Origin of the sequence: Citrobacter sp. R4 (assembly GCF_026719175.1) — a bacterium.
Classification (GTDB): Bacteria; Pseudomonadota; Gammaproteobacteria; order Enterobacterales; family Enterobacteriaceae; genus Citrobacter_A; species Citrobacter_A sedlakii.
In genome coordinates this window covers 1-43,815 of sequence record NZ_JAPPSU010000019.1, presented here as the reverse complement: position 1 = coordinate 43,815, position 43,815 = coordinate 1, and the positions used below count along the sequence as shown (strand labels likewise).

General features: G+C 51.5%; 66 protein-coding genes, 2 pseudogenes and 1 other annotated feature. Of the genes and pseudogenes, 43 read left to right on the top strand and 25 right to left on the bottom strand.

Annotation, left to right across the window (positions count from 1 at the left end):
- From OOJ60_RS23050 to wzzB, 4 genes and pseudogenes are all read left to right on the top strand, one after another.
- Window positions 1–451, top strand: a pseudogene (locus tag OOJ60_RS23050) (phosphomannomutase CpsG); the annotation flags it as partial.
- Between the two features lie 169 nt (window positions 452–620).
- Entirely contained in the window at window positions 621–2,027 is a 1,407-nt protein-coding gene (gene gndA / locus OOJ60_RS23045; RefSeq protein ID WP_205613236.1) for an NADP-dependent phosphogluconate dehydrogenase, read from the top strand.
- Between the two features lie 235 nt (window positions 2,028–2,262).
- Window positions 2,263–3,429: a UDP-glucose 6-dehydrogenase gene (gene ugd, locus OOJ60_RS23040; RefSeq protein ID WP_205613235.1), complete on the top strand. Its 1,167-nt coding sequence runs from the start codon at window positions 2,263–2,265 to the stop codon at window positions 3,427–3,429.
- Between the two features lie 139 nt (window positions 3,430–3,568).
- The gene (wzzB, locus tag OOJ60_RS23035) at window positions 3,569–4,546 is read left to right on the top strand and encodes an LPS O-antigen chain length determinant protein WzzB (RefSeq protein WP_233470918.1); all 978 of its coding nucleotides are present in this window, start codon (window positions 3,569–3,571) and stop codon (window positions 4,544–4,546) included.
- An 83-nt stretch (window positions 4,547–4,629) separates the two neighbouring features.
- Here the strand turns inward: wzzB and hisIE are convergent, their stop codons facing one another.
- From hisIE to hisL, 9 genes are all read right to left on the bottom strand, one after another.
- Window positions 4,630–5,241, bottom strand: a complete 612-nt coding sequence (gene hisIE / locus OOJ60_RS23030) for a bifunctional phosphoribosyl-AMP cyclohydrolase/phosphoribosyl-ATP diphosphatase HisIE (protein WP_205613234.1) — start codon at window positions 5,239–5,241, stop codon at window positions 4,630–4,632.
- Window positions 5,235–6,011, bottom strand: a complete 777-nt coding sequence (hisF, locus tag OOJ60_RS23025; RefSeq protein WP_042284251.1) for an imidazole glycerol phosphate synthase subunit HisF — start codon at window positions 6,009–6,011, stop codon at window positions 5,235–5,237. The genes hisIE and hisF overlap by 7 nt, the downstream gene beginning before the upstream one ends.
- Window positions 5,993–6,730 (bottom strand): 1-(5-phosphoribosyl)-5-[(5-phosphoribosylamino)methylideneamino]imidazole-4-carboxamide isomerase, encoded by a 738-nt coding sequence (gene hisA, locus OOJ60_RS23020; RefSeq protein WP_205613233.1) that lies wholly within the window; start codon window positions 6,728–6,730, stop codon window positions 5,993–5,995. Before hisA ends, hisF begins: the two co-directional genes overlap by 19 nt.
- Entirely contained in the window at window positions 6,730–7,320 is a 591-nt protein-coding gene (gene hisH / locus OOJ60_RS23015; RefSeq protein ID WP_042284243.1) for an imidazole glycerol phosphate synthase subunit HisH, read from the bottom strand. Before hisH ends, hisA begins: the two co-directional genes overlap by 1 nt.
- Window positions 7,320–8,387 (bottom strand): bifunctional histidinol-phosphatase/imidazoleglycerol-phosphate dehydratase HisB, encoded by a 1,068-nt coding sequence (gene hisB, locus OOJ60_RS23010; protein WP_060569820.1) that lies wholly within the window; start codon window positions 8,385–8,387, stop codon window positions 7,320–7,322. The genes hisH and hisB overlap by 1 nt, the downstream gene beginning before the upstream one ends.
- Window positions 8,384–9,463 (bottom strand): histidinol-phosphate transaminase, encoded by a 1,080-nt coding sequence (gene hisC / locus OOJ60_RS23005; RefSeq protein WP_205613232.1) that lies wholly within the window; start codon window positions 9,461–9,463, stop codon window positions 8,384–8,386. The genes hisB and hisC overlap by 4 nt, the downstream gene beginning before the upstream one ends.
- A complete protein-coding gene (hisD, locus tag OOJ60_RS23000; protein WP_205613231.1) occupies window positions 9,460–10,764 on the bottom strand; it encodes a histidinol dehydrogenase in 1,305 nt (434 codons plus the stop codon). Before hisD ends, hisC begins: the two co-directional genes overlap by 4 nt.
- A 5-nt stretch (window positions 10,765–10,769) precedes the next feature.
- Window positions 10,770–11,669 (bottom strand): ATP phosphoribosyltransferase, encoded by a 900-nt coding sequence (gene hisG, locus OOJ60_RS22995; protein WP_042284232.1) that lies wholly within the window; start codon window positions 11,667–11,669, stop codon window positions 10,770–10,772.
- Window positions 11,670–11,715: 46 nt separating this feature from the next.
- Window positions 11,716–11,839: a sequence feature (His leader region), on the bottom strand.
- Window positions 11,815–11,865, bottom strand: a complete 51-nt coding sequence (hisL, locus tag OOJ60_RS22990; protein WP_001364200.1) for a his operon leader peptide — start codon at window positions 11,863–11,865, stop codon at window positions 11,815–11,817. Its footprint overlaps the feature before it by 25 nt.
- Window positions 11,866–12,027: 162 nt before the next feature.
- Here hisL and OOJ60_RS22985 point away from each other — a divergent pair, with 162 nt between their 5' ends.
- From OOJ60_RS22985 to tsuB, 6 genes are all read left to right on the top strand, one after another.
- Complete coding sequence (locus tag OOJ60_RS22985) at window positions 12,028–12,852, top strand: SDR family oxidoreductase (protein ID WP_200034194.1); 825 nt, start codon at window positions 12,028–12,030, stop codon at window positions 12,850–12,852.
- Between the two features lie 45 nt (window positions 12,853–12,897).
- A complete protein-coding gene (locus OOJ60_RS22980) occupies window positions 12,898–13,827 on the top strand; it encodes a LysR substrate-binding domain-containing protein (protein ID WP_042284227.1) in 930 nt (309 codons plus the stop codon).
- Between the two features lie 216 nt (window positions 13,828–14,043).
- Window positions 14,044–14,106: a membrane protein YoeI gene (yoeI, locus tag OOJ60_RS22975; protein ID WP_099433339.1), complete on the top strand. Its 63-nt coding sequence runs from the start codon at window positions 14,044–14,046 to the stop codon at window positions 14,104–14,106.
- Window positions 14,096–15,454: an APC family permease gene (locus tag OOJ60_RS22970; protein ID WP_042284225.1), complete on the top strand. Its 1,359-nt coding sequence runs from the start codon at window positions 14,096–14,098 to the stop codon at window positions 15,452–15,454. The genes yoeI and OOJ60_RS22970 overlap by 11 nt, the downstream gene beginning before the upstream one ends.
- A 171-nt stretch (window positions 15,455–15,625) precedes the next feature.
- Entirely contained in the window at window positions 15,626–16,684 is a 1,059-nt protein-coding gene (tsuA, locus tag OOJ60_RS22965; RefSeq protein ID WP_060569823.1) for a thiosulfate utilization transporter TsuA/YeeE, read from the top strand.
- 15 nt (window positions 16,685–16,699) lie between these two features.
- Entirely contained in the window at window positions 16,700–16,927 is a 228-nt protein-coding gene (gene tsuB, locus OOJ60_RS22960; RefSeq protein ID WP_042284219.1) for a thiosulfate utilization sulfurtransferase TsuB/YeeD, read from the top strand.
- Window positions 16,928–16,964: 37 nt separating this feature from the next.
- Here tsuB and sbcB read toward each other — a convergent pair whose 3' ends face one another.
- Window positions 16,965–18,395: an exodeoxyribonuclease I gene (gene sbcB, locus OOJ60_RS22955; protein ID WP_205613230.1), complete on the bottom strand. Its 1,431-nt coding sequence runs from the start codon at window positions 18,393–18,395 to the stop codon at window positions 16,965–16,967.
- 175 nt (window positions 18,396–18,570) lie between these two features.
- On the opposite strand from sbcB, the gene OOJ60_RS22950 reads away from it, so the two are divergent.
- The gene (locus OOJ60_RS22950; RefSeq protein ID WP_205613229.1) at window positions 18,571–19,752 is read left to right on the top strand and encodes a tyrosine-type recombinase/integrase; all 1,182 of its coding nucleotides are present in this window, start codon (window positions 18,571–18,573) and stop codon (window positions 19,750–19,752) included.
- On the opposite strand, the gene OOJ60_RS22945 is transcribed toward OOJ60_RS22950, so the two are convergent.
- The 15 genes from OOJ60_RS22945 to OOJ60_RS22875 form a co-directional block, all read right to left on the bottom strand.
- The gene (locus OOJ60_RS22945) at window positions 19,733–19,924 is read right to left on the bottom strand and encodes a helix-turn-helix transcriptional regulator (protein ID WP_205613228.1); all 192 of its coding nucleotides are present in this window, start codon (window positions 19,922–19,924) and stop codon (window positions 19,733–19,735) included. The two genes, OOJ60_RS22950 and OOJ60_RS22945, sit on opposite strands and share 20 nt — an antisense overlap.
- Before the next feature lie 7 nt (window positions 19,925–19,931).
- Window positions 19,932–20,078: a hypothetical protein gene (locus OOJ60_RS22940; RefSeq protein ID WP_205613227.1), complete on the bottom strand. Its 147-nt coding sequence runs from the start codon at window positions 20,076–20,078 to the stop codon at window positions 19,932–19,934.
- Window positions 20,079–20,216: 138 nt separating this feature from the next.
- Entirely contained in the window at window positions 20,217–20,372 is a 156-nt protein-coding gene (locus OOJ60_RS22935; RefSeq protein ID WP_205613226.1) for a DUF2737 family protein, read from the bottom strand.
- Window positions 20,369–20,656, bottom strand: a complete 288-nt coding sequence (locus OOJ60_RS22930) for a hypothetical protein (protein WP_205613225.1) — start codon at window positions 20,654–20,656, stop codon at window positions 20,369–20,371. Before OOJ60_RS22930 ends, OOJ60_RS22935 begins: the two co-directional genes overlap by 4 nt.
- 10 nt (window positions 20,657–20,666) lie before the next feature.
- Window positions 20,667–20,960 carry a phage anti-RecBCD protein gene (locus OOJ60_RS22925; protein ID WP_205613224.1) on the bottom strand — a complete coding sequence of 98 codons (294 nt, stop codon included), beginning with the start codon at window positions 20,958–20,960 and terminating at the stop codon, window positions 20,667–20,669.
- A 23-nt stretch (window positions 20,961–20,983) separates the two neighbouring features.
- Window positions 20,984–21,361, bottom strand: a complete 378-nt coding sequence (locus tag OOJ60_RS22920; RefSeq protein WP_205613223.1) for a hypothetical protein — start codon at window positions 21,359–21,361, stop codon at window positions 20,984–20,986.
- Window positions 21,361–21,993, bottom strand: coding sequence for an ERF family protein (locus tag OOJ60_RS22915; protein ID WP_205613222.1), 633 nt, complete (start codon window positions 21,991–21,993; stop codon window positions 21,361–21,363). The genes OOJ60_RS22920 and OOJ60_RS22915 overlap by 1 nt, the downstream gene beginning before the upstream one ends.
- Window positions 21,990–22,133 carry a hypothetical protein gene (locus OOJ60_RS22910; protein ID WP_205613221.1) on the bottom strand — a complete coding sequence of 48 codons (144 nt, stop codon included), beginning with the start codon at window positions 22,131–22,133 and terminating at the stop codon, window positions 21,990–21,992. Before OOJ60_RS22910 ends, OOJ60_RS22915 begins: the two co-directional genes overlap by 4 nt.
- Complete coding sequence (locus OOJ60_RS22905) at window positions 22,123–22,311, bottom strand: DUF5444 family protein (protein WP_205613220.1); 189 nt, start codon at window positions 22,309–22,311, stop codon at window positions 22,123–22,125. The genes OOJ60_RS22910 and OOJ60_RS22905 overlap by 11 nt, the downstream gene beginning before the upstream one ends.
- Window positions 22,292–22,450 carry a protease FtsH-inhibitory lysogeny factor CIII gene (locus tag OOJ60_RS22900; RefSeq protein WP_205613219.1) on the bottom strand — a complete coding sequence of 53 codons (159 nt, stop codon included), beginning with the start codon at window positions 22,448–22,450 and terminating at the stop codon, window positions 22,292–22,294. Before OOJ60_RS22900 ends, OOJ60_RS22905 begins: the two co-directional genes overlap by 20 nt.
- Before the next feature lie 205 nt (window positions 22,451–22,655).
- Window positions 22,656–22,880, bottom strand: a complete 225-nt coding sequence (locus tag OOJ60_RS22895; protein WP_205613218.1) for a DUF551 domain-containing protein — start codon at window positions 22,878–22,880, stop codon at window positions 22,656–22,658.
- Window positions 22,880–23,197 carry a hypothetical protein gene (locus OOJ60_RS22890; RefSeq protein WP_205613217.1) on the bottom strand — a complete coding sequence of 106 codons (318 nt, stop codon included), beginning with the start codon at window positions 23,195–23,197 and terminating at the stop codon, window positions 22,880–22,882. The genes OOJ60_RS22895 and OOJ60_RS22890 overlap by 1 nt, the downstream gene beginning before the upstream one ends.
- Window positions 23,198–23,233: 36 nt before the next feature.
- The gene (locus OOJ60_RS22885; RefSeq protein WP_205613216.1) at window positions 23,234–23,677 is read right to left on the bottom strand and encodes a hypothetical protein; all 444 of its coding nucleotides are present in this window, start codon (window positions 23,675–23,677) and stop codon (window positions 23,234–23,236) included.
- Between the two features lie 8 nt (window positions 23,678–23,685).
- Complete coding sequence (locus tag OOJ60_RS22880; protein WP_205613215.1) at window positions 23,686–23,961, bottom strand: transcriptional regulator; 276 nt, start codon at window positions 23,959–23,961, stop codon at window positions 23,686–23,688.
- Window positions 23,962–24,291: 330 nt separating this feature from the next.
- Complete coding sequence (locus OOJ60_RS22875; RefSeq protein ID WP_060569013.1) at window positions 24,292–24,954, bottom strand: LexA family protein; 663 nt, start codon at window positions 24,952–24,954, stop codon at window positions 24,292–24,294.
- A gap of 118 nt (window positions 24,955–25,072) precedes the next feature.
- On the opposite strand from OOJ60_RS22875, the gene OOJ60_RS22870 reads away from it, so the two are divergent.
- From OOJ60_RS22870 to OOJ60_RS22725, 32 genes and pseudogenes are all read left to right on the top strand, one after another.
- On the top strand, window positions 25,073–25,288 hold the full coding sequence (locus OOJ60_RS22870) for a helix-turn-helix transcriptional regulator (RefSeq protein ID WP_060569012.1): 216 nt from the start codon (window positions 25,073–25,075) through the stop codon (window positions 25,286–25,288).
- 100 nt (window positions 25,289–25,388) lie between these two features.
- A complete protein-coding gene (locus OOJ60_RS22865) occupies window positions 25,389–25,670 on the top strand; it encodes a CII family transcriptional regulator (RefSeq protein WP_080067749.1) in 282 nt (93 codons plus the stop codon).
- Window positions 25,671–25,704: 34 nt separating this feature from the next.
- On the top strand, window positions 25,705–26,343 hold the full coding sequence (locus tag OOJ60_RS22860) for a GIY-YIG nuclease family protein (RefSeq protein ID WP_205613214.1): 639 nt from the start codon (window positions 25,705–25,707) through the stop codon (window positions 26,341–26,343).
- 534 nt (window positions 26,344–26,877) lie between these two features.
- A pseudogene (locus tag OOJ60_RS24940) lies at window positions 26,878–27,152 on the top strand (replication protein); the annotation flags it as partial.
- Between the two features lie 77 nt (window positions 27,153–27,229).
- The gene (locus OOJ60_RS22850) at window positions 27,230–27,922 is read left to right on the top strand and encodes a replication protein P (RefSeq protein ID WP_205613213.1); all 693 of its coding nucleotides are present in this window, start codon (window positions 27,230–27,232) and stop codon (window positions 27,920–27,922) included.
- Between the two features lie 138 nt (window positions 27,923–28,060).
- Window positions 28,061–28,753, top strand: coding sequence for a helix-turn-helix domain-containing protein (locus OOJ60_RS22845; protein WP_233470916.1), 693 nt, complete (start codon window positions 28,061–28,063; stop codon window positions 28,751–28,753).
- Window positions 28,754–28,825: 72 nt separating this feature from the next.
- A complete protein-coding gene (locus OOJ60_RS22840; protein ID WP_205613212.1) occupies window positions 28,826–30,148 on the top strand; it encodes a phosphoadenosine phosphosulfate reductase domain-containing protein in 1,323 nt (440 codons plus the stop codon).
- A gap of 39 nt (window positions 30,149–30,187) precedes the next feature.
- Window positions 30,188–30,475 (top strand): hypothetical protein, encoded by a 288-nt coding sequence (locus OOJ60_RS22835; protein WP_205613211.1) that lies wholly within the window; start codon window positions 30,188–30,190, stop codon window positions 30,473–30,475.
- A 2-nt stretch (window positions 30,476–30,477) separates the two neighbouring features.
- Window positions 30,478–30,660, top strand: a complete 183-nt coding sequence (locus OOJ60_RS24935; protein WP_205613210.1) for a Lar family restriction alleviation protein — start codon at window positions 30,478–30,480, stop codon at window positions 30,658–30,660.
- A complete protein-coding gene (locus tag OOJ60_RS22830) occupies window positions 30,641–31,078 on the top strand; it encodes a recombination protein NinB (RefSeq protein WP_205613209.1) in 438 nt (145 codons plus the stop codon). Before OOJ60_RS24935 ends, OOJ60_RS22830 begins: the two co-directional genes overlap by 20 nt.
- Entirely contained in the window at window positions 31,075–31,251 is a 177-nt protein-coding gene (locus OOJ60_RS22825; protein ID WP_182946440.1) for a NinE family protein, read from the top strand. The genes OOJ60_RS22830 and OOJ60_RS22825 overlap by 4 nt, the downstream gene beginning before the upstream one ends.
- 2 nt (window positions 31,252–31,253) lie before the next feature.
- A complete protein-coding gene (locus tag OOJ60_RS22820; protein ID WP_205613208.1) occupies window positions 31,254–31,625 on the top strand; it encodes a phage protein NinX family protein in 372 nt (123 codons plus the stop codon).
- Window positions 31,618–31,803 (top strand): protein NinF, encoded by a 186-nt coding sequence (locus tag OOJ60_RS22815; RefSeq protein WP_205613207.1) that lies wholly within the window; start codon window positions 31,618–31,620, stop codon window positions 31,801–31,803. The genes OOJ60_RS22820 and OOJ60_RS22815 overlap by 8 nt, the downstream gene beginning before the upstream one ends.
- Window positions 31,778–32,386 (top strand): recombination protein NinG, encoded by a 609-nt coding sequence (locus OOJ60_RS22810; protein ID WP_205613206.1) that lies wholly within the window; start codon window positions 31,778–31,780, stop codon window positions 32,384–32,386. Before OOJ60_RS22815 ends, OOJ60_RS22810 begins: the two co-directional genes overlap by 26 nt.
- A complete protein-coding gene (locus OOJ60_RS24930; RefSeq protein ID WP_072197053.1) occupies window positions 32,383–32,580 on the top strand; it encodes a Lar family restriction alleviation protein in 198 nt (65 codons plus the stop codon). Before OOJ60_RS22810 ends, OOJ60_RS24930 begins: the two co-directional genes overlap by 4 nt.
- The gene (locus tag OOJ60_RS22805; protein ID WP_205613205.1) at window positions 32,577–32,777 is read left to right on the top strand and encodes a protein ninH; all 201 of its coding nucleotides are present in this window, start codon (window positions 32,577–32,579) and stop codon (window positions 32,775–32,777) included. The genes OOJ60_RS24930 and OOJ60_RS22805 overlap by 4 nt, the downstream gene beginning before the upstream one ends.
- The gene (locus OOJ60_RS22800) at window positions 32,761–32,943 is read left to right on the top strand and encodes a hypothetical protein (protein WP_063451593.1); all 183 of its coding nucleotides are present in this window, start codon (window positions 32,761–32,763) and stop codon (window positions 32,941–32,943) included. Before OOJ60_RS22805 ends, OOJ60_RS22800 begins: the two co-directional genes overlap by 17 nt.
- A complete protein-coding gene (locus OOJ60_RS22795) occupies window positions 32,940–33,359 on the top strand; it encodes an HNH endonuclease (protein WP_205613204.1) in 420 nt (139 codons plus the stop codon). Before OOJ60_RS22800 ends, OOJ60_RS22795 begins: the two co-directional genes overlap by 4 nt.
- Window positions 33,356–33,967, top strand: a complete 612-nt coding sequence (locus tag OOJ60_RS22790) for a hypothetical protein (RefSeq protein ID WP_205613203.1) — start codon at window positions 33,356–33,358, stop codon at window positions 33,965–33,967. The genes OOJ60_RS22795 and OOJ60_RS22790 overlap by 4 nt, the downstream gene beginning before the upstream one ends.
- Window positions 33,968–34,845: 878 nt before the next feature.
- Window positions 34,846–35,118, top strand: coding sequence for a hypothetical protein (locus tag OOJ60_RS22785; protein ID WP_205613202.1), 273 nt, complete (start codon window positions 34,846–34,848; stop codon window positions 35,116–35,118).
- The gene (locus tag OOJ60_RS22780; protein WP_205613201.1) at window positions 35,118–35,606 is read left to right on the top strand and encodes a lysozyme; all 489 of its coding nucleotides are present in this window, start codon (window positions 35,118–35,120) and stop codon (window positions 35,604–35,606) included. Before OOJ60_RS22785 ends, OOJ60_RS22780 begins: the two co-directional genes overlap by 1 nt.
- A complete protein-coding gene (locus OOJ60_RS22775; protein ID WP_205613200.1) occupies window positions 35,603–36,070 on the top strand; it encodes a lysis protein in 468 nt (155 codons plus the stop codon). Before OOJ60_RS22780 ends, OOJ60_RS22775 begins: the two co-directional genes overlap by 4 nt.
- A gap of 186 nt (window positions 36,071–36,256) precedes the next feature.
- Window positions 36,257–36,964 carry a phage antirepressor KilAC domain-containing protein gene (locus OOJ60_RS22770; RefSeq protein WP_205613199.1) on the top strand — a complete coding sequence of 236 codons (708 nt, stop codon included), beginning with the start codon at window positions 36,257–36,259 and terminating at the stop codon, window positions 36,962–36,964.
- A complete protein-coding gene (locus tag OOJ60_RS22765) occupies window positions 36,964–37,341 on the top strand; it encodes a hypothetical protein (RefSeq protein ID WP_205613198.1) in 378 nt (125 codons plus the stop codon). The genes OOJ60_RS22770 and OOJ60_RS22765 overlap by 1 nt, the downstream gene beginning before the upstream one ends.
- A 251-nt stretch (window positions 37,342–37,592) precedes the next feature.
- A complete protein-coding gene (locus tag OOJ60_RS22760; protein ID WP_205613197.1) occupies window positions 37,593–37,784 on the top strand; it encodes a hypothetical protein in 192 nt (63 codons plus the stop codon).
- A gap of 9 nt (window positions 37,785–37,793) precedes the next feature.
- Window positions 37,794–38,228 carry a ubiquitin carboxyl-hydrolase gene (locus OOJ60_RS22755; RefSeq protein ID WP_200119335.1) on the top strand — a complete coding sequence of 145 codons (435 nt, stop codon included), beginning with the start codon at window positions 37,794–37,796 and terminating at the stop codon, window positions 38,226–38,228.
- Entirely contained in the window at window positions 38,225–39,478 is a 1,254-nt protein-coding gene (locus OOJ60_RS22750; RefSeq protein ID WP_205613196.1) for a PBSX family phage terminase large subunit, read from the top strand. The genes OOJ60_RS22755 and OOJ60_RS22750 overlap by 4 nt, the downstream gene beginning before the upstream one ends.
- Before the next feature lie 201 nt (window positions 39,479–39,679).
- Window positions 39,680–39,856: a hypothetical protein gene (locus OOJ60_RS22745; RefSeq protein ID WP_205613195.1), complete on the top strand. Its 177-nt coding sequence runs from the start codon at window positions 39,680–39,682 to the stop codon at window positions 39,854–39,856.
- A gap of 10 nt (window positions 39,857–39,866) precedes the next feature.
- A complete protein-coding gene (locus OOJ60_RS22740; protein ID WP_205613194.1) occupies window positions 39,867–41,216 on the top strand; it encodes an anti-CBASS protein Acb1 family protein in 1,350 nt (449 codons plus the stop codon).
- Window positions 41,176–42,102, top strand: a complete 927-nt coding sequence (locus tag OOJ60_RS22735; RefSeq protein WP_205613193.1) for a phage minor head protein — start codon at window positions 41,176–41,178, stop codon at window positions 42,100–42,102. Before OOJ60_RS22740 ends, OOJ60_RS22735 begins: the two co-directional genes overlap by 41 nt.
- 2 nt (window positions 42,103–42,104) lie before the next feature.
- A complete protein-coding gene (locus OOJ60_RS22730; protein WP_205613192.1) occupies window positions 42,105–43,370 on the top strand; it encodes a hypothetical protein in 1,266 nt (421 codons plus the stop codon).
- 12 nt (window positions 43,371–43,382) lie between these two features.
- The coding region (locus tag OOJ60_RS22725) for a gp53 minor capsid family protein (protein WP_205613191.1) at window positions 43,383–43,815 on the top strand (433 nt) is incomplete at its 3' end.

The following is a 43,815-nucleotide window of genomic DNA, read 5'->3' as shown; positions in this document are numbered from 1 at the left end:
GAAAACCGGTCATGCGTTCATCAAAGAGCGGATGCGTGCGGAAGATGCTATTTACGGCGGCGAAATGAGCGCCCACCACTACTTCCGTGATTTCGCCTACTGCGACAGCGGGATGATCCCGTGGCTGTTGGTGGCGGAGCTGGTATGCCTGAAAGGGCAGTCGCTGGGCGAGCTGGTCCGCGACCGGATGGCGGCGTTCCCGGCGAGCGGGGAGATCAATAGCAAACTGAACGAACCGGCCGCAGCAATTGCCCGCGTAGAACAACACTACGCCCGTGATGCTCTGGAAGTGGACAGAACGGATGGCATCAGCATGTCGTTCCCCGATTGGCGCTTCAACCTGCGCTCGTCCAACACCGAACCGGTGGTGCGTCTAAACGTGGAATCGCGTGCTGATATACCACTGATGGAAAAGCAGACTCGTTTGATCCTTAAACTGCTGAGAGGTTGAAAATGTGGCCAGGAGCTAATTTCAGTCTCCTCCGCATTCATCCTAACAGGCAGTTGGTGCGACTTAACAAAGCGAATGCTATTAATTAAGCCAGCCAATGAGTTAACATCTAAGCCACTTTCAAGCCGCGCATAAGTCGCGCGGTGACCACACCTGACAGGAGTATGTAATGTCCAAGCAACAGATCGGCGTCGTCGGTATGGCAGTGATGGGGCGCAACCTGGCGCTCAACATCGAGAGCCGTGGTTATACCGTCTCCGTTTTCAACCGCTCCCGTGAAAAGACCGAAGAAGTGATTGCCGAAAATCCTGGCAAAAAACTGGTGCCTTATTACACGGTGAAAGAGTTTGTTGAATCCCTTGAAACGCCTCGTCGCATCCTGTTAATGGTGAAAGCTGGTGCGGGCACGGATGCAGCCATCGATTCGCTGAAACCTTATCTTGATAAGGGCGACATCATCATTGACGGCGGTAACACTTTCTTCCAGGACACCATTCGCCGTAACCGCGAACTGTCCGCAGAAGGATTTAACTTTATCGGTACCGGTGTCTCCGGCGGTGAAGAGGGCGCGCTGAAAGGGCCATCTATCATGCCTGGCGGCCAGAAAGAAGCGTACGAACTGGTTGCCCCGATTCTGACGAAAATCGCTGCTGTAGCGGAAGATGGCGAACCTTGTGTGACCTATATCGGTGCTGACGGGGCAGGCCACTATGTGAAGATGGTCCATAACGGTATTGAATACGGCGATATGCAACTGATTGCTGAAGCCTACTCACTGCTGAAAGGCGGACTGAATCTCAGCAATGAAGAGCTGGCCAGCACCTTTACGGAATGGAACAACGGTGAACTGAGCAGCTACCTGATCGACATCACCAAAGACATCTTCACCAAAAAAGATGAAGACGGTAAATACCTTGTTGATGTCATCCTGGATGAAGCGGCCAACAAAGGTACCGGTAAATGGACCAGCCAGAGCTCGCTGGATCTGGGTGAACCGCTGTCCTTGATCACCGAATCGGTCTTTGCGCGTTACATCTCTTCGCTAAAAGAGCAGCGCGTTGCTGCTTCAAAAGTATTAACGGGGCCGAAAGCGCAGCCGGCGGGGGATAAAGCTGAATTTATCGAGAAAGTGCGCCGCGCGCTGTACCTCGGTAAAATCGTTTCTTATGCTCAGGGCTTTTCGCAACTGCGCGCTGCGTCTGATGAGTACAACTGGGATCTCAACTACGGTGAAATCGCGAAGATTTTCCGTGCGGGTTGCATCATTCGTGCGCAGTTCCTGCAGAAGATCACCGATGCCTACGCGCAAAATGTCGGTATCGCCAACCTGTTGCTGGATCCGTACTTTAAAAACATTGCGGATGAATACCAGCAGGCGCTGCGTGACGTCGTGGCTTACGCGGTGCAGAACGGTATCCCGGTACCTACGTTCTCTGCGGCAGTTGCCTACTACGACAGTTACCGTGCGGAAGTCCTGCCTGCTAACCTGATCCAGGCGCAGCGTGACTACTTTGGCGCACATACCTATAAGCGAACCGATAAAGAAGGCGTTTTCCACACCGAATGGTTGGATTAATTCCTTTTAGCTTACAAAGCCCGGTTTTTTAGCCGGGCTTTTTTTATCCGAATTCTTATTGCTTTATTTCTGTTGCTTCATATTAACTTAATATTATAGCTTTAGTCTGATAAAGAAAATCTTAATTGTGTCAGGCTTCGTTGACACTCTATTCGTTCGGACGCTAAAACAATAATAACGCGTCAGGGCTATAACAAGTCATGACATCATTATAAGTTAATTCTGAGAGCATGAAATGAAAATCACCATTTCCGGTACCGGGTATGTTGGCCTGTCTAACGGTCTGCTTATCGCACAGCATCATGATGTTATTGCGTTAGACATCGTTCCTTCCCGGGTAGAAATGTTAAATGATCGGATATCTCCGATTGTCGATAAAGAAATACAGCAATTTTTGCAGTCTGAGAAAATTAACTTTAAGGCGACATTAGATAAAAACGAAGCCTATAAAAACGCGGATTACGTTATCATCGCCACGCCAACAGATTACGATCCTAAAACGAACTACTTCAATACCACCAGCGTTGAATCTGTCATACAGGATGTTCTTAAAATCAATCCGGATGCGGTAATGGTTATAAAATCTACCGTTCCGGTAGGCTTTACCGCCTCGATGAGCAATAAGTTCAACACCCAAAATATCATTTTCTCACCGGAATTCCTGCGGGAAGGGAAGGCGCTTTATGACAACCTGCATCCTTCCCGAATCGTGATCGGCGAGCGCTCCGAACGGGCCGAGCGCTTTGCAGCGCTTCTTCAGGAAGGCGCCGTTAAGCAAGATATCCCGACCTTGTTCACCGACTCCACGGAAGCGGAAGCGATCAAGCTTTTTGCCAATACCTATCTGGCCATGCGGGTTGCGTATTTTAATGAACTGGATAGCTATGCCGAAAGTCTGGGACTGAACACGCGTCAGATCATCGAAGGCGTATGTATGGATCCGCGAATTGGCAATCACTATAACAACCCGTCGTTTGGCTATGGTGGTTACTGTCTGCCAAAAGATACCAAGCAGCTCCTGGCGAACTACCAGTCCGTTCCCAACAATATTATCTCCGCGATTGTCGATGCTAACAGAACGAGAAAGGACTTCATCGCCGACGCTATTTTGGCCAGAAAGCCAAAAGTCGTGGGCATCTATCGCTTGATCATGAAAAGCGGGTCGGACAACTTCCGCGCCTCTTCCATCCAGGGGATCATGAAGCGCATTAAAGCGAAAGGGGTGGAAGTGGTCATTTATGAACCGGTGATGAAAGAGAACACTTTTTTTAATTCGCGCATTGAACGCGATTTAACCCGGTTTAAGCAGCAAACGGATGTCATTATCTCTAACCGTATGGCTGAAGAATTAAAGGATGTGGTAGAAAAAGTCTACACCCGCGATCTGTTTGGCAGTGATTAAATGATTTTTAAACAGGGAAAGGAATCCCTCTGAAAATCTCGTAAAATTACGTTTTTTATCAAATTTCTTATAGCATCCCGGCATTTTATCGTTACACTGTACCACCATAAGTCTTTTCCTATTCAGGGTATTGATATAAGTGGAAAATAACAACCTCACCGGTCGCAATAACGAACCGGAACAGATTGATTTAATTGATTTAGTTATGCAGTTATGGCGCGGTAAGGTCATTATCATCGCTTGTGTCTTCATCGCCATCTTACTAGCTGTCGGTTATCTGGCCGTGTCGAAAGAGAAGTGGACGTCGACTGCCATCATCACCCAACCTGATGCGGGCCAGTTAGCGACCTATTCCAATGCGATGAACGTGCTGTACGGCGGCAACGCACCACGGATTAACGAACTGCAGTCAAACATGATTGGCCGGTTCAGTTCTGCATTTTCTGCTTTATCTGAAACACTGGGAAATCAAGAAAAACCCGAAAAGCTCACCATTGACGCCTCTGTGAAAGGTCAGCCGTTACCGCTGAAAGTGACGTATCAGGCGCCGACTGCGGAAGATGCGCAGAAAACGCTGGCGAAGTATATTCAGCAGGTGGATGAAACCATCTCCAAAGAAGTCAATGCTGACCTGGCGAGAAGCATCACTACCCGCACTTCAGACTTTGAACAATCGCTTGAAGCGCAGGAAAAAGTCGCCCAGGAGCAAAAAGCGCTGCGTATCGCGCAGATAAGCCAGGCGCTGTCCGTCGCCAAAGAAGCGAACATCAAATTGCCGCAGGTTCAGCAGGCCGATCAGGTTTCGCAGGATACGATGTTTATGCTGGGCAGCGACGCGCTTTCCTCAATGGTGCAGAACGAAGCGACCCGGCCGTTAGCCCTTTCGGATGGTTACTACCAGACACGCCAGAATCTGCTGGCGGTGAAAGCGCTGAAAATCGAACCGGACAGTGTTCACGCCTATCGCTACGTGATGAAACCGACGCTGCCGATTCGCCGCGACAGCCCGAAAAAAGCCATCACCCTGGTGCTGGCGGTGCTGCTGGGCGGTATGATTGGCGCGGGTGTGGTGCTTGGACGGAACGCGCTGCGTAACTATAAGCCGAAAGCGCAGTAAACGTGATTTTGCCGGAGGGGGCAACTTCTCAGGCCAGTAAATACAAAGCCGGGCTTTGCGCCCGGTATTTTTACATATTAAGATTACTGATGACGCTTACGCAGGTTTTCGATCACCGTCGTCAGGTCCAGTTCCTGATCCTGCAACAGCACCAGCAGGTGGTACATCAGATCAGAAGCCTCGTTGGTCAATTCATCGCGGTCATGCACCGTGGCGGCAAGCGCCGTTTCAACGCCTTCTTCGCCGACTTTCTGCGCAATACGCTTAGTGCCGCTGGCGTAGAGTTTTGCCGTGTAGGAACTGGCCGGATCGGCAGTTTTACGCCCGGCTAACAGCTGTTCAAGTTGATACAGGAACAGCCACTGGTGGCTTGCTTCTCCAAAGCAACTGCTGGTGCCTTTATGACAGGTTGGACCAATCGGGTTAACCAGCGCCAACACGGTATCGTTGTCGCAGTCAGGCGCGATGCTCACCACCCTCAGAAAGTGGCCGGAGGTTTCACCTTTGGTCCACAGCCGCTGTTTCGTGCGTGAATAAAAGGTCACGTTGCCGGTCTCAAGGGTTTTATCCAGCGCTTCCGGGTTCATATAGCCCAGCATCAACACTTCGCCGGATACCGCGTGCTGTACGACCACCGGCATAAGTCCGTTGGTTTTTTCCCAGTCCAGCTCGCGGCGCTGTTGCTCTGTTAACATATCCTGATCTCCACGCCCTGTGTTGCCAGGTACGTTTTTAACTCACCAATATTGATAATTTGTTTGTGAAAGACGGAGGCGGCCAGCGCCCCGTCGACGTCCGCGTCACGGAAGGCCTCAAGGAAGTGCTCCATGGTGCCGGCGCCACCGGAGGCAATCAGCGGGACATGACAGACGTCGCGCACTTTTTTCAGCTGCTCAAGGTCGTAGCCGTTACGTACACCGTCCTGGTTCATCATATTCAGGACGATTTCACCGGCGCCGCGTCTTTGCACCTCCTGCACCCAATCCAGCGTTTCCCACTGGGTGACGCGGGTACGGCTTTCATCGCCGGTATACTGATTCACGTGATATTTACCGGTTTCAGCGTCGTACCAGGTATCAATGCCGACCACGATGCACTGTACGCCAAAACGATCCGCCAGGCGGGTAATCAGCGTCGGGTCCGCCAGTGCAGGGGAGTTGATGGATATTTTGTCTGCGCCAAAGGAGAGGATCTGCGCGGCGTCTTCCGCCGATTTAATTCCACCCGCCACGCAAAAAGGAATGTCGATCACTTCCGCGACGCGTGTCACCCAGCTCTTGTCGACAACGCGTCCGTCGCTGGAGGCTGTGATATCATAGAACACCAGTTCGTCGGCGCCTTCGTCCGCATAACGCTTCGCCAGCGGTACAATATCGCCGATGATTTCATGGTTGCGGAACTGCACGCCTTTCACCACCTGGCCATCACGAACGTCGAGGCACGGGATTATGCGTTTTGCCAGCATTGGATAGCCTCCTTCACGGTAAATTTCCCTTCCAGCAGCGCGCGTCCAACAATCACGCCGCTGACACCGGTGCCGCGCAGGGCGGCCACGTCTTCAATGCCGCCAATTCCGCCAGAGGACTGAAACGCCACCTGCGGATATTTCGCGCACACTTCACGGTATAACGAGACGTTAGACCCTGCCAGCGTACCGTCACGAGAAATATCGGTGCACAGCACGTGCTTCAGGCCGACGGGCAAATAAGTTTCAACCAGCTCTTCCAGCGAAACGCCGGAATCTTCCTGCCAGCCGCTGACCGCCACCTGCTTATTGCCTGCGTCATCAATACGCACGTCGAGCGCCAGCACCAGCGCGTCCGCGCCAAAGCGCTCAAACCAGCCTTTCACCACCTCCGGTGACTTCACTGCCGTTGAGCCGACCACTACGCGTGCAACCCCCGCGGCCAGCAGGGTGGCAACGTCTTCTTCGCTACGCACACCGCCGCCAACCTGGACGGGAACGTTAACGCCCGCCACCAGCGTTTTGATCAGCGGGATCTGGCGTTTTGCCGGATCTTTCGCCCCGGTTAAGTCAACCAGGTGCAGTACCTCCGCGCCCTGCGCCGCGTAATCCTGCAAACGCGGTAACGGATCGTTGCCATAGTCGCGCTGTTTTGCGTAGTCGCCCTGGTGGAGACGTACCACGGTGCCGTCGATTAAATCTAATGCCGGAATAATCATCACATCTCCAGGAAGTTTTTCAGTAACTGCGCGCCTGCAGCACCCGAACGCTCAGGGTGAAATTGTACGCCGTAGAAGTTGTCTTTTTGCACCGCGGCGGTAAACGGTTCGCCGTAATTGCACTGTGCGATAGTCCACGGGTTCACCGGCATGGCATAGCTGTGCACGAAGTAAAAGTACGCGCCGTCCTCAATCCCCTGGAACAGCCGGTTTCCGGCCTGCGGATAAACCCTATTCCAGCCCATATGCGGCAGCGGCAGTCCGAAATCGGTCATTTTCGGCACGTCCTGCTCAATAATTCCCAGCAGATCCACACCCTGTGTCTCGTCGCTGCGACGTCCCAGAATTTGCATCCCCAGACATATGCCCAGCACCGGTTGCGTACAGGCTTTGATCAGCTCGATAAGTTCGCGCTCGCGCAGCTGGTCCATCGCCGCCTGGGCGGTGCCGACGCCGGGCAAAAACAGTTTGTCCGCCATCAGCACCACGTCCGGGTCGCGGCTGACCTGCGGGTTGTATCCATGCCGCGCCACGGCGGATTTCACCGAATGGAGGTTGGCGCAGCCGGTATCCAGAATCACTACGTTCATCACAACACTCCTTTGGAGGAGGGGAGCGTATCACCTTCCACGCGGATGGCCTGGCGCAGCGTGCGGCCAAAGGCTTTAAACAGGCTTTCCACACGATGATGGTCGTTTTTGCCCTTGGTTTTCAGGTGCAACGTCACGCCCATGGTGTAAGAGAGCGAGCGGAAGAAGTGTTCAATCATCTCGGTGCTCAGATCCCCCACGCGCTGATAAGCGAATTCAGCTTTATATTCCAGGTGCGGACGCCCGGAAATATCCAGCGCGCAGCGTGCCAGGCATTCATCCATCGGCAGGACAAAACCAAAACGGCAGATCCCGCGCTTGTCGCCGAGCGCCAGCTTTAATGCTTCGCCCAACGCCAGGCCGGTGTCTTCAACGGTGTGGTGATCGTCAATATAGAGATCGCCCTTGACCATTATCTCCATGCGAAAACCACCGTGGGTGGCGATCTGGTCCAGCATGTGGTCGAAAAAGCCGACGCCGGTGTTGATTTTGCTGTCGCCTTCACGATCCAGCCACACCTTCACATCAATCTGCGTCTCTTTGGTCTTACGTTCCACGTGGGCGTAACGGTCGCGTTTCGTCAACTGCTCACCGATCATGGCCCAGTTCAGGGTTTCCCGGTTGTAGCGTAAGCCGCGAATGCCCATGTTGTCGGCAAGCTGAAGATCGGTTTCCCGGTCGCCGATAACATAGCTGTTGGCGCTGTCCATTGCCTGACTGGCAAGATAACGCTCAACCAGCCGGGTTTTCGGCTTCCGGCAGTCGCACGCGTCGGCGGGCAGGTGCGGACAAATCAGCACCTCGTCAAACTGCACGCCCTGCGAGGTGAAAATCTGCATCATCAGGTTATGTGGACCCTCGAAGTCGGCCTGAGGGAAACTCTGGGTTCCCAGACCGTCCTGGTTGGTGATCATCACTAGCGTATAGCCCGCTTTTTGCAGCTTCAGCAGGACCGGCACCACCTCTGGCTCAAAGGCCAGTTTGTCGAAGCGATCCACCTGGAAATCGCTGGGCGGTTCGGTGATCAGGGTTCCGTCACGATCGATAAAGAGATACTTCTGGCTCATACTTGCTCCGCACGTAAAGCGTCAATGACGCGCTGGCTTTCTTCCCGTGTTCCAACCGTAATGCGCAGACAGCCGCTTAATGAAGGTTGTTTGTTCTGGTCTCGTAAGATAATGCCCTGATCCCACAAAGATTTAAATACGCGGCTGGAGGCCGTAAAACGCGCGAGAATATAGTTGGTTTGCGAATCGAACACCTGCTCCACGCAGGCGATATCGCGCAGGGCATTAATCAGGTACTGACGCTCCAGCAGAATCTGCGCCACGCGCTCGCGCATCGCGTTTATTCCCTGCGGACTTAGCGCCTGAGCGGCAATGTCGGCGACCGGCGTTGAAAGTGGGTACGGGGCGATCACTTTCAACAGCAGGTTGATGACCTCTTCATTGGCCAGCGTAAAGCCGCAGCGCAGTCCGGCCAGCGCGAACGCTTTCGACAGGGTGCGCAGAATGACAAGGTGAGGGTACTCAGACAGCCAGCCTGCCAGCGTCGCCTGTGGGCAAAACTCAATATAGGCTTCGTCGGCGACGACAATCGCTTTGCCACGCGTCAGTTCCAGCAGCGTGCGCAAGTCCTGCGGATGGATCAACTGGCCGGTCGGATTATTTGGGCTGCACACGTAAACCACTTTAACACCGTCGAGCTTGTCCGAAATGCCCTGCATATCCAGCTGCCAGTCGGCAAGCGACGGTACGGTACGGCATTCAACGCCGATTGTCTCCGCGCTGACGCTATACATGCCGTAGGTCGGCGGACAGTAGAGGATCGCGTCTTTACCCGGCTCGCAGAAGGCGCGGATTAACAGTTCAATGCCTTCGTCCGCCCCGCGGCTAACCAGCACCTGTTCTGGCTTAACGCCCGCGTACTGGGCGTAGTGTTCAATCACCGCTTTGGGCTGGCATTCCGGATAGCGGTTGAGCGTTTGCTGCGTCAGTTGAAACTCGACTGCCGTCGGGAATTCGTTGGCATTTAACCAGACATCACCGTTGCCACCCAGGCGACGGGCAGACTGATACGGCGTAAGCTTGCGGACATTATCACGGGCTAACTCGCTGACGCTAAAACGGTTTTCAGTGCTCATGCTTGCTCCTTAAGGGCGTTGACGCGCAGGGTGACGGCATTTTTATGAGCGGTCAGGCGTTCTGCCGCCGCCAGCGTTTCGATGGTGGACGCCAGAGCGGAAAAGCCCGCTTTCGACAGCTCCTGCACCGTCATACGCTTCTGAAAATCCGCCAGTCCAAGGCTGGAACAGGTCGCGGTATAACCGTAGGTTGGCAGCACGTGATTGGTGCCAGAAGCGTAATCCCCGGCTGACTCCGGCGACCAGTCGCCAAGGAAAACCGAACCGGCGCTGGTGATATCATCCACCAGATCGCGGGCGTTACGTGTCTGCACGATAAGGTGCTCCGGACCATACTGATTCGAAATCTCGACACACTGGGCCAGATCGCGGGTGACAATCAGGCGGCTGGCGCTGAGCGCCTGGCGTGCGGTTTCCGCGCGCGGCAGTTCCGCCAACTGGCGTTCTACCGCGTCGGCAACGCGTCTGGCGATGTCTGCGTCCGGGGTCAGTAAAATCACCTGTGAATCCGGACCGTGTTCCGCCTGCGAAAGCAGGTCGGAGGCGACAAAATCCGGCGTTGCGCCGCTATCGGCAATCACCAGCACTTCAGACGGACCGGCAGGCATATCGATCGCCGCGCCATCCAGACGCTGGCTGACCTGCCGCTTCGCTTCCGTGACAAACGCATTACCCGGACCGAAAATTTTATCCACCTTTGGCACCGACTCGCTGCCAAACGCCAGCGCGGCAATGGCCTGCGCGCCGCCGACGTTGAATATTTCCTGCACCCCACACAGTTGCGCCGCATACAGAATTTCGTCGGCGATCGGCGGCGGCGAGCAGAGCACCACTTTTTTGCAGCCCGCAATGCGCGCCGGCGTTGCCAGCATCAGTACGGTTGAAAACAGCGGCGCGGACCCGCCCGGAATATATAAGCCGACTGAGGCGACCGGGCGCGTGACCTGCTGGCAACGTACGCCGGGTTGGGTTTCCACATCCACGGTATGCAGTTGCTGTGCTGTGTGGAACGTCTCAATATTTTTCACCGCGACTGCCATCGCCTGTTTTAAATCGTCGCCCAGTCGGGCGCCGGCAGCGGCAATTTCATCAGCGGACACGTTCAGCGCGCCAACGTCGGTTTTATCAAATTTCGCGCTGTATTCACGCAGGGCAGCGTCACCGCGCGCCTTTACGTTATCCAGGATCTCGCTCACGGTGCGGGTAATACTGTCCGACGCGGAGATCGCCGGGCGCATCAGTAAGTTGCGCTGTTCTTCAACGCTGCATGCGTTCCAGTCAATGATTGTGCTAAAGCTCATGGCCATCACTCCATCATCTTCTCAATCGGCAGCACCAGGATCGAACTGGCGCCAAGCGCTTTCAGTTTTTCCATGGTTTCCCAGAACAGCGTTTCGCTGCTGACCATGTGCATAGCCACGCGCTGCTGGTCGCCCGCCAGCGGCAGAATCGTTGGGCGCTCTGCGCCTGGCAGCAGGGCGATCACTTCTTCCAGGCGTTCGCTTGGCGCGTGCATCATGATGTATTTTGATTCGCGTGCCTGAATCACGCCCTGAATACGGGTGAGCAGCTTGTCGATTAACTGCTGTTTGGCGTCGGCCATGTCGCCGTCGCGTTGGATCAGGCAGGCTTTTGAGCGGTAAATGACTTCCACTTCGCGCAGTCCGTTAGCTTCCAGCGTGGCGCCGGTAGAGACCAGGTCGCAAATGGCATCGGCGAGGCCCGCGCGCGGCGCGACTTCCACAGAACCGTTTAACAGACAGGATTTAAAGGAGACGCCTTTCTGGTCGAGATAACGCTTCAGCAGGTGCGGGTAAGAGGTGGCGATGCGTTTACCGTCGAGAGCGGCCGGGCCGTCCCAGGCTTCGTCAACCGGGGTCGCCAGGGAAAGGCGGCAGCCGCCAAAGTCGAGGCGACGGAGGGTAAAGTAACGCGGATCCTCACCCTGAGCGCGGCGGTTGAGCAGTTCCTCTTCCAGCACGTTCTCGCCAATAATGCCAAGATCGACCACGCCATCCATCACCAGACCCGGGATATCGTCGTCACGCACGCGCAGAATATCGATCGGCATATTCTCGGCCATCGCAATCAGACGCTGGGTGTGTAAGTTAATTTTAATGCCGCAGCGTGCCAGCAGTTCGCGTGAATCATCACTCAAACGGCCTGATTTCTGAATAGCTATGCGTAAACGGGTGTTATCTAACATTCTTATTTCCTCTTTATCCTGTCTGAACCGGTCTGAAACGCGCGCCAAAAAAAAGCCCCCGGAAGATGATCTTCCGGGGGCTTTCTCATGCGTTCATGCACCACTGGAAGATCTGAATGTCTCCCAGCACACATCGCCTGAAAGACTAGTCAGGATGATGGTGATGATGGTGGTGTTTAAATTGAACGCGTGTCATAAAATTCTCGATGAATGCTTATTCATTTGATGTCTTTTAACCTAAACCACTTTGGCGTGATAAAGCAAGCGCTTTTTTACATTCCTATTTATAGTATGAATTGTCAGTCTGAATACGCAGGCGTAGCCTTATATAAATAGTGCCGGAGTCAGGAGAAAACGGATGAAAAAGGTCGCAATTGTCGGTTTAGGATGGTTGGGCATGCCGCTGGCAATGTCGCTGACGGCCAGAGGCTGGCAGGTGAAGGGGAGCAAAACCACCCTGGATGGGGTAGAAGCGGCCAGAATGAGCGGTATTGAAGGGTATCCACTGCGTCTGGAGCCCGAGCTGGTCTGCGAGGCGGACGATCTGGAGGCGCTGATGGACGTCGACGCGCTGGTGATCACGTTACCGGCTCGTCGTAGCGGTCCTGGAGAAGAATTCTATTTACAGGCAATGCAGGAACTGGTCGACAGCGCGCTGGCCTGGCGCATTCCGCGCATTATCTTTACCAGTTCGACCTCGGTGTATGGCGATACATCGGGCACGGTGAAAGAAAACACGCCGCGTCATCCGGTCACAGCCAGCGGGCGAGTATTGAAGGAGCTGGAGGACTGGCTGCATCATCTGCCGGGCACCTCAGTGGATATTCTGCGCCTGGCGGGGCTGGTCGGACCCGGGCGGCATCCGGGGCGTTTCTTCGCCGGAAAAACCGCGCCAAATGGCGAACACGGCGTCAATCTCGTCCATCTTGAAGATGTCATTGCCGCCATCACGCTTCTGCTTCAGGCGCCGAAAGGGGGGCACATCTATAATATCTGTGCCCCCGTCCACCCTGCGCGAAAAGTGTTTTATCCGCAAATGGCGCGACTGCTGGGCACCGAGCCGCCGCAATTCCTGGACTCGCCGGACAAGGGTAAAGGCAAAATTATTGACGGTAGCCGGATCTGCAATGAGCTAGGATTTGAATATCAGTATCCCGACCCGCTGCTGATGCCGATGGAGTAATGCATATCCCAGCGGTCTTTTGCCATCCATCGCAAGGGGGCGTGTATGAAACCACTGCTGGACGTGCTGATCATTCTTGATGCGCTGGAAAAAGAGGGCAGTTTTGCCGCAGCGTCGGCGCGGTTATATAAGACGCCGTCGGCGCTCAGCTATACCGTTCACCGCCTCGAAAGCGACCTGAATATTCAGATTCTCGATCGCAGCGGCCATCGCGCCCGCTTCACCCGCACCGGACAGATGCTGCTGGAAAAAGGGCGTGAAGTGCTGCATACCGTGCGGGAGCTGGAAAAACAGGCGGTGAAACTGCACGAAGGCTGGGAAAATGAGCTGGTCATTGGCGTAGACGACACTTTTCCTTTTTCCCTGCTCGCCCCGCTGATCGAGTTATTTTATCAACATCACAGCGTCACGCGGCTGAAATTTGTTAACGGGGTGCTGGGCGGCTCGTGGGATGCGCTGACTCAGGGACGGGCGGATATTATTGTCGGCGCCATGCATCAACCGCCGTCATCCAGCGAATTTGGCTATACGCGTCTTGGCGATCTGGAACACGTTTTCGCGGTTGCGCCTCATCATCCGCTTTCGGAAGAAAGCGAACCGTTGAGCCGCGGCACCATCAGACGCCACCGGGCGATTGTGGTCGGTGACGGCGCACATCCCGCCTGTTCAACGGCAACGCAGCTACTGGACGATCAGGACGCGATAACCGTTTTCGATTTTAAAACCAAACTGGAGCTGCAAATCAGCGGCCTGGGTTGCGGTTATCTGCCGCGCTATCTGGCCCAGCGATTCCTTGAAAGCGGCGCGCTCATCGAAAAGAAAGTGGACGCGCAGGTACTGTCTGAACCCGTGTGGGTTGGCTGGAATGTGCGCACCGCCGGGCTGGCCAGCGCCTGGTGGCGGGACGAGATTTTAGCAAATAGTGCTATCGCTGGTGTTTACACAAGCGGCGAGTCCAGCAAATCAAGCAGTTAAGAAAAAATTTTTTATGACAAGGCTCTCATTCTCTTGTCATTTCGCCTCAATTTAAGGCACAATGCGCCGCTTGCAAAAAATGACATTAACCGACGTTTTACTACGCGTCGGTTATTTTTTTGCATCAAACCAATCATTCATACCAAGAGGCCGGGCTTCGTACCGGATAGATATTTACTAAAAACCGACAGTTGTTGTCGCTGAGGAATCCAGAAAATGGGGCAATTTTTTGCTTACGCGACGGCATTCGCCGTAAAGGGGAATGACCATGTCGCATAACGTTACTCCAAACACCTCTCGCGTGGAATTACGTAAAACCCTTACGTTGATTCCGGTTGTAATGATGGGTCTTGCCTATATGCAGCCGATGACGCTGTTCGATACATTCGGTATCGTTTCGGGCCTCACTGACGGTCACGTGGCAACGGCGTATGCCTTTGCGCTGGTCGCGATTCTTTTTACAGCGTTGAGCTACGGTAAACTGGTTCGCCGTTTCCCGTCCGCTGGCTCGGCGTACACCTATGCCCAGAAATCCATTAGCCCGACCGTTGGCTTTATGGTGGGTTGGTCATCTCTGCTGGACTACCTGTTCATGCCGATGATCAACATCCTGTTGGCAAAAATCTATTTCGAAGCGCTGGTGCCGTCAGTACCGTCATGGATCTTTGTTGTCGCGCTGGTGGCCTTTATGACCATCTCTAACCTGCGCAGCATCAAAACGGTAGCGAACTTCAATACCCTGATCGTGATCCTGCAGATGGGCATCGTGGCGGTGATTGTCGGCCTGATTATCTACGGTGTTTCCCACGGTGAAGGCGCGGGTACGCTGGTAAGCTCACGTCCGTTCTGGTCTGAAGGCGCGCACGTGGTGCCGATGATCACTGGCGCGACCATCCTGTGCTTCTCGTTCCTCGGCTTTGACGGCATCTCTTCGCTGTCTGAAGAGACCAAAGACGCAGAGCGCGTGATCCCGAAGGCGATCTTCCTGACCGCGCTGATTGGCGGCCTGATCTTCATCGGCGCCTCTTACTTCCTGCAGCTGTACTTCCCGGATATCTCCCGCTTCAAGGATCCGGATGCGTCTCAGCCGGAAATCATGCTGTACGTGGCGGGTAAAACCTTCCAGTGGGGCGTGCTGATCTTCTCCAGCGTAACCGTACTGGCCTCCGGTATGGCGGCGCACGCGGGCGTGTCTCGTCTGATGTACGTCATGGGCCGTGACGGCGTGTTCCCGACGCGCTTCTTTGGCTACGTACACCCGAAATGGCGTACCCCGGCATGGAACGTGCTGCTGGTCGGCGCCATCGCGCTGCTGGCGATCAATTTTGACCTGGTGACGGCGACGGCGCTGATCAACTTCGGCGCGCTGGTGGCGTTTACCTTTGTGAACCTGTCTGTGATTTCACAGTTCTGGATCCGCGAAAAACGTAACAAGACGCTGAAAGACCACTTCAATTACCTGATTCTGCCGACCTGCGGCGCGCTGACCGTGGGCGCTCTGTGGATTAACCTGGAAGAAAGCTCAATGGTTCTGGGGCTGATCTGGGCCGGCATTGGTCTGGTGTATCTGGCTTGCGTGACCAAAAGCTTCCGCAACCCGGTTCCGCAATACGAAGATATCGCTTAATCGTGTAATCCAATCAAACCGGAGACCTGTTCTCCGGTTTTTTTATGCCTGCGTTTTATTTCCTGTCTGGCTTAATAACCTTTCGTTCTAATTTAGAGAATTTGGTTATTGGTTATGAACAACCGCGTCATGAATAATTTCCTGACAAATGTTCTTTAGGCTAATTAATTTATGCTTTCAATGATAATAAGCGGACTGTTCTGCGGTGCGCTGCTGGGTTTTGTCATGCAGCGCGGACGGTTCTGTCTGACCGGCGGATTCCGCGATATGTACATCGCAAAAAACAACCGTATGTTTTATGCCTTGCTGATTGCGATCTGCGTTCAGAGCGTGGGCGTGTTTACGCTGATCCAGACCGGGGTTGTCAGCTATGACGCGGGGACGTTTCCGTGGCTCGGCACCGTGGCGGGCGGCTACATTTTTGGCATTGGTATTGTCTATGCGGGCGGTTGCGCCACCGGTACATGGTATCGCGCGGGCGAGGGGTTGATCGGCAGCTGGATTGCGCTGTTTACCTATATGGTAATGAGTGCGGTAATGCGTTCACCGCACGCCAGCGGACTTAACCAGACGCTGAAAACCTACAGCACTGAACACAATTCGATTGCCGACACGCTCAACCTTTCCGTCTGGCCGCTGATTGCCTTATTGCTGGTGCTGACGCTGTGGGTGGTGGCGAAAGAGCTGAAAAAGCCGAAGCTGAAGGTAGCGACGCTACCGCCGCGCCGTCGCGGGTTGGCGCACATTCTGTTTGAAAAGCGCTGGCATCCGTTTGTCACCGCAGTCCTTATCGGGCTGATCGCGCTGCTGGCATGGCCGCTGAGCGAAGCGACCGGCAGGATGTTTGGCCTGGGCATTACCTCGCCGACCGCCAATATTTTGCAATTTCTGGTGGCAGGCGACAGCAAATTCCTTAACTGGGGCGTGTTCCTGGTGCTCGGTATCTTTCTTGGCTCGTTTATTGCCGCAAAAGCCAGCCGGGAATTTCGCGTACGCGCTGCCGATGCGCCAACCACGCTACGCAGCGGGTTTGGCGGGATCCTGATGGGCGTTGGCGCCAGCATCGCCGGAGGATGCTCGATCGGTAACGGCCTGGTGATGACGGCGATGATGACCTGGCAGGGCTGGATTGGTCTGGCCTTTATGATCCTTGGAGTGTGGACCGCATCCTGGATAGTGTATGTACGACCGCAGCGTAAAGCCCGACTGGCGACCGCTGCGGCGAATTAAACGTAAGGATAAATGATGGCGATTAAAAAACTGGACGTGGTAACGCAGGTTTGCCCGTTCCCCCTGATTGAAGCAAAAGCGGCGCTGGCGGAAATGGCGAGCGGCGACGAACTGGTGATCGAGTTTGACTGCACCCAGGCCACGGAAGCCATCCCGCAGTGGGCGGCGGAAGAGGGGCATACTATTACCGATTACCAACAGGTTGGCGATGCCGCCTGGAGCATCACCGTACAGAAAGCGTGACCCATGCTTCCCTCTGCGTTCGCGCAGAGGGAAACCTTCAGACGATCTCTTGCGCGTACTGCCACAACGACTTCAGTAACGCCTGCTTCTCACTGTCATTCGCATATTCCTGATACAGCATCTGTAACTCTTCGGCATAGCGTTGCAAAAATTCCGGCGTAAAGACCTGGCGACGATGTTCAAGCCAGCGTTGCTGCTCCGCTTCATCCAGCGTGCCGGGGAAATTGCGCGCGCGGTAATTGAACAGCAGCTTCTCAATACGCGGGTCGACAAAGGTGATGTCCAGCGCAGGTAAATTTTGTGGGTCCGTTTCCAGCACAATCTTCATGGCCGCGCGATCGGCATCGCTGAAGAAGCCATTGTACAACTGGGTATCGACGTTATCGGAAACTGCGAACGGTTCCGCTTCGGCAAAAATAGCCACCACTTTGTCACGCACCTGCGGGTTGTCGCGCAGCACTTTCAGGTTATCGAGGCAGTGCTGACGATTAATCCCTAACCGGTCGGCATCTTCCGGACGCAGCGTATTCGCCTGCGCCAGCACCGGACATTTATTGATGTGCACCAGTTTCACCGGCACGGCGGCGATATCGCCGAGATCGGCTTTGGCGGTGTACAGCCGCTCGCGCAGGGCGTCGCTGTCGAGTTCGAGGAGCGGTGAAATATCCCCCGCCAGATCCACCATAATCACCGCGTTGCGGTTCTCGGGATGCCATGCCAGCGGCGCGACCCAACTGGTGTTGCCGCGCCAGGCGCCAAACATACCAGAGACATGCACCAGTGGTTTCATTTGCGGCACATCGATCAGCGCCGCCAGCTTGTGCTTGCTGCGGTGCGTGTAGAGGTAGTCAAACAATCGCGGCTGCCGCGCCTTCACTAACTGCGCCATCGCTATCGTCGCATACACGTCCGCCATGGCGTCGTGGGCGTTGCTGTGTTCAATCCCGTTCGCTTTTGTCAGGTGTTCCAGTCGAAAGCTGGGAAGCCCTTCCTCATTTTCCGGCCAGTTGATCCCTTCCGGGCGCAGGGCATAACAGGCGCGCATCACGTCCAGCAAATCCCAGCGCGAATTATCATGCTGCCAGCTCCAGGCGTAGGGATCGTAGAAATTGCGGTACAGGACGTTACGCGTTACTTCGTCGTCGAAGCGCACGTTGTTATAGCCAATAATGCAGGTTTTTGGCACGGTGAACAGCGCGTGGATGCGGGCGGCAAACGCCGCCTCGTTTTCGCCTTTCTCCCGCGCTTCCTGTGGCGTAATACCCGTAACCATCACGGCCCCTGGCTGCGGCAGATAGTCGTCTGCAGGCTTGCAGTAAAACACCTCAGGTTCGCCGATAACGTTAAACTCGCTGTCTGTGCGAAGAGCGGCAAATTGCGCGGGTCTGTCGAGCGCCGGATGCGTGCCGAAGGTTTCGTAGTCGTGAAAGAGGAATGTGCTCTGTATGCTATCGTTTTTAACTGTCACCTGATGTACACGCCTGATGTTATATGTAACTGATTTAAAAGGTTTTTAACGCTGTTTTTGTCATTGATTGATTGTGACTGTACACGATTAAATATTGTTGTTTATGTTCGTACATGCCATATTGAGTACAGATTAAGTACATAAACCATAAAATCATTGAGTACAGAAAACTAAAATGGCGATCAGTGACACTAAGCTTCGCTCTATCTATGGTAAACCATATTCCGGCCCATCTGAAATTACTGATTCCGACGGGCTCGGTATACGCATCACACCAAAAGGCATTATCAGCTTTCAGTTCCGTTTCCGCTGGGATGGGAAGCAACACCGTCTTGGGCTTGGCCGTTATCCGGCGATAATGCTTCGTGATGCTCGCAACATGGTTGCAGATTTAAGGGAATCGGTCGATAAGGGAATTGACCCTCGTACGCTGGCAACTGGCAATAAGGCACAAAAAAAACCAACAGTAAAAGACTGCCTGGACTATTGGGAAAAAAACTACGTTGACGTCGCACTCCGTGAAAAAACACGAGTGCTCTACAGGTCGACAGTGATCAAGCATATGAGCGCTGCTTTCACTGGCGTTCCGATTGAGGATATTCCCGTTCGTCTCTGGGTAGAACGTTTCACAGAAGAAGAACGTATTAACCCACGACGCGCTCGGCAGTTGCTGGTGCAACTTCGTTCCGCTGTTGGCTGGTGTACCAGGAGACAGTTTATTCGCCCTGTGGAGCTTATGCTGCTGCAGCCAAAAGATGTCGGAAAAAAAGCATCAGTCGGTGAGGTCACTCTCAGCTATAACCAACTGGCGAAAATATGGCTGGCTATAGAACGGAGCAGGGGATCAACCTCTAATAAGCTGCTTCACCAATTGTTGATGCTTTATGCCGCCAGAAATAGCGAGCTTCGCCTGGCCGTTACTGATGAATTTGATCGGGAGGAAGGAGTCTGGACGGTGCCAGCAGAGAAAAGCAAAACTAACAGGATTATACGGCGGCCAATATTCGGCGCGGCTGATGATTTGCTTAAAAAGGCGGAAATGACCTACGGAAAAATTCTTTTTCCTGGTCCGGATCTGAAAAAATCAATGACCCTTGCTGGTGCTAACCGATACCTCGGCAGAATTGAAACGTCACTTGGTATTGGTGTATTTACGGCTCATGACTTCAGGCGTACTCTGGCGACGAGGTTATCAGAGGAAGGTGTAGCCCCGCACGTAATTGAAAAAATGCTGGGGCATGAGCTGGGCGGCGTACTTTCTGTCTACAACAAACATGACTGGATCGCAGAACAGAAAGCCGCCTATGAGCTGTACGCAGAAAAAATATTCTGGCACATCAGGAAGATTTCTGGTTAATACCGCCGTTTAAAATCCACGCTTCCACCTCAGATTGTAGGTACTGTTTGGGGTGGGTACGTATCGGTTTCGGGAAGTTATGATTTTTGGTGTACTTCCAGATAGTCATACGAGACGAAACCCGCATCATCTGCATCACTTCTTTTTCGTCAATCATTTCAATATCAGCCATACCCACCTCACACCACACTTAGGCCACGGCAGTGGCGCCAGACTTCATACATGCGCTTCACTACTTCCCGACAGTAGTAGCCGTGTCCGTCCCGGGTCAGGTCGTAGCGGGCGCCATATTTCAGGCGCATCCATATTTCGAATTCTCTGTTCATCGTCACACCGAACCAATCGTTTTCTGAACTACCCGATAACCCCGTTTCCGGGGCTTTTTCTTCGCTTCAACTCGCACTGCTGAAACCTTTGGCGCTGGAGGGATCGGTACTGAAACACCATTACGCATATCTCTGCGGTTACCCATCCTCCAGCCACTTGTTGTTCTGCAATCTCTCGCGTGTGTTAAATGAGTCACGCTTGAGTAACTCCTGCTTATCTGGCATTGGCTTGAATTTGTGTCTTGCTATTAATTCGTGAGGGGAAATACCAGGGTCATATGTATTGCCAATCATGATTTACTCTCCATAAAGTCGTTTACCGCTTTGCTGAGAGAAAGGCCAAGTGTTTCTATATGCTTCTGTAACGCCTGAAATGATTGTGCTTCGGATGCCAGGATTTCACGATGGCAGAGTTCTTTAACCAGATGCTCAAACTTGCTGTAGTAACCACAACGGACAAGCACCTCAATACCAAAGTTTTTACTTTTCTCATCAGTCACTTTCTTCTTCTCACTGAGAATGAGGTCATGCTTTGTTCCGGTAATAACGTACTTACCTAAGTCAATGTTCAGTTTCATGATGAATTCCTCAGTCGTCTCGTCTGTTGCCGTAGCGTCCATAACGAACAACCATGCGTGGGTCGATGGACTCTTTGAATTTCTCTAGTGGTTTGCGGAACGGACGGATTGATGTCTGGTAGATGGCTTCGCGTTCTTCTTTTTCCGCAAGCCAGATAATATGGCGAAGTTCCTTTTCTGCTTTCGTTTCCTGCGGCATAGCCATAATCAGGTCGTAGTTCTTTCTGAAGTTATCCAGCACATCCGATACGGAATTACCAGATAACCGGCGCGGGTCGTCCGCCCCGTAAAGAGGTGCTGGCATAGTTGAATCCTTATTTATTTAAATCAGAATGGTATGGAATCTTCGAATGGTTGCGACTGTGAGTTATTGGATGGTTGCTGGTTACTTCCTGAAGTAGCAAACCCTATTCGAGCATTAAGCAACTCAAGAGTTATGGACTGTCCGTTTTGTCCCTGATAAACATCGACCTTGATATTCTCGCCAGTGATTTCAACGATTCCGCCTTCAACCAGCACATTACGATAGTAATCGGCTTGCGCTCCAGGTTTGGCAAAAACAGCGGCGCTGTAGTTAGTCCATTCTTTTTGTTTGGTATGGCGATCGTAATACTGAACACCTGCTCGGATATTAAATCCGATGCTATCCCCAGCCTGAAATTCACGAGCTGCTTTATTAAGTCTTACTGTGATTGAATGCGCCATTAAGCTATTGCTCCTGTTAATTCTTTTTTACGGATGGTGTACACATCGCCAGCACGAACATGTTGCTCAGTTCCAGCAAGGCTTCTGTCAGCCGCATTCCACGCTTTTTCAAGGTCAGGCAATGATGCTTTGGCGGCGTAATCAGAAAACGCTTTCAGGAGTTGCTCCGGGCTTCGTTCATCGTGTTTTTGTTGTGGTGTATTGTGAGGGGTTGATTGCTTAACTGAATCGGAAATTTGTTGCTGCTTATGCTCGTCAGTATCTGCGTCTTTGGCGTCATCGATACCGAACAATCCGTTAAGGCAGTATTTACGGGCGTAAGAGCTTGTAGCGCCCGTCACCTGAGCAGAATCCATTCCCTTTTTGCTTTCTTCTTCTCGCGCCATAGCGCTTGCTGAGTGGCTATTTTCACCATCCGTGATTGTCGCCGTGGCTTTGACGTAATAACGATCGCCTATCAGGACAATCTCATCAGTGATTGACAGGAACAGGCCTTTCAGCAGCGGCTTAACACCCTCCAGAATGTCTTCGCAGCTTCTGTATTTGTATTTTCCAAACGAATTGTACTGATTCTTTGGCGCATTCAGGTGCTCCTGAATTTCAGCCAGTCTTGCGTAAAACTCTTTGCTCATGAGTAATACCCCGCAAATTCATCCCAGCTAATAATCGGATTCTGTCGCTCTGCGGAAAGGTTTATTTGCTGCTCCACTTCTTCCTCAATTTCTGGAGATATGAGAGCGATAAATTCATCATCATCAAAATCATGCAGCATATTTTTTATTCCAGTCTTCGTCCTGCCATTCATCCCAGCCAAGAGCTATACCTGCTGCCCACATATAGGCATCACGACACCCTTGCTTAGTGTCAGGAAATGATTTCTCATATACCTTGTTGAACTCTCTGTTGCCTTGCTGAACAAGGATCGTTCCGTTAATAGGCACAATAGTCATTGCGTGGCACTCCTGGCTGATTAAGAATTTCTACGAGTCGCTTCCATCCTGCGCGTAATTTTCGAGTGATGCGGTCAAGTAGTGATTCAGTTAGTTGGAAGGCACCCATGCGAGCACCTCCCGCGATTGCGTAAATCATGGGTAGTTCCTTAAATTAAATATTGTTGTCATAGCGAAAGAGACTCGAATGAATCTCTGTTGGTATGAGGAAAAAAGAATGCCGCCCATATAGAGCGGCAAGACTATCAAGGGATGATTCTCCAATAACCAGAACGAGTCTTCGTCCTCATTCGGTTACGAGCGATATTGCTCACATAGCAGACTCGTAAATCTGCTATAGGTGCTTATTCGCTAGGTGGTTCAGGTAATGGCATCCAGTGGGTAACTCTGGCTCTGCTGTTTTGACTATTGCCATCACTAACTCGCCAAATCCCTTTAATTCCTTTGCTTGAAAGCCATCCCATGAACTGGTAACGATCGTCATCAATGTCGTCATCGCCATACTGGCCGAAACATAAAACGTCTGCCTCGTCATCAGGCAACCGATCACTACACTTAATCCACTCCATCACTCCTCCCCCAGAGCCTTGCTGATGGCTGCGCGAGCTTTCAGAATTTCAGGGCAACTATCAGCATCCATAACCATCACACCCAATGAACCAGTCACTTCTTGCAGAGCTTCAAGTAAATCAGGAGCTGCTGCTATCAGGTTGGCGTTTGCAATTGTAGCGTTTCGCTCATGGTCTGATCCCCATCCAACAAAGCTTTGCAGGTAGGCAATCTGAGGGCCCCCACCGCTGCGGACCTCTATGCATGTTGAGTCATCGACTTGACTTGCTGAGTTCTCTTCCCAATCCCACTCACCTTTCGTACCTTTGAATTCCATATTCACCTCTGTGGCTTGCTGCAAAAAGAAGACCGACTATGCGGCCTCAACCAAATCAGAAAATGTACTTCGCCACATGTGACCACCCGATAAACCAAGCTCACCAGCCAGAGAAGCCATCGCCTCAAGCTTGGTGTCACCAAATCCAGCAGGAGATTCCTGTAAATCAACAAAATTATTCGCGTGTGCACACCAAGCATTACCATCTAACTCGATGGTCACGCCAACTACCTCAGCATACTTATCAGCGTCATCATCATTGCAATTCCATTTGCCAGCCAACTCATTAACGCGCTCTTTATTGGCGCCCAGAGCCAGAGATTCAACCAGAATGTCCCACGCAGTTTTACGGTTGCTTACATCTAATGGCCATGAGCAAACCGCAAAATCAGAATCACGAATATCAATAATTGCATCTGGTGATGGCTTATAAATAAGATCTCCATTTTGATGCAGGTAATACCATCCATTAGTACTCATATTTCACCTCAAATAAGTGGCTTACTACCCAATTTCATTTTCTGCCGTCCTACACATGTCACTCCCATTTCACGGGCTGGCTTGCTGTAGTACAGGCGATTAGTTTTCTGTGGTACTTCCTGCTCTTTCTTATCGCGCAGACTTCCGAGCGAAGTGGCTCTAATCACGCGATTGCTGCAGTCTTCTGATAACCGTGAAAATGCACGGTCAATCCTTTTTGAATACTGCTTAATTTCTTTGTGCTGACGAGCACGTTCGAGTTTCCGAATTTCTCTGGCTTTCATTGGATACCTCCAGTGGTTGCTTTGGTGATACGGTGCTCAGATGCTTATCTTCTGAGTCGCTGTCATGCAGCTGCATTTCACCGCATCCCAAAGCAACTTCCTTTGGCGGGGACGAATCATCCCCATGTCATCTTTTTAAAGAGCTGCCAATCAGTTCCGTTTGGCTACCAGCGTCCTGCTGATGGCTTAACAATACAAAATGTACTGAGTATCGTCAATACAATATGTACTTAAAATTTTCGAGAATGTACGAAGTGTATGAATGAGAAGGGAAAATAAATTTTGTGTATTAAAAAACCCGCCGAAGCGGGTTGAAGGGATGAGTCTAAATTACAGGCCTTGCCATTTGGCTTCTATCACTACGCCAATAATGCGGCAGTTACCATCAATAGGGAACATGTGGTAGCTGGGGTTAAGCGGTTTGAGGTATTTCTGCCCTGCGTCTACTACGTATTTCTTGAATGTCGCCTCGTTCTCTGAATCCAGCTTTGCAACTACAAGTCGTCCGTTCGTTGCCTCGATTGCTGGATCAACCAGTATCTGCATTCCCTCGGGTATGCTAAGTCCGGTAGGCGAAGTCATCGAATCACCCCTAACCGTCAGCCAGAACGACCGTTCGCTCGCATGTGCTGTTGTTTCAGGCCATACCTCAATCTCCTGAAGTTGATAAGGCTCAACAGCCTCACACCAATTTCCTGCGCTAACCCAGCTAATCAGGGGGAATCTCCTTACCTCAGTGTTAGGACGTGGATTGGTGACATTACCCATATCAGAATCTGGATAGTCAACCATCCCATCAGAACTCAGCACCAACTCCTTCAGACCGAGCTGTTTCATGATTGAGGCGATGTCCTCAATGCTAGGTTCGCGCCGACCATTCAGCCAATGCCCTATCGCCCCCTGAGTCTTTCCGAGAGCCTCGGCAAGCTTATCCTGGGTAATGCCAATCTGTTTCATCCTGGCCTTAGCCAGTTCATTCCACGGTGTTTTCATATCACGATTATTACGTGTTGTATTAACTGTCACAATGCACAAAATGTATTAATCCCCTTGCATTATCTCAGTACAGTTTGTATTATTGTTGTACGTACCATCCTGAGGAGATGAACCGATGAGTAATCTTCGGAAAATCCGGGAAACCATGAAGGTTTCTCAAGCCGTTCTGGCTGAAAAGGTTGGGTGTACACAGGGAGCAATTGGGCACTACGAATCGGGTCGACGACATCCAGATTTGAAAATGTGCCGCCAGCTCGTTGATGCCCTCAACAGTTTTGGCGCAAAAGTTCAGTTGGATGACGTGTTTCCACCTGAACTGAACGCAGCTTAAGCAGTACCGCTCTTTAACACTACGGGCAGGGATGTTTCGTCCCTACAACCAACGCATCAGAAGATGCGTATTTACTTATTAACTATGGAAATAATACGTAATGGAAAACGCAAGTTACAGCAAACCCTCTCAGCGCGATATCGACCGTGCTGAAACTGATTTACTCATCAACCTCTCTACAGTCACTCAGCGAGGACTGGCAAAGATGGTTGGATGTCATGAGTCGAAGATAAGCCGTACTGACTGGCGCTTTATTGCAGCCGTTCTGTGCGCGTTTGGGATGGATTCAGACATCAGTCCTATAAGTCGTGCATTCAGGCATGCACTGGAAGGAATCACAAAAGAAAAACGTCCAGTTGTTGGTAGCAATCTGGACGCTTAAACACACTGTGTTATGTCAAGTAACAGGAGTAATTATGACATACCCGCAAAGCGAATACCAAGTAGTAACTAAGCTTAGTGTGCCGGCTGAATATAAAAGCTCTGGATTTGTTTACGTTATGGAAAACGAAAACATGCCAGGGATTTATAAGATAGGCATGACAACTAACTCACCAGAAGCTCGCGCCAAGGAACTTTCAAGCGCGACAGGAGTTCCTTCCCCATTCTCAGTGTTAGCTGCATTTCATTCTCAAAACCCAAGGGTTGATGAAAAGCTTGTTCATCAGGTTTTTTCTGACCACAGAGTGAGTGATAGCAGGGAGTTTTTTTCCTTTCCAACATGGGCGGACATCAATGGAGCTCTTTCAGAGATTGAAATCATGGTTGGCCCAGAAAGAAATGCAGACGCCGCCGTTATAGCCATGAACGAGGCCTTCATTTCATTTTCTAATGAACCAGAAATTGATCTCGCGGAAGAACTTTGTGAGCAGGGAATAGGAGGCGTTGTAGGGAATATGTCAGCTGTAAAAAACTTCCTCTACAGGGCCGGTATCGACTATGTGAAAGGACTAATTAGTCAGCATAACGCCTCGCTTGCATTTCTTCCGGGAGGCGAGGTTGTGCTGGTTAAATCGATAGAGGCTCAGCTCTTTGAGAAAGGAGAGAAGGAATGAATACGGCAGAAATCATTAAGTATCCTGGCCCTGAGCCATGCATCACCAGGAGCAACAGAATGGAGAACAAAAAGTTTGGTCATTTCTCTCTATTCAGAAGCCTGCTAAGCGTTGATTGGGCCAAAGATACTGCCAAGTTAGCGTTATGGGTTAGGTTGCTGGGAGAGGCCTCATATCGCAACAGAGTTGTGGAATTTGCTGGCAAAGACTGGAACCTGAGTCATGGTCAATTAGTAACTACGACAGCAATTCTTGCACGCAAACTTCGCGATCAGGATGGCAAAGAAAAGAGCCCTCAGGCAGTAACTAGAATGCTCAATTTCTTCACCAGGGAAGGTATGATAACCACCGAAGGAAACCGCTTCGGGACGGTGATTACCATCACAAATTACACCGCTTATCAGGCGATTTTACCCGATGAACCATACGATGAACCATCCGATAAAGCCAAAGCCAGTAATGGCGCGCCTTTAAGACTGGTACCCGATGAACCATCCGATGAACCATCCGATGAACAGAACAAGAAGGTAACTAACAAAAATAAAAACAATAAACCCCCTAAATCCCCCAAGGGGGAATCAAATGGATTTGATCCACTCAGCATCCCCATCCCTGATTGGCTCGACAGAATGGCCTGGGAGGAATGGGTAAAAAACAGGGCTGAGACCAAGAAGCCGATGAAGACTGAACGGACGGTAAGGGCAGCCTTCAAACTCCTGAAAGAATGCCTTGATGATGGTCATAATCCAGCAGACATAATCAACACAAGCATCGCAAACGGATATCAGGGTCTGTTCAAGCCTAAATACCCTGCAAGGAAAAACCTACCTCAGCAGATGCCAACCCAACACTGGAACGACAAAGACGAGTGGGAGAACAACTTCCTATGAAAAACCTTGTCCAGGCGATTCACAATCGCGACAGCAACGCACTGGCTCGCCTTGCTGGAGATAACAGAGAGCCAGAGCGCAAAGTAAATAACGAAGCTGAAAAGATGGTAGATATCCTATTCGACAACCTCAAGCAGCTTTTCCCGGCATCAGTTAGCACAACCCTGAAAGACCCGCGTGACGAAGCGGCTGCAAAGCGGCAGTGGATAGCCGCTTTCGCAGAGAACAACATCCGCACCAAGGAACAACTCAAGGCTGGCATGCAATACGCCAGAGCCAGTGAATCGCCATTCTGGCCCTCTCCTGGGCAATTTATTACGTGGTGTAAAGATGCTGATTATCGCGCAGGGGGACTACCTGATGCTAATGAGCTTCATGACATGGTGATGAAGTATTGCTCAGGAAAATCACAGTACGACTCTGCTGAAAGTTATCCCTGGAAGAGTAATCCCTGCTATTGGATGGTAACCAAGCTGTATGACCTTATGCGCTCTTTAAACCTGACTGATGCAGAGTTGAGAAAGCGGTGTTCTGAGGAGCTAAATAAAATGGCCCGTCGTATTGAATCGGGAGAGGATATTCCTGCACCAGTTGCGCAAATCCCTAAGCTACATATCCCGCTTAGCAATGAAAAAGGCCTGGCGAAAATAGCAGAACTGCGGGCAAAGCACAGGCTGGGGGCGAGGTGAAATGGAAAAAGAAAGAACGAGATTTGAAGCGCTTTTCAAAAGTGTATTCAGAAATAAATTCAAGCTGATAAGAACATACACAGGATATGAAGATGCTTTTGTGAATAGCTGTTTTTTCTTCTGGCAGGAGGGGAAACAGTGAAAGACAAATCATCATCCATAAAATCTTTCATAAAAAGCCGACCAGTAACCATCCGCAAAGACATATTCAAAGCACTTAACATCCCTCAGCGAACCCTGACATGGCATTTAAAAAAGCTTGTCGATTCAGGTGAGGTAACAAAAATCCAGGATGGTTATTACTTTGCAGATGAGAATTCGCTTACAGCATGGCTTGAATCAAAGAAGCCAGGAGAAGAAACTCCGGGAGCAATCATGAACGCAAGAGAGAAAATACTTCACCACCTTGAAACAAACTATCCAACCTCAGCAGCAGAATTCCAGAAGCTCACCAAAGTACCAAAATCCCGAATCACTCAGTTACTCCGTGAACTCACCGCATCAGGCCAGTTAGAAAGCTATAACGCCAAAGGCGGCATTAAGCGCTATCGGCTTGCTGAGCTTCACCACAAACGCATTGAGTCAATTCTCGGATGGTTCGATTCGGGGCGGTCCGGCACATCGTCTGACGTCGCTGCGGATTTGGGTCTGGATATCACCACCGTAGCGCAAATCCTTGCGTCGCTCAGTAAGCGATGTGAGTTGTACCGTGAATGGCTAGGCCGCGAGAAGGTGTGGATGTATCGGAAATCAGCACCGTTTACTTTTGGCTGCGCCAATCAACTTACTGCATTTATCAACCAGAGATTGAGAGAGGTGAGGGCGTCATGACTGCTTACATCGCAGAAACACTAACAGGGCTATCGGTAACGGTGGCCTTTTTTATTTGGGTGAGAGGGTGAAATGACAATTAACACAGCAGCAATTATTGTGCCGACAGATATTAGCTCGATGGTCCGTGAAATTGAAACGGCATATAACCGATATTTATCTGAATTTCGAATCCCTGACGATCACAAAATAGTCGTTAACTTCTCCGCAGGGAAGGACAGCACAACCACGGCGACTATTGCACACCACCTGTTCGGTGACCGTGTTCAAATCGTAATGGCGGACACTGACAACGAACACGAATTAACTGTTGATTTTGCCCATAATATCCACCATCAAATCGGATGCAAACCGATTCAGATTGTAAAGCGCATATACACTGAGGCTGAATTTGAGCGCCGAAGGAAATCAGTTACTGAGCGCTGGGCTAAAAGACAGGTAATACGCATGGGCGCTCATCGAGGCGTAATCATGCCGTCTCTGGCGCGATCCGATACAAAATTTGGACAGGAGTGGCTACATACTGCTGAAAGATCGGGAATTGAGTTTGAAACTGCACTGGAAGCCGCTCTTTCTGTGTTGCATCCGAGTGGGAACAGTTTTTTAGATGCCGCGTTATTGCACGGTAAATTTCCAATGATGCGCGACCGTTTTTGTACTGATGAATTAAAAATACAGATTGCGTTTGATGCCGCGATAAAACCTCTCCTGGACGATGGCGATGTCGTCGTTCAGTGGTCAGGTGTTCGCGCCGATGAGTCAGACAAGCGCGCTGGTTACGACCGATTTGCGCGTGATGAACGCGATCCAGATTTTCTCTACAACTTCCTGCCAATCCACAAATGGACGGCGGCGGATGTTTTTGCCCTGCACAAATATTTCGGCATCACGCCGAACCCACTTTATACGCAGGGCGCATCGCGCGTCGGTTGTATGAACTGTGTTTTGTGTACCAAAGAGGAAATATCAGAGACGGCGGCGCGTTGGCCTGAGCATATCGAAAAGCACCATGAGTGGGAGAAAAAAGTACGCCTCGCTTCACGCTGGGTCCACTGGATGAGCGTCGGAACTGTTAGCCAGTCATGGATGCGCGTTCAGTTAGGCGTTAGGGATGTAATCCGTTTTGAACTGGATGAGGTCACCGGAGAGGAGGTTGCGTTGCGTAAACGCTATCCGGTGAATCTCGGACAGGAAGTAAAATTGTACGGGCTTGAGCCAGACGCTCAGCACATCGACTGGTCAGGATTCTACGGGCCGCGCGGGAATATGGGGGCGCCGTCTGCGCTGGATGTTGTAGAGTGGGCCAAGACCGGGCGCGGTGGGAAAGTTTACGACCTTGTAAAAGCCAGTCTGGACACCGCAGTTTGCTCTTCTCGTTATGGTTTGTGTGAATAAAAAGCTGGGTATAACACCCCAGCACACTGATGGAGAGGAATGATGATTACATGCGAAAGATGCAATGGTTCAGGATTTGAAGATAGCGGCGGCGTTCAACCGTGGGGAGAGCCAATTCTTGTTGAATGTGAATGTAGGTTGATGGAGAGGAATATGGACGAATCAAGAAAGGTTTTTGAGCAATGGTGGGAAGAATGGTTTGGCGAAGCACCTCTTACACCATGGCATGAGCTTTGGTGCGGTGATGGATATTCGGCAGAGGATATTGACCATATGTGGGATGCTTGGAAAGGGTCTCGCGCCGCTGGAATCAAAGTGAAGGAGTGAGTATGAGCGAGTTAAAGCCGTGTCCATTTTGCGGCTCAAAAGACCTTGTCATTAACCGCGTAGGCCGAGACTGGAATTCAGTAATTTGCCGAGATTGTGGCGGAGAAGGTCCGGAAGAGTTAGGCCGCGAAGATGCGATCAGTTCATGGAACCGGAGAGCAGGAGATGAAGAAACTAACGTTTGAACTAAGAAGCCCCATTCATCAGCAGAACGCCATTCAAGCCATACAGCAAGTTTTACCCTCCTACGACAAGCCAATCATCGTAACCATCCAAGACAGAACCAGAAGCATCCAGCAAAACAAAATGCTATGGAGTTGCCTTGGTGATGTCTCGCGTCAGGTTAACTGGCATGGTAGATGGCTGGATGCTGAAAGCTGGAAGTGCATCTTCACCGCCGCGCTAAAGCAGCAGGACGTTGTTCCTAACCTCGCTGGAAACGGATTCGTGGTGATAGGCCAGTCAACCAGCAAGATGCGCGTCAGTGAGTTCGGAGAGCTTCTGGAGCTTATCCAGGCGTTTGGTGCTGAAAAGAATGTTAAGTGGTCTGACGAAGCTAGGTTAGCACTGGAGTGGAAAGCCAGATTTGGAGATGCAGCATGAAGAAACAGCGACGAAGCATAACCCAAATCGCAATGGACAACATGATATTCATCCCCACCAAACGATCCAGAAACAAACCCAAGCCAGTGCCTACCGAATCAGACGTAACAACCTATGACCCTGTATGGCCGCTCTTGTCAAAGAGATGGCTGCGCCAACGTGCGAGGAAATAACAATGGACTATTCGCAGTTATCAGATTTTGAAATTAACAAACTGGTTGCCAACGTTACCGGAACTCAAGTTGAAGAAACTTACCAGTTCGTAAATGGCGGCGAAGATATTGCCGACCACATGAGCGGTATCGTTCTTATGCGCAAGATAACAAGCAATCGAAAGCACTGGAAGTTGTATGACCCATGCAACAACCCGGCAGACGCATGGCCGATTATCGCTGATAACCATATTGGCATAGCCCCATATCCAAATGAGGCTTTTGCTTGGTCATCACGTCACGGCATGGCTTCTGATTTGTCTGCAGAAGATAAAAACCCTCTCCGTGCGGCGATGATTACGTTTCTACTAATGCAGGAGCAAGTAAATGCTTAGCCCGCAAGAAGCCCAATCCTACGAGCAGCAGAGCATACGTCGAACGTTGTGCGCAGGTTGCACGAAGGAGCTAACGCCAGAAGAAACCTATGCATGTGAAGAGTGCATCAACGAATGGCTGGTATATCGCGATCCGAATGGAGATATGTCGAATGAGGAAGGTAAGGCGACGCTGTAAGAACGAAGAGTGCAGGGAATGGTTCTTCCCGCAATTTCAGAACCAGCAATGGTGTTGTGCTGATTGCGGTACGAAGATAGCACTGGAAAGACGAAGCAAGGAGAGAGAAAAAGCAGAGAAAGCAGCAGACAAGAAACGACGACGAGAGGAACAACAGCAGAAAGATAAACTCAAGATTCGAAAGCTCGCCTTAAAACCCCGCAGTTACTGGATTAAACAAGCCCAACAAGCAGTAAACGCCTTCATCAGAGAAAGAGACCGAGACCTTCCCTGCGTTTCGTGTGGAACGATGAGCGCAGCTCAATGGGACGCAGGCCATTATCGAACTACGGCCTCCGCACCACAGCTAAGGTTCGACCCCCGTCAAATATGGAAGCAATGCCAAGTATGCAATCAGCATAAGAGCGGAAACATTGTGCCGTATCGGGTGGAGCTGGTAAGGCGGATAGGGATTGAGCAGGTAGAGGACATCGAATCAAACCACAAGCGCCATCGCTGGACCATCGAAGAATGCAAAGCGATTAAGGCGGAGTATCAGCAGAAGCTTAAAGACCTGCGTGACAGCAGAAGCGAGGCCGCATGATTTATGACCTCAAACTTCCCCATTGGGCTACGTTGTTGAAGTGTCCCTTCTGTGGAGGTGATGCAGAGCTAACCGCAGATGGTGACGGTGTGTTCGCCGGGTGCTCAAGTAAATCATGCCTGATAAATCCCATTACCGAAACATACAGAACCAAACGCGATGCTGTTCGCGCATGGAACAGGAGGACCGAATGACGCCATCTATCAAAACCATCCCTGACATCCTGGTAGAAGTCAGAGGAAATCAGTCCGAAGCAGCCAGGCAATTAGCCTGCAGCAGGAACACCATCCTCAGGTATTCACGAGACACCAAAGCTCAATTTCACGCCATCGTTAACGGCGTCCTTATGGTTCATCGTGGATGGAGAGGAAGACATGTGCAGCGTAACTAACATCCAGCAGGTCAAATGGCAGCGTCAGCGTGATATGCATACCGAGCAGGTGCTGATTGGCAAAGAGCATGAGCTAGAGCGCAGTCTTGATTATGTGCGCGAGCAGTTGCGGGAGGTGCGTAACCGGTTAGGTACGAATAAGCCAACCGGAGGTGATGCAGCATGAAACTTAGCAAACAGCAGCGTGCAGAACTGCGCATGAAGTTTGGTGGCCGCTGTGCTTACTGTGGTTGTGAGCTATCTGAAAAGGGTTGGCATGCCGACCACGTTGAAGCCGCTCTGCGCAAGTGGGAGTTTGGTGTACGACAGTCAAATGGGGTACGCCGCACTGTCGCAACTGGTGAGTTCTGGAGGCCGGAGAATGACGCTATCGAAAACCTTTTCCCGGCTTGCGCTCCATGCAATCTGTTTAAAGCGACATTCGCCGTTGAAGATTTCCGTAAACAGATAACCGCTCAGGCAGAGCGTGCGCGCGCCTACAGCGTCAATTTTCGAAAGGCAGAGCGTTTTGGCCTGGTTGAGGTAGTCGATAAGCCAGTCGTGTTCTGGTTTGAAAGATATGCAGAGGAGGTCTTAGCGTGAGACATACACCTGTGTACAGCATGGTTAACTTCATCGACGATGCTCATTTTCGCCGAGTGTGGAAGCACCCGAAGAAAACCATCAACTCACGCCAGAAAGCATGGGTTCACTACATGCTTCAGGTGTGGGGCAAGGTTAACGCAGGGGATGATTCCCCGGGTGGTTCAATCAACGTTATCGGTCGCCTGATGATTCGTAGCCAGTGGAGCGATGATAAGGCTAAGCAGATTGAGTCTGTCGTCATGCGCCTCTACGAAGAGGATGGACTGCGTGGAGATGCTTTGTACAAGAAAGCTCGCGAACTGGTCATCCCTCAATCATCGTTCAGCAACATCATCGCTCTCGCCAAAGAATCCGATGATGCTGCTTTCGTTGAACGTGTGATGGTCAAGACGTTTCACCGTGAAAGCCCCGTCCGCGATATAGCTATTAAGCGATATTGCAATCGCAATTGCACGCAAGATATCGCCAGGCTGATGAATGCTGTCACCGGAATGGATATCCAGTCGTGCAGGCGCAGGGTTGTCTGGTGCGAGAATGTGCTCGATTCGGAAATCTTTTATGCAATGAGGCGCGAAATTGAGAAGGAATTTCCACAGGCTGCATAATATTTAGGTAAATTTTCCTAAATAACTTGCTAACGCGAAATGGAAGTAGTATATTTTGTGTATGCTCGGAGCAAAAGCGAACAGAGCAGCCAAACAAACAAGCCCTGAGTTAATAGCTCTGGGCTTTTTGCGTTCATAGCGATAGCAAAACACATCGTCATCGTGGCGGTGTTATCTTGCATCAGGTGCATAGCCGAACTCGCGAATACGCTATGTCGTCAGCTCCACGAAACGGAGCCCATAACAGGTAAGAGCATTGAGAACCGCCGAGACTGCCACGAAAGTCGTAAGTCCGTGCAAACGTCATGCAATGCTCTTTCCGTTGTGGTGAATGCGCAGGCTGATGCGCTAATCAGGTGAGCGAGAACTTGTCTGGTAGTTGGTGTGTAGCGCCAACCGTTTCAGAAGATGCAGGCAAGACCACGCAGCCGGGTGATAAACGTAGTGGCTGCTGGACAAGATGTAAAACGAGGCGTCGTTACACGCCTATCGTCACTAAGCCGGAGATCAGTACCGGCCACCACATCCTGGCCTGCTACATCAGGCAATCGGTCGAAAGACGCCGGATAAACGTAACCGGTCATAATTGCACGACCTTTCTGAAAGCGTCCTATCACCAATCACCAGAACACATCCAGATACCCTTGCACATTCGTGGCGACGGGGTAGGACGTTTTACACAAATGAAAAACCCAGCACTATGGCTGGGCTTCGTGAAGATGGGTGGCAAGAGACTGCGCTAACAGTCTCCTGCCTGATTTGCCCATGCACTTCCCACGAGCAAACCACGTTACAGATAACCGTATCCTGGATTTGTTCATGCAACAACCACGTTAATTCCTAAATTGAACAGATCCCCGCGCTCAGGGGGTGAGAAAATGAAGATGGACGAAAGATACAGCAATGCTTCATACGGTAGCGCTGGTCTTGCGGCTTTCTTTGCCAGTCTTTCTCTACAGGACTGGGGCTTCATCATTGGCGTCGCGTTCAGCATTATCCTCGGCGTTCTGACTTACCGGCTCAACAAGCGTGAGCAAATGAAGCGAACGAAGATACTGCAGGACATTTTGAATAAAACCGACGCCAGAAATCCATCAGCTACAGCCACGGTTATCGCCGAACTCGGTCAGAAAGCACCCAAGGAAATCTGATGAACAGCACCTTGCGAAATAAAATCGCTGCCACTTTAGGTGGTGGTGCCATTGCTATCGCTACAGTCATGTTGTCAGGAAATGATGGAGTAGAGGGAAGGGAGTATGTCCCTTATCGCGATGTAGTCGGAGTGCTGACTGTATGTGATGGTCACACTGGGTCTGACATTATTCAGGGCAAGCGATATACCGACAAAGAATGCGATGCACTAACCCGGAAAGATTTAACACGGATTGCAACTCAGGTTGATCCGCATATCAAAGTGCCGACCACAGAAACTCAGCGAGCAGCAATATACAGCTTTGCTTACAACGTCGGCGCGGCCGCAACCATCAAATCCACTCTGCTGAAGAAACTCAACGCGAAAGATTACGCCGGAGCATGCTATGAGCTTAAGCGCTGGGTATATGCAGGTGGCAAGAAGTGGAAAGGGTTGATGAACAGACGCGAAGTTGAATATGAGGTATGCACCTGGAGTCAGAAATGAGCAGGATAGTCGCAATCATCATCGCTGTGGTTGTCTGCATCATTGTGTCGCTGGGATGGACTGCTAACCACTACCGCAGTAACGCCATCACCTACAAAGACCAGCGCGATAAAGCCAAAGAGCAACTCATTCTGGCAAATGCCACCATCAATGACATGCAGACCCGGCAGAGAGACGTAGCGGCACTTGATGCAAAATACACAAAGGAGCTTGCTGATGCGAAGGCTCAGAACGATTCTCTTAAGCGCAAGCTTGATAATGGTGGCAGGGTGCTCGTCAAAGGCAAGTGTCCAGTGCCAGCCACAACTGAAACCTCCAGCGCCTCCGGTATGGGCAATGATGCCACCGTCGAACTCGCTACAGTTGCTGGACGAAACGTTCTCGGTGTCAGAGATGGGATTATCAGTGACCAATCAGCGCTAAGAACATTGCAGGAATACATCATGACGCAGTGCCTGAAGTGATTCGTCACCCACTAAACAGAACAGCCTGACTCCGGTCGGGCTTTTTTGTGTCTGAGCGCCATGCCCGGCGCGATTAAGTCACAGAGTCTTACAGAAATGAGCTTCGGAGAATCACCGTTATAAGCGGCGGCTTCTCTGTGGGCGGTGTTTCTGGGCAACGAGGCTCATTTTTATAAGGTAAACGCAATGACCAATCTGATTGCAGTAGAAGCAGAAGTGTCCATGAGTAGCCTGGACTTCCTGAACAACATCATTAACCCAGCACGAATAGAGTTTGGCCAACCTGAGGTTGAAAATCGTCACTTCCTTTCCCGCGTTGTGGATGAAATAGATGATTTAGGGGTCGAGGAAACTTTTTACGCGACCACCTCGCAGGGTGCACGGCGAGCTGTTAAGGGTTACATGCTCAATATGGAGCAAATGACCCTGATAGGTATGCGAGAGTCCAAAGCGGTACGCCGTTCTGTGCTGGCAAAGCTCAAAGTGATGCACGGACCACAAATTCCACAAAGTTTGCCTGAAGCATTGCGACTCGCTGCTGACCTTGCTGAACAGAAGGCTGTACTGGAGAGCAAGCTTGCTATTGCTGCTCCTAAAGCTGAGTTTGTCGACAATTACGTAGAGGCGTCGGGTCTTATCGGATTCCGAGAGGCTGCAAAGCTTCTGAAGGTGAAAGAAAGTGACTTCCGGCTGTTCCTTCTCGACCACAGCATCATGTACCGCCTTGCAGGAAAGATGACGCCATACGCACAGCACCTCGATGCAGGTCGTTTCACCGTGAAAACTGGTGAGGCTGGAAATGGTCATGCATTCACTCAGGTGAAGTTTACGCCTAAAGGAATCCAGTGGATTGCCGGGCAACTGGCAGCCAGCAAAATGCAAGGAGCAGCATAATGAACGAACAAGCAAATAAGATTCTCGCGGACCTGCTGCAAAAGGCCAGTAATGGTATAGATGCGGCAGTATCTTTCAGTCAGGCGCAGGTTCCTGATGTTATCCATCAATTACTGGTATGGAATGCAGTAAGTAGCCTGATGTTTCAGGCGATAGCAATTCTTACGGTAATGGGATTTCTGTTAACGGTTAAGAAGGCATGGGAAATAGCGGAAGGGTGCTCAGGTGCTGATTTCTTTGCCTTTTGGTACATAGTTTGCGGGGCATTAGCTTCTATCATTATGTTTGTCGGATTCTGGTTCAACTTTGACTGGCTGAAAATCTGGCTTGCGCCAAAGCTCTACCTTATCGAATACGCTGCAACCCTCATTAAGTAATCAACACCGCGTCGTCCTGTCGCTGTCTCACCATCTTAACTAAGACCACGCCGCTATAGCGGAACATCCCCGTGCGAGTGGATGGTGTTAATCAATAACAGGGCATACCGCGATTTACCCGCTCAATACCATATTCAATCAATGCGGGGTTTGCGCTCATATCAGCTAATCTGCGCTGTGGTAGAAGAAGCAGAGTCATTACAGAAGCCATTTCCGATTGGCTTCGATAATGACAACCAGAGGACATAACAATGCCTCAGCAATATCACGTAACAGCGAAAAAGAAAGACGGAACTGTATACGAAGGATTAATGACCACCAAAGAGCCTCAACTGGTTAACGGTCTCTACGCTATCGCATCAGAGAGTGGTGACTGGCGATACATTCAGCCGGACGAAATCAGTGAAATCAGCTTCGTTCGTGTAGCAGAACAAACATCTTAAGGAATAAATATGGCGACCAAACCAAAGACTGGCCGCCCTTCTGATTATCTACCAGAGGTGGCTGCTGACATCTGTTCACTGCTTGCCGATGGGGAAAGCCTGCGCAAAGTATGCGAGAGACCAGGGATGCCGAGTAAGACATCCGTTTTCCGCTGGCTTGCCGAACACCAGGAGTTTCGTGACCAGTACGCAAAGGCCACAGAGACACGAGCTGATGCAATTTTCGAAGAGATATTTGAGATTGCAGATGATGCAACTGAGGAGTCGGCCGCTGTAGCTAAAGCGCGTCTACGCATCGACACTCGCAAATGGGCTTTGGCCAGAATGAACCCGAAGAAGTACGGCGAAAAAGTAAGTCAGGAAATAGATCACAAGTCATCTGATGGCAGCATGGCGACTAAGCCGACCACTATTCAGTTGTTACCCGTTGAGCCGAAAACATGAGTGAATCCGTTCAACTTCCGATCCCCGCGAAGCTTGCGCCACTGTTCACTGCTGTGAATAAGCGTTACCGATGCTCGCATGGTGGACGTGGTAGCGCCAAGACGCGAACATTCGCACTGATGACTGCTGTGAAGGCATATCAGGCAATGATGAACGGTGAAAGCGGCGTAATTCTCTGCGCTCGAGAGTTCATGAACTCACTGGAAGAGTCGAGCATGCAGGAGGTGAAACAAGCGATCCTGTCTGTTCCATGGCTGGCTTCCAACTTTGATATCGGCGAAAAGTACATCCGAACAATCGACAAGAGCGTTAACTACGTGTTCTGCGGTCTGCGGCATAACCTCGACAGCATCAAGTCGAAAGCGCGCATCCTGCTGTGCTGGGTCGATGAGGCCGAATCAGTCAGCGAAATAGCATGGCAGAAGTTAAGCCCAACAGTTCGTGAGGAAGGTTCAGAGATTTGGGTGACGTGGAACCCGGAGCGCGACGGCAGCGCCACGGATAAGCGTTTCCGCAAAGAGGCAGGCGACGACTGCATCACCGTTGAGATGAACTACACGGATAACCCTTGGTTTCCTGACGTGCTGGAAGGTGAGCGACAGAACGATCAGCGCCGTCTTGACCCGGCGACATACGCATGGGTGTGGGAAGGGGCTTATCTCGAAAACTCCGATAAGCAGGTACTGGCCGGAAAATACCGGATCGCTGAGTTCTCGGAAAACCTCTGGAAAGAAGCTGAGCGCCTGTTCTTCGGTGCCGACTTCGGTTTTGCCAAAGACCCTAATACACTGGTGCGTTCGTTCATCCTGCACAACCGGCTGTACATTGAGTACGAGGCATACGGTCAGCAGACAGAACTCGACCACATGCCAGAGCTATACGACACAATCCCAGGATCGCGTGACTGGCCAATTAAGGCTGACGCGGCACGACCTGAGACGATAAGCTATCTCAAGCGGCAGGGCTTCAACATCTCAGCCGCCGAAAAATGGCAGGGAAGCGTTGAGGATGGTATCGCCCATCTTCGCGGCTTCGACGAAATCATTATCCACCCGCGTTGCAAAAACGTGGCACGTGAGGCCCGCATGTGGTCGTACAAAACGGACCGGATCACTGGTGAGGTGTTGCCGAAACTGGCCGACGGTTACGAACATACGTGGGACGCTATCCGCTACAGCCTCGACGGGCACATTAAGCGCAAAGGTCAGATGGCCGGAATGATGATTCCTAAGCGCCTACAAGGGCGTTAGACTGAATATGTGGTGAATGCGCAGGCTGATGCGCCAAACCAGGCCTTTATGGTCAGGAGTCAGGCAAGACAAAGCCGGTAAATTCGGTGGCGGCCCACGTTGTGACTCAAAGCAGGAGATCAGCGCCTGCCACCACACTAACCTCTTCAGGTCGCCAAGGCGGCCTTTTTTATTGCCATAAATCTAAGTAAAGGATGCAACATGACCTTAATTGCGTCGCTCGTTGCGCTTCTTATAGTGGCGTTTGTGATTGTGGTTAGCTGGGCAGGTCATGCTGCTCCTATTCCTCCCAAGCGCAAGCCTAAAACTATGAGCGGATATCAGCCAACACGAACAGCCAAATCAGGAAAAGTATTGCCGCCACCTAAAAATCGCTAACGGAAAAACCATGACTGACAAATTAACTCTCGCCGTCAACCATGCGTTGAACGATGCGCGGATGGCTCGCGCCCGTATAGGGCTGTTTGCACCAACGATGGGTCTGGACAACAAGCGCCATTCAGCATGGTGCGAGTATGGCTTCCCTGAGCAGGTGACATACGAAAACCTCTATGCCCTTTACCGCCGTGGCGGCATTGCTCACGGTGCAGTTGAGAAGTTGGTCGGCAAGTGCTGGCAGACCAACCCGGAAATCATCGAGGGTGACGACGCAGACGAGAGCGAAGATGAAACCGCCTGGGAGAAGAAGTCCAAGCAGGTATTCACTAATCGACTATGGCGAGCATTTGCTGATGCAGACCGTCGTCGCCTTGTCGGTCGCTATGCAGGAATTCTGCTGCATATCCGCGACGAAAAAGAATGGAATCTGCCAGTCACCAAGGGCCGAGGGCTACAGAAGGTTTCCGTAGCATGGGCCGGGTCGCTGACTGTAGGTGGGTGGGACACCGGTTTGAACTCGAAGACGTACGGACAGCCGAAGATGTGGCAATACACTGAGCGACTGCCGAACGGTTCAAGCCGCAGGGTTAACATTCATCCTGATCGCGTATTTATCCTGGGTGATTACTCAGATGATGCGATCGGCTTCCTTGAGCCAGCCTATAACGCTTTCGTGAGTCTGGAGAAGGTAGAAGGCGGCTCTGGTGAATCATTCCTGAAGAACGCCGCGCGTCAGCAGAATATCAACTTCGACAAAGAGGTGGATTTCAGCAATCTAGCCTCTATGTACAACGTCTCAGTTGATGAGCTGCAGGAGCGATATAACGACGCAGCGCGTGAACTCAATCGGGGTAATGACACCTTACTGATTACCCAGGGCGCCAGTGTTACATCGCTGGTTTCTCCGGTATCTGACCCTTCTCCTACGTACGACGTTAACCTGCAGACGGCCGCGGCCGGGGTAGATATCCCGACGCGCATCCTGGTTGGCAATCAGCAGGCCGAGCGCTCCAGTACTGAAGACCAGAAATACTTCAACGCTCGCTGTCAGTCGCGCCGAGTAGACCTCGCTTTCGAGATAGAGGACTTCTGCGACAAGCTTATCGACCTGCAGATAGTCGACTCAGTCAGCCAGAAGGCTGTTATCTGGGATGATCTGAACGAACAGACTAGTACTGAGAAACTCACCAACGCCAAGACCATGGGCGAGATTAACCAGACCATGATGGGCAGTGGTGACGAGCCGGCATTCAGTCGTGAAGAGATTCGAACTGCTGCTGGGTACGATAACGATAGCGAAGAACCACTAGGAGAGGAGGATGGCAACGAAGAAGACGAAGCCACCGATTCTGCCGCGTAACTATCAGGATCCAACAGGAGCCGATGCGCTGGAACGCCAGGCAATGAAAGACTTCGCCAGGCGTATAAATAAGATTGGCAAGGCGTACAAATCAGCACTCGACAAAATACCTTCCTCCCTCGCAGTAAACGCCAGATACGAATACCAGCTAAACCCAACGCTACTTTCCATCATCCTGAACGATACCAGTTATCTGGTAGACCAGGTGCTGCTGGATGGTAATGAGTACGACCTGTGGTTTTACGAGTACATCGATCTGGCATCAGAGAAAGGTACAGGGCAGTCATTCTACAACCTCAGGCAGCAGTCACCTGTGTACGCCTCCGGGCGTGAGTCACTGGCGGCAATACTCGCGAGTGACCCATATCAGCAGCGTATGGCGCTGGTTCACGCTCGCGTGTTTGAGGAAATGAAGGGACTGAGTGCGGAAGTTAAGCGCGACATGGCGCGTGTGCTGACTGATGGAGTTGGGAGAGGGCTTAATCCCCGCGACATTGCCCGCAACCTGACAGAACAGACTGGCATTGAGAAGCGCCGGGCAAACCGTATCGCGCGAACAGAAGTTACTACCGCACTGCGCCGGGCTAAGTGGGATGAAGACCAGGAGGCGAATGAACTCTTCGGACTGAAAACTCTGCTGGTTCACATCTCTGCGCTGGCACCGACAACGCGACATACCCACGCCGTGCGCCACGCTCACCTCTACACAAATGAAGAAGTTCGTGAATGGTATGCAAAGGATGCGAACAGCATCAACTGCAAATGCAGCCAACAGTCAGTTCTGGTTGACGACGATGGAAGGCCTCAGTTCCCAGACACCATTACCAAACTCAAACAGGAATATAAATCGATGCAGGCGCGCGGTTACGCCTGGGCGGAGAAATAACTATGCCTATGCAGGTCAACATCACCACGAAGGTGAACAGCCAGTCTATCCGGCGCGAAACATACAACGGTCGTGAGCATCTGGTACTTCCGAGTTACACGCTGCCGGCGAATGTCGTTATGAATGGCGGACTGTACACGGCGGAAGAAATCGACGCCCACTATCAGGGGTTGGAAGGCACTCTGGCACCGTTGGGGCATCCACAGGTTAACGGTAAGTTCGTCTCTGCATTCTCTCCAGAGGGCATTAATGCAGGTCATATCGGCGCGTGGAACCGCAACGTTAAGAAGTCAGGTAATCGAATTTACGTCGAGAAGTGGGTGGATGTTGCCCGGGCTGAAGAGTCGGAGGGCGGAAAGGAGTTGCTTGAACGCGTAGCCGCTATTGAGCGCGGTGACGATGTCCCGCCGATTCATACCAGTGTTGCTGCATTCCTTGATCAACTTGAGCCGAATGAACAGCAGAGAGCGACTGGTGCCGAATGGGTGGCGAAGATTCATAGCATGGACCATGACGCCATTCTGTTGCATGAGGTGGGCGCAGCGACACCAGAGCAGGGCGTTGGCCTGATGGTGAACGCTGACCTTGCTAAACCGCTGAAGGCTAACTCAGGTGCATTGGTTGGCGAGTCATACCGGGAAAGAGAGCAACGACTGGACAGAGCGGCAAAAGCTAAATTCGCCACTGGTCAGGATGAGTATGCCTGGGTAGCGGATTTCACCGACTCGCAAGCGGTAATCATCCGCAACGGCGGCAATGCAGAGGTGTTTGGTTACAAGTCTGAGGGCGGTGTTATCACCTTCGACGATACCGGAACCGCAGTAGCTCGCCAGGAGTCATGGGTCGCGGTAGTGGCAAACAAATTCAAATCTTTATTTACACCGCAGGAACAGCCTGCACCAAACCACAAAACGGAGGGCGACATGCCTTTAACCACTGAAGAGAAACAAGAGCTGATCAGCGAAATCGGTAAAGGTCTTGCCGCCAACATCGCCGATGCAATGAATCCGATTAAAGAAGCGATCACCGGTCTGCAGGCCAATCAAGACAAACTTAATGAAGCCCTGACCGCCAACTCACGCGCAGAAGAGAAAGCCAAGCGAGAAGCTGTCGCAAAAGTTCACGGCGAAATCGTGGCAAATGCACTGTCAGGTGATGCGCTGGAAGCAATGTACAAAACAATTGGTGATGCCGCACCGCTGGGCGCTAACTCTGCACAGCAGCAGAAAGAAACCGGCGCACCTGCCGCATCTGAATACTTCAAATAAGGAGACGGGATAATGTCAGGTTATCGTCGCGTTAATATCGACGGGAAATCGCTCTACAAGACCGAAACCCGCCTCACTGCCGCAGCACTGCTGCCAGGTACAGCAGCCACTATCAACGGAGATGGTGAATTTGCGCAAGCTACTGCGCTTGCCGGTCGCCTGTACATCATTGACTGCGCATATCATCAGGGTCTTGGCATCCGTGATGCTGTACCTGCTGGCGATTCCGCTGTTGGCAACTATGTCGAAGAAGGCCGCGAACTGGCCCTGCTGTGTGTGCCAGGCGCATACAAGAAAGACAGCCCAATTAAGCTCGGCACCAACGGGCAATTCACTCTGGCAACCGATGACACCGATTCAGTAATCGGCTACAGCCAGGATGAATTCACCATCGCAGCCAGCACCACCGACTTCATTCGCGTTCGTATGCGCGTTGGCACTGCCG

Excerpts from the sequence above, each read along its gene's own strand:
- OOJ60_RS22735 (WP_205613193.1), top strand. The coding sequence starts at position 41,176 with ATGGCAACGAAGAAGACGAAGCCACCGATTCTGCCGCGTAACTATCAG.
- ugd (WP_205613235.1), top strand. The coding sequence starts at position 2,263 with ATGAAAATCACCATTTCCGGTACCGGGTATGTTGGCCTGTCTAACGGT.
- OOJ60_RS22810 (WP_205613206.1), top strand. The coding sequence starts at position 31,778 with ATGAGGAAGGTAAGGCGACGCTGTAAGAACGAAGAGTGCAGGGAATGG.
- OOJ60_RS22915 (WP_205613222.1), bottom strand. The coding sequence starts at position 21,993 with ATGAGCAAAGAGTTTTACGCAAGACTGGCTGAAATTCAGGAGCACCTG.
- OOJ60_RS22850 (WP_205613213.1), top strand. The coding sequence starts at position 27,230 with ATGAAAAACCTTGTCCAGGCGATTCACAATCGCGACAGCAACGCACTG.
- OOJ60_RS22765 (WP_205613198.1), top strand. The coding sequence starts at position 36,964 with ATGAACGAACAAGCAAATAAGATTCTCGCGGACCTGCTGCAAAAGGCC.
- OOJ60_RS22925 (WP_205613224.1), bottom strand. The coding sequence starts at position 20,960 with ATGCCAGCACCTCTTTACGGGGCGGACGACCCGCGCCGGTTATCTGGT.
- OOJ60_RS22860 (WP_205613214.1), top strand. The coding sequence starts at position 25,705 with ATGACATACCCGCAAAGCGAATACCAAGTAGTAACTAAGCTTAGTGTG.
- OOJ60_RS22980 (WP_042284227.1), top strand. The coding sequence starts at position 12,898 with ATGAAACCACTGCTGGACGTGCTGATCATTCTTGATGCGCTGGAAAAA.
- OOJ60_RS22880 (WP_205613215.1), bottom strand. The coding sequence starts at position 23,961 with ATGAAAGCCAGAGAAATTCGGAAACTCGAACGTGCTCGTCAGCACAAA.
- OOJ60_RS22905 (WP_205613220.1), bottom strand. The coding sequence starts at position 22,311 with ATGACTATTGTGCCTATTAACGGAACGATCCTTGTTCAGCAAGGCAAC.
- OOJ60_RS22840 (WP_205613212.1), top strand. The coding sequence starts at position 28,826 with ATGACAATTAACACAGCAGCAATTATTGTGCCGACAGATATTAGCTCG.
- OOJ60_RS22815 (WP_205613207.1), top strand. The coding sequence starts at position 31,618 with ATGCTTAGCCCGCAAGAAGCCCAATCCTACGAGCAGCAGAGCATACGT.
- OOJ60_RS22750 (WP_205613196.1), top strand. The coding sequence starts at position 38,225 with ATGAGTGAATCCGTTCAACTTCCGATCCCCGCGAAGCTTGCGCCACTG.
- OOJ60_RS22780 (WP_205613201.1), top strand. The coding sequence starts at position 35,118 with ATGAACAGCACCTTGCGAAATAAAATCGCTGCCACTTTAGGTGGTGGT.
- OOJ60_RS22870 (WP_060569012.1), top strand. The coding sequence starts at position 25,073 with ATGAGTAATCTTCGGAAAATCCGGGAAACCATGAAGGTTTCTCAAGCC.
- OOJ60_RS22825 (WP_182946440.1), top strand. The coding sequence starts at position 31,075 with ATGAAGAAACAGCGACGAAGCATAACCCAAATCGCAATGGACAACATG.
- hisA (WP_205613233.1), bottom strand. The coding sequence starts at position 6,730 with ATGATTATTCCGGCATTAGATTTAATCGACGGCACCGTGGTACGTCTC.
- hisH (WP_042284243.1), bottom strand. The coding sequence starts at position 7,320 with ATGAACGTAGTGATTCTGGATACCGGCTGCGCCAACCTCCATTCGGTG.
- OOJ60_RS22760 (WP_205613197.1), top strand. The coding sequence starts at position 37,593 with ATGCCTCAGCAATATCACGTAACAGCGAAAAAGAAAGACGGAACTGTA.
- OOJ60_RS22770 (WP_205613199.1), top strand. The coding sequence starts at position 36,257 with ATGACCAATCTGATTGCAGTAGAAGCAGAAGTGTCCATGAGTAGCCTG.
- OOJ60_RS22895 (WP_205613218.1), bottom strand. The coding sequence starts at position 22,880 with ATGGAGTGGATTAAGTGTAGTGATCGGTTGCCTGATGACGAGGCAGAC.
- OOJ60_RS22820 (WP_205613208.1), top strand. The coding sequence starts at position 31,254 with ATGGACTATTCGCAGTTATCAGATTTTGAAATTAACAAACTGGTTGCC.
- hisD (WP_205613231.1), bottom strand. The coding sequence starts at position 10,764 with ATGAGCTTTAGCACAATCATTGACTGGAACGCATGCAGCGTTGAAGAA.
- OOJ60_RS22745 (WP_205613195.1), top strand. The coding sequence starts at position 39,680 with ATGACCTTAATTGCGTCGCTCGTTGCGCTTCTTATAGTGGCGTTTGTG.
- OOJ60_RS24935 (WP_205613210.1), top strand. The coding sequence starts at position 30,478 with ATGAGCGAGTTAAAGCCGTGTCCATTTTGCGGCTCAAAAGACCTTGTC.
- OOJ60_RS22805 (WP_205613205.1), top strand. The coding sequence starts at position 32,577 with ATGACGCCATCTATCAAAACCATCCCTGACATCCTGGTAGAAGTCAGA.
- OOJ60_RS22830 (WP_205613209.1), top strand. The coding sequence starts at position 30,641 with ATGAAGAAACTAACGTTTGAACTAAGAAGCCCCATTCATCAGCAGAAC.
- OOJ60_RS22950 (WP_205613229.1), top strand. The coding sequence starts at position 18,571 with ATGGCGATCAGTGACACTAAGCTTCGCTCTATCTATGGTAAACCATAT.
- OOJ60_RS22900 (WP_205613219.1), bottom strand. The coding sequence starts at position 22,450 with ATGATTTACGCAATCGCGGGAGGTGCTCGCATGGGTGCCTTCCAACTA.
- OOJ60_RS22970 (WP_042284225.1), top strand. The coding sequence starts at position 14,096 with ATGTCGCATAACGTTACTCCAAACACCTCTCGCGTGGAATTACGTAAA.
- hisC (WP_205613232.1), bottom strand. The coding sequence starts at position 9,463 with ATGAGCACTGAAAACCGTTTTAGCGTCAGCGAGTTAGCCCGTGATAAT.
- OOJ60_RS22920 (WP_205613223.1), bottom strand. The coding sequence starts at position 21,361 with ATGGCGCATTCAATCACAGTAAGACTTAATAAAGCAGCTCGTGAATTT.
- OOJ60_RS22730 (WP_205613192.1), top strand. The coding sequence starts at position 42,105 with ATGCCTATGCAGGTCAACATCACCACGAAGGTGAACAGCCAGTCTATC.
- OOJ60_RS22755 (WP_200119335.1), top strand. The coding sequence starts at position 37,794 with ATGGCGACCAAACCAAAGACTGGCCGCCCTTCTGATTATCTACCAGAG.
- OOJ60_RS22890 (WP_205613217.1), bottom strand. The coding sequence starts at position 23,197 with ATGGAATTCAAAGGTACGAAAGGTGAGTGGGATTGGGAAGAGAACTCA.
- OOJ60_RS22940 (WP_205613227.1), bottom strand. The coding sequence starts at position 20,078 with ATGAACAGAGAATTCGAAATATGGATGCGCCTGAAATATGGCGCCCGC.
- hisG (WP_042284232.1), bottom strand. The coding sequence starts at position 11,669 with ATGTTAGATAACACCCGTTTACGCATAGCTATTCAGAAATCAGGCCGT.
- OOJ60_RS22985 (WP_200034194.1), top strand. The coding sequence starts at position 12,028 with ATGAAAAAGGTCGCAATTGTCGGTTTAGGATGGTTGGGCATGCCGCTG.
- hisIE (WP_205613234.1), bottom strand. The coding sequence starts at position 5,241 with ATGTTAACAGAGCAACAGCGCCGCGAGCTGGACTGGGAAAAAACCAAC.
- OOJ60_RS22785 (WP_205613202.1), top strand. The coding sequence starts at position 34,846 with ATGAAGATGGACGAAAGATACAGCAATGCTTCATACGGTAGCGCTGGT.
- OOJ60_RS22910 (WP_205613221.1), bottom strand. The coding sequence starts at position 22,133 with ATGCTGCATGATTTTGATGATGATGAATTTATCGCTCTCATATCTCCA.
- OOJ60_RS22800 (WP_063451593.1), top strand. The coding sequence starts at position 32,761 with ATGTGCAGCGTAACTAACATCCAGCAGGTCAAATGGCAGCGTCAGCGT.
- hisB (WP_060569820.1), bottom strand. The coding sequence starts at position 8,387 with ATGAGCCAGAAGTATCTCTTTATCGATCGTGACGGAACCCTGATCACC.
- hisF (WP_042284251.1), bottom strand. The coding sequence starts at position 6,011 with ATGCTGGCAAAACGCATAATCCCGTGCCTCGACGTTCGTGATGGCCAG.
- tsuB (WP_042284219.1), top strand. The coding sequence starts at position 16,700 with ATGGCGATTAAAAAACTGGACGTGGTAACGCAGGTTTGCCCGTTCCCC.
- OOJ60_RS22945 (WP_205613228.1), bottom strand. The coding sequence starts at position 19,924 with ATGGCTGATATTGAAATGATTGACGAAAAAGAAGTGATGCAGATGATG.
- OOJ60_RS22775 (WP_205613200.1), top strand. The coding sequence starts at position 35,603 with ATGAGCAGGATAGTCGCAATCATCATCGCTGTGGTTGTCTGCATCATT.
- OOJ60_RS22885 (WP_205613216.1), bottom strand. The coding sequence starts at position 23,677 with ATGAGTACTAATGGATGGTATTACCTGCATCAAAATGGAGATCTTATT.
- OOJ60_RS24930 (WP_072197053.1), top strand. The coding sequence starts at position 32,383 with ATGATTTATGACCTCAAACTTCCCCATTGGGCTACGTTGTTGAAGTGT.
- OOJ60_RS22865 (WP_080067749.1), top strand. The coding sequence starts at position 25,389 with ATGGAAAACGCAAGTTACAGCAAACCCTCTCAGCGCGATATCGACCGT.
- OOJ60_RS22740 (WP_205613194.1), top strand. The coding sequence starts at position 39,867 with ATGACTGACAAATTAACTCTCGCCGTCAACCATGCGTTGAACGATGCG.
- OOJ60_RS22795 (WP_205613204.1), top strand. The coding sequence starts at position 32,940 with ATGAAACTTAGCAAACAGCAGCGTGCAGAACTGCGCATGAAGTTTGGT.
- tsuA (WP_060569823.1), top strand. The coding sequence starts at position 15,626 with ATGCTTTCAATGATAATAAGCGGACTGTTCTGCGGTGCGCTGCTGGGT.
- OOJ60_RS22875 (WP_060569013.1), bottom strand. The coding sequence starts at position 24,954 with ATGAAAACACCGTGGAATGAACTGGCTAAGGCCAGGATGAAACAGATT.
- OOJ60_RS22835 (WP_205613211.1), top strand. The coding sequence starts at position 30,188 with ATGATGATTACATGCGAAAGATGCAATGGTTCAGGATTTGAAGATAGC.
- gndA (WP_205613236.1), top strand. The coding sequence starts at position 621 with ATGTCCAAGCAACAGATCGGCGTCGTCGGTATGGCAGTGATGGGGCGC.
- OOJ60_RS22930 (WP_205613225.1), bottom strand. The coding sequence starts at position 20,656 with ATGAAACTGAACATTGACTTAGGTAAGTACGTTATTACCGGAACAAAG.
- OOJ60_RS22935 (WP_205613226.1), bottom strand. The coding sequence starts at position 20,372 with ATGATTGGCAATACATATGACCCTGGTATTTCCCCTCACGAATTAATA.